Origin of the sequence: Melaminivora sp. (assembly GCF_032059615.1) — a bacterium.
In the GTDB taxonomy this organism is placed as follows: Bacteria; Pseudomonadota; Gammaproteobacteria; order Burkholderiales; family Burkholderiaceae_C; genus Melaminivora.
The window spans coordinates 1-41,654 of sequence record NZ_DAMCAM010000026.1 but is presented as its reverse complement, the minus strand read 5'-3'; the positions used below and the strand labels follow the sequence as shown (position 1 = coordinate 41,654).

The window sequence follows — 41,654 nt, the reverse complement described above, 5'->3', positions numbered from 1 at the left end:
AGCGCCGCCGCCAGGCGCCAGGCCGCGCGCGGGCCGCGGCGGCGGCCCACGCGGCGCAGCAGCAGCGCCAGCAGGGCGAGCGCCACCAGCGCCCAGCCCAGGCTGGCCAGCCCGCTCCAGGGGTCTTGCGCGCCGGCGAAGGGCTCGATGCGCCAGGCGGGCGGCAGCGGCGCGCGCTCGTCCAGCCAGTCCAGCACCCAGCGCAGCCCGACCACCGCCGCCGGCGGCCCGAAGGCCAGCCAGGCGCCGCGCGCGCCCGAGCCCGTGCCGCCCGGCCCGGAGGCCGGGACGGGTGGAGGCGCGAGAGGCCTGAGCTTTTTCATGGGCCGTGGCTGCCGGGGTGGGTGTGCGATGCGTGTGGGCCGGGCCGCCGGGATGGCCGCCCTGCCCTCAGGTCTTCAGGTCTTCAGGCCGCCAGGCGCGAGAGGTCGGCCACGCGGTTCATGGCCTGGTGCAGGCGCTTGAGCAGGCCCTGGCGGTTCAGGCGCAGGTCGTCGGCCTCGGCGTTGACCATGACGTGGTCGAAGAAGGCGTCCACCGGCGCGCGCAGCGCGGCCAGGGTCTGCAGGCTCTCGCGGTAGTCGCCGCGGCCGAACTGCGCGTCGGCATCGGGCCCCACGCGCTGCAGGGCGGCATAGAGGTCGCGCTCGGCGGCCTCCTGCAGCAGCGCCTCGTTCACGTGGGCGTCCACCGCGCCGGCCTTCTTGAGGATGTTGGCCACGCGCTTGTTGGCCGCGGCCAGGGCCGGCGCCTCGGGCAGCCGGGCAAAGGCGCGCACGGCCTCCAGCCGGCGCGGCACCTCGGACAGGCGCGCCGGGCGCAAGGCCAGGACGGCGTCCACCTCCTGGCTGCTGTAGCCCTGCTCGCGCAGCGAGCCGGCCAGGCGGTCGTGGATGAAATCCAGCAGCAGCGCTGCCGTATCGGGCTGCAGGGCCGCAGCGCCCTGGCCGGCGAACCCGGCCTGCACGGCCTGCCCGACCAGCCAGTCCAGGTCCAGCGGCAGGTCTTTCTCGGTCAGCATGCGGATCACGCCCAGAGCGTGGCGGCGCAACGCAAAGGGGTCACGGTCGCCCGTGGGCAGGTTGCCGATGCCGAACATGCCGACCAGCGTCTCCAGCTTGTCGGCCAGCGCCACCACCAGGCCGACGTTCTGGCGCGGCAGCGCATCGCCGGCAAAGCGCGGCTTGTAGTGGTCCTCGATGGCAAAGGCCACGTCGTCGGGCAGGCCGTCGTTGACGGCGTAGTAGGCGCCCATCACGCCCTGCAGCTCGGGGAACTCGCCCACCATGTCGGTGACCAGGTCGGTCTTGGCCAGCAGCGCGGCGTTGTCCACGCAGGTCACAAGATAGTCCTGCACCACCTCGGCGTCCTGCGTGCCGTCGATGGCGTGGCGCTCGGCCAGTGCCCCAAACAGCTGCGCGCCAATGGCCCGGGCGATGGCGCGCACGCGCCCGGTGCGCTCGCCTTGCGTGCCCAGCTGGTTGTGATAGACCACCTTGTCCAGCAGCGGCACGCGCGAGACCAGGGTTTTTTTGCGGTCCTGGTCGAAGAAGAACTTGGCATCCGCCAGGCGCGGGCGCACCACGCGCTCGTTGCCCTCGATCACGGCGCTGGGGTCCTCGGGCGAGATGTTGCTGACGATCAGGAAGCGGTGCGTCAGCCGGCCCTCGGCGTCCAGCAGCGGGAAGTACTTCTGGTTCGCCTTCATGGTCAGGATCAGGCACTCCTGCGGCACGGCGAGGAATTCCTCTTCGAAGGCGCAGACCAGCACGTTCGGGCGCTCGACCAGGGCGGTGACCTCGTCGAGCAGCGCCTCGTCCTCGATCGGCTGCACGCCGCCGCCCAGCCGGGCCGCGGCTTCGGCCAGCTGGCGCGCGATCTCGGCGCGGCGCTCGGCAAAGCTGGCAATCACCGCGCCCTCGCCGCGCAGCTGCTGCGCGTAGGTGTCGGCGCTTTGCAGCAGCACCGGCTCGGCCTGGGCCTCGAAGCGGTGGCCGTGCGTTGCGCGTCCGGCCGCCAGGCCCAGCGCCTGCACGCCGTCCACCACATCGCTGCCGTGCAGCGCCACCAGGCCATGCGCCGGGCGCACAAAGTTCACGCTGCTCCAGCCATCGGCCAGCTGGTAGCGCATCACTTTGGGAATGGGCAGCCGGGCGATGGCTTCATCGAGCGCTTTTTGCAGGCCCGCCGCCAGCGTGGCGCCCCGCGCCGTGCTCTGGTGGTAGAGCACCTCGGCCTTGCCGTCGGCCATGCGCTGCAGGCCGGCCACGGCCTCGGGGCCGGCGCCCAGGGCGGTGAGCTTCTTCAGCAGCGCCGGCGTGGGCTGGCCGTCCTTGAGGCCCACGGCCACGGGCATCAGCTTGTGCTGCACGGCGCGGTCAGGCGCGGCGGCCAGCACGCCGGTGATGTGCGCGGCCAGGCGGCGCGGCGAGGCATAGGCCGTGACCTGGGCGTCGGGCGCGGCCAGGCCCTGGGCGGCCAGCTGGCTGTGCAGCACGCCGGCAAAAGCATCGCCCAGCTTTTGCAGCGCCTTTGGCGGGAGTTCTTCGACGAACAGTTCAACGAGCAGGTTGGCAGTGGTCATGATTCAGATTTGATAGCTGCTGGCGCTTGATTGGCAAGGGCTGGAGGCGGTTTTTGCTGTTCTTGCTTTTCCCCGCTGGGCGTGGGCTGGCTTCTTGCTCCTTCCCCCGCTGGGGGAAGGTGGGGATGGGGGCGGCTGGTTCTGACGCACGGTGTCGTGTGGCTGGCCGCGCTGGCCCTCACCCCGCCCTCTCCCAGGGGAAGAGGGAGCAAAACGGGGTCAGGCGGCCTTTTTGCTGCTCTGCTGCCCAGCCAAGCGGGCCAGCTCCGCCAGCACCTCCTCGGCATGGGCACGCGGCGCCATCGGAAAGCCCAGGCGCGCCCGACTGTCCAGATAGGCCCGGGCCACGGCGCGCGCCAGGTTGCGGATGCGCCCGATATAGGCAGCACGCTCGGTCACCGAGATCGCCCCGCGCGCATCCAGCAGGTTGAAGGTGTGCGCGGCCTTGAGCACCTGCTCGTAGGCCGGCAGGGCCAGCTGCTCGGCGATCAGGTGCTGGGCCTGCTTTTCATGGGCATCGAAGGCGGTGAACAGGAAGTCCGCGTCCGAGTGCTCGAAGTTGTACGTGGACTGCTCGACCTCGTTTTGGTGATACACGTCGCCATAGGTCAGCTTCGTGCCATCGGGCGCCTCGGTCCAGACCAGGTTGTAGACGTTGTCCACGCCCTGCAGGTACATGGCCAGGCGCTCCAGGCCGTAGGTGATCTCGCCCGTGGCGGGCTTGCAGTCGATGCCGCCGACCTGCTGGAAGTAGGTGAACTGGGTGACCTCCATGCCGTTGAGCCACACCTCCCAGCCCAGGCCCCAGGCGCCCAGCGTGGGGTTTTCCCAATCGTCCTCGACGAAGCGGATGTCGTTCTTCTTCAGGTCGAACCCCAGCTCCTGCAGGCTGCCCAGGTACAACTCCAGGATGTTGGCCGGCGCGGGCTTCAAGACCACCTGGTACTGGTAGTAGTGCTGCAGGCGGTTGGGGTTGTCGCCATAGCGCCCGTCCTTGGGCCGGCGGCTGGGCTGAACGTAGGCGGCGCGCCAGGGCTCGGGACCCAATGCTCTCAAAAACGTAGCGGTGTGCGACGTGCCGGCGCCGACTTCCATGTCATAGGGCTGCAGCAGCGCGCAGCCGTGGGTCGCCCAGTAGGACTGCAGTTTCTGGATGATCTGTTGGAAGGTCAGCATGGCGGGGAAGACAGGCAAAAGAAAAGGCGCACGACGGGGCGTGCGCGAAGGGGGCATTTTAGGCGTTGCCCCCTGTCTGGGTCCGCCACGCGGGCAAGGGACGCCTCGCCGGCTCAGCTGTGCACGCCATCGATCTCCAGTGCCAGTTCGCTGCGGCAGACGGCCGCGTGCAGCACGATGAAGGGCACGCCCGCCAGCCGTTCGCGCAGCGCGCGCTCCACCACGGGCAGGTCGGCGGCGTCGCGCACATAGACCTTCAGGCGCGTACCCGGGCCGAATGCGGCGGGCAGCGCGCCCTGGCACGCGCACGCGGCCTGTACGAGCGCGTCGAAATTGCGCATGGTCTCGTCGATCTGCGCGGACAGCGAGCCGGCGTGCTGCGAGGCGTGCCCGACCACGGCGGCGGTGCCCGAGAGCAGCAGCGGCCTGCGATCGCCCGTCGGCGGCAGCATGGCGCGCGCAAAGCTGGGCGACTGCGGGCCGTACTGGCGCGGGTAGCGGTAGGCACTGACCTGGCGCGGGTTCTCCAGCGGCGTTCCCGGCACCTGCGCGGCCAGCCAGTAGACCTGCAGCACGCGCGCGCCGTCGCGCCGGCCAATGGCCGTGGCGGCGGGCAGCGTGGCGACGTCGAACGCGCCCAGGCCCTGCGCGCGGCCAACGCAGAACTCGCGGTAGCGCTCGCCGTCGCCCTCGCCCTGGGTGATGGCGTCCAGGTAGTTCCAGATGCGGATCAGGTGGGGAAAGCCGCGCGCTCGCACGAAGCGCGTGAGCGTCTCGTAGGCCGTGCGTGCGGCAGCCGTGATGCCGCCGACGCTCGCCTCATCGACCTCGATCGCGCCGAACAGCCAGGCGCCGTCGGATGACCACTGCACCGCGCCCTCGCGCCCCGACGTGACAGACGCGCCGGTGCGCCAGCACTCCAGCACCGGCGCGCCGAACGGCGCGAGTGGCACGCGCAGGTAGCGCGGATCGCCCGAGCGGGGCGCGTCAGGGCCGAAGCCGAACACGGCCAGCAGGTCGGGCGCGCCAAGCAGCGCGGCAAGGTCGTTGTGGACGTAGTCCACGTGCAAGTGGGAGGGCGCGAGGCTCATGCGTGTGGAGTTTTACTTGTGAAGCGCCGCGATTGTGCCGGGTGCGGCAGCGAGGCGGCGGCGCTGCGCCAATGGAAAGACGGGCCGACCGTAGCCGGCGCGCCGTGACTCCCACGCTGCGCGTCAAATATGCACCGCCCGCCCCAGCGCCCGCAGCGCCGCCTCCTGCACTGCCTCGCCCAGCGTCGGGTGTGCGTGGATGGTGTGCGCCACGTCCTCCAGCCGCGCGCCCAGTTCGATGGACTGGCCGAAGGCCGTTGCCAGCTCGGACACGCCCCGGCCCACGGCCTGCCAGCCCACGATCAGGTGGTTGTCGCGCCGCGCCACCACGCGCACGAAGCCGCCGGTGGATTGCAGCGTCATGGCGCGGCCGTTGGCGGCGAAGGGGAAGGCGGCGTCGATGCAGTCCAGCCCGGCGGCGCGCGCCTCGGCGGGGGTCTTGCCGGCGACCACGACTTCGGGGTCGGTGAAGCACACGGCCGGAATGGCCATGGGCTCGAAGCGGCGGTTGTGCCCCGCGATCTGCTCGGCCACGCACTCGCCCTGGGCCATGGCGCGGTGCGCCAGCATGGGTTCGCCGGTCAGGTCGCCGATGGCCCACACGCCGCGCATGGATGTGCGGCAGTGCGCGTCGATGGCCACGTGGCGGCCGGCCATGTCCAGCTGCAGCGATTCCAGCCCGAAGCCCGCCGTACGCGGACGGCGGCCGACGGCCACCAGCACCCGGTCGGCCGGCAGGGCGAATTCGTCGGCGCGGGCGTTCCTCACATGCACGCCCTGGCCCTCGTCCCAGCCCAGCACGCTGCAGCCCAGGTGCAGCACGACGCCGCTTTTCTTCAGTGATTCGAGCAACGGCTGCGTCAGCTCCTCGTCATAGCTGGGCAGCACGCGCTCGGCGGCTTCGACCACCGTGACCTCCACGCCCAGCTTGCGGTAGGCGATGCCCAGCTCCAGCCCGATGTAGCCGGCGCCGACGACGACCAGGCGGCGTGGCAGCACGTCGGGCGAGAGCGCGTCGGTCGATGACCAGATGGCGCCGCCGAAGGGCATGCTGGGCAGCGCCACGGCTTCAGAGCCCGTCGCCAGCAGCAAATGTTCGCAGCGCACACGCTGGGCGCCCTGCCCGTCTGCACCGCGCACGGTGACGGTCTTGCCGTCCTCGCTCTGCGCCCAGCCCTTGAGCACCTTGACGCCCGCCTTGCGCAAGAGCGCGCCGACGCCGCCCGTCAGGCGCTGCACGATGCCGTCCTTCCAGCGCACGGTCTGCGCCACGTCCAGCGTGGGCTCGCCGGCGCGGATGCCCAGGGGGGAGCCAGCGGCGTGCTGGCGCGCGTGCTCGAACTCCTCGGCCGCGTGGATCAGCGCCTTGGACGGGATGCAGCCGATGTTCAGGCAGGTGCCGCCCAGGCTGGCACCCTCGATCAGCACGGTCGGAATGCCCAGCTGCCCCGCGCGGATGGCCGCCACGTAGCCGCCCGGGCCGCCGCCGATGACCAGCAGCTTGGTCGTGATGTCCTTTTTCTCGGTCATTTCTGGTCACTCCACGAACAGCAGGGCCGGGGTTTCGAGCAGGGCGCGTATGGCCTGGATGAAGCGCGCCGCGTCCATGCCATCCACCACGCGGTGGTCGAAGGACGAGGACAGGTTCATGAGCTGACGCGCCACCACCTGGCCGTCGCTGGCGAACATGGGCCGCTGCACCATGCGGTTGACGCCGACGATGGCCACTTCCGGGTGGTTGATGACCGGCGTGCTGGCGATGCCGCCCAGGGCGCCCAGGCTGGTCAGGGTGATGGTGGAGCCGGAGAGTTCTTCGCGCGCGGCCTTGCCGGTGCGCGCACCCTCGGCCACGCGGGTGATGGCGGCGGCGCAGCTCCACAGGTCCAGGCTTTCGGCGTGGCGCAGCACGGGCACCATCAGGCCGGCATCGGTCTGCGTGGCTATCCCCAAGTGGACGGCCTCGTAGCGGGTGACGGTGCCGGCCTCGTCGTCGTAGCGGGCGTTGATTTCTGGATGCTCACGCAGGGCCAGCACCATGGCGCGGGCCAAAAAGGGCAGCAGCGTGAGCTTGCCGCGCGCGCTGCCGTGCAGCTGGTTCAGGCGCTGGCGCAGCTGCTCCAGCTCGGTCACGTCGATCTCCTCGACGTAGGAGAAATGCGGGATGCGGCGCTTGGCCTCCTGCATCTTCTGGGCGATGCGGCGGCGCAGGCCGATGACGGGGATCTGCTCCTCGCCGTGGCGCTGCACATATTGCGAACTGCCTTGGGCCTTCGGCTGGCCGCCGCTGGCGGCGTAGGCTTCCAGATCCTCGTGGCGGATCTGGCCGGCCGGGCCGCTGCCGTGGACGTAGCGCAGATCGATGCCGCGGTCTTGCGCCAGGCGACGCACGGCCGGCGAGGCCAGCGGGCGTTCGCCTGGGGCGCGCGCGGCGGCTCCTGCACGCGGCGGTTGCGCTATCGGATGTGTAGCTGCCCGCCCTTGCCTGGCGCCGCCTGGAGCCGATTTTTGCCCCTGTCTTACTCCCTCTCCCTCTGGGAGAGGGTGGGGGTGAGGGCTGGCGACGGTGGCTTTGTCAGCCGGTGTACCCTCCGCCACCCGGCCCCCACCCCCGCCCTCCCCCAGAGGTGGAGGGAGCGAAGAGGCGCCCTCCCCCTTTGGGGGAGGGAGTGAAGAGGCACCCTCCTTGAGGTTGCCCTCCCCTTCCACCTCCAGCCGCACCAGCTCGGCCCCGACGGCCAGCACCTGGCCCACGGCGCCGCCCAGTGCCAGCACCTTGCCCGGCACATGCGCCGGAATCTCCACCGTCGCCTTGTCCGTCATGACATCGGCAATCGGCTGGTCCTCGGCCACCACGTCGCCCGGCTGCACGTGCCAGGCGACCAGCTCCACCTCGGCAATGCCCTCGCCGATGTCGGGCATGCGGATCACGTAAATACCCATGTCATGCCTCCTTGCCGACAGCGCGCTTCAAGGCCGCGCCCACGCGGGCGGGGCCGGGGAAGTAGTCCCATTCCTGGGCGTGCGGGTAGGGCGTGTCCCAGCCCGTCACGCGCTCGATGGGCGCCTCCAGGTGCCAGAAGCAGTGCTCCTGCACCAGCGCCGCCAGCTCGGCACCGAAGCCGCTGGTGCGCGTGGCCTCGTGCACCACGACGCAGCGGCCGGTCTTCTTGACCGAATTCACGATGGTCTCCAGGTCCAGCGGCCAGATGGAGCGCAGGTCGATGACCTCGGCGTCCACGCCGGCCTCGCGCGCGGCGCACTCGGCCACCCAGACCATGGTGCCGTAGGTCAGCACCGTCACCTCCTTGCCGGGGCGGAAGACCACGGCGCTGTCCAGCGGCACGCGGTAGTAGCCCTCGGGCACCATGCCCAGCGCGTGCTTGGACCACGGCACCACCGGCCGGTCGTGGTGGCCGTCGAACGGGCCGTTGTACAGGCGCTTGGGCTCCAGGAAGATGACCGGGTCCTCGCACTCGATGGAGGCGATCAGCAGGCCCTTGGCGTCGTACGGGTTGCTCGGCATCACCGTGCGCAGGCCGCAGACGTGGGTGAAGAACGCCTCCGGGCTCTGGCTGTGCGTCTGCCCGCCGTAGATGCCGCCGCCGCAGGGCATGCGGATGGTCATGGGCGCGGTGAAGTCGCCGTTGGAGCGGTGGCGCATGCGCGCCGCCTCGGACACGATCTGGTCCGTGGCCGGATAGAAGTAGTCGGCGAACTGGATCTCGACCACGGGCTTGAGGCCATAGGCCGCCATGCCGATGGCCGTGCCGACGATGCCGCCCTCGGAGATGGGCGCGTCGAAGCAGCGGGTCTTGCCGTACTTGGCCTGCAGGCCCTCGGTGACGCGGAACACGCCGCCGAAGTAGCCCACGTCCTGGCCATAGACGATGACGTTGTCGTCGCGCTCCATCATCACGTCCATGGCCGAACGCAGGGCCTGGATCATGGTCATGGGCACGCTGCCGGCGCCCGGCGCCTGCGCCTCGGCACGGCGCTCGTCGCGCTTTTGCTCCTGCGCGGTCACGGGTTCGGCCTGCTGGAGGGCCTTTGCGGTGTCTTCTGTCGTGGCCATCGTCACACTCCCATCTGCTGGCGCTGCCGGCGCAGGTGCTCCGGCATGTCCTTGTACACACCCTCGAAGATGGTGGCGGCGCTGGCGGCGCGGCCCTCCAGCAAGGTGCCGTGGCGCTCGGCCTCCTTTTCCGCAGCCAGCACCTCGGCCTCCAGCTCTTTCTGGGCGGCGGCGTGCTGCTCCTCGGTCCATTCGCCGATGGCGATCAGGTGCTGCTTCAGGCGTGCAATCGGGTCGCCCAGCGGAAAGCGCTGCCAGTCATCCTGCGGGCGGTACTTGCTCGGGTCGTCCGAGGTGGAATGCGGGCCGGCGCGGTAGGTCTCCCACTCGATCAGCGTCGGGCCGTTGTTGGTGCGCGCGCGCTCGGCCGCCCAGCGCGAGGCGGCGTACACCGCCAGGAAGTCGTTGCCATCGACGCGCAGCGAGGCCACGCCCACGCCCACGCCGCGCTGGGCGAACGTCGTGCCCTCGCCGCCGGCGATCGACTGGAAGGTGGAAATCGCCCACTGGTTGTTGACCACGTTGATGATCACCGGCGCGCGGTAGACGTGAGCGAAGGTCAGCGCGGTGTGGAAATCGGCCTCGGCCGTGGCGCCGTCGCCGATCCAGGCGGAGGCTATTTTTGTGTCGCCCTTGATGGCCGACGCCATGGCCCAGCCCACTGCCTGCGGCACCTGCGTGGCCAGGTTGCCGGAGATCGAGAAAAAGCCCGCTCGCTTGTACGAGTACATGACGGGCAGCTGCCGCCCCTTGAGCGGGTCGGCCTCGTTGCTCATGAGCTGGCAGATGAGCTCGGACAGGGACACGTCGTCGCGTGACAGCAGCAGGCCCTGCTGGCGGTAGGTGGGAAAGCACATGTCGCCCTCCTGCAGCGCCTGCGCGTGGGCGATGGCAATCGCCTCCTCGCCCAGGCACTGCATGTAGAACGACAGCTTCTTCTTGCGCTGCGCCATGAGCATGCGCGCGTCGAAGATGCGCGTCTTCATCATGGCGCGCAGGCCGCGCCGCAGGCGTTCCGGGTGGATGCTGGGCGCCCAGGGGCCGACGGCGCGGCCGTCGTCATCGAGCACGCGCACCAGGCTGGTCGCCAGGTCGGCCGTGTCGGCGGCGGGGGTGTCGGTGGGGGGCCTGCGCACCGCGCCGGCGGGCGAGATGGCCAAATAGGAAAAGTCGGTACTGCGGCCCGGCCGCCCAGTGGGCTCGGGAACGTGCAGCCGCAGCGGGGCGGTATGCGAAGGGGTCATCCACGGTCTCCTGGGCACGGGGTGGCGTGCCGGGGGTTGGACAAGGACACGCGGCGTCAGATCGTGGCGCGCGGTCCCCACGCGCCGAGGGCGCTGTGCGGGATTCTAGGAACGGGGTGCGGGTTTGAGGGCGGAAAGCGGGGAGAACGGGGCGTGCTCCTACGCGGCGGGCCGCCCCTTGCGCCGGCGCCTGGGGCAGCCTGCGCCGTCAGCGCTGCGCCAGCAGCGCCTCCAGCTGCTGCACGAAGGCCTTGTCACTCGGCTCGACCTTGCTGCCGTAGTGCGTGACGCTGCGGCCCGCGCGGTCGATCAAATACTTGTTGAAATTCCAGCTCGGCTTTCTGCCGGTGGCCTGCGCTAGTTGCCGGTACAGCGGGTTGGCATCCGAGCCGCGCACGGCGCTGCGCGCGAACATCGGGAAGACCACCCCGTAGGTGTTGTAGCAAAAGTCCGCGATGTCCTTGTTGTCGCTCTTTTCCTGGAAGAAGTCGTTGGACGGAAAGCCCAGCACCACCAGGCCGCGGTCCTTGTACTTCTGGTACAGCGCCTCCAGCCCCTGGTATTGGTAAGTGAAGCCGCAGTAGCTGGCGGTGTTGACCACCAGCAGCACCTTGCCGGCGTACTGGCACAGGGACTGCGGACTTTCGTCCTGCAGGCGAGGGAAGGTGTGCTGCAGCAGCGCCGGGCAATTGGCTGGGGCCGGCTGGGCCGCCTGCGCAGCAGGGACGGAGTTGGCAGCAGGCTGGGACGCAGCAACCTGCGCCACTGCCGGCACGGTGGAGAGCGCGGCGCACCACAGCGCCAGGGCACGGACAGACATGGACGGAGCTTCCTGCGGAAGGTGGAAGGGGAAACGCACCGATTGTGGTGCTGCCGGCATATGGATGCCGGGCGCCGCCACGGCGCATCAATCTGCCGACTTACCGCTCCAGCGGGACAGCCACCCATGGATCAGCCCCGCCTGGAAAAACGGCACCGGCGCGTCGAACCCACCCGCCTGGATGATGCCCGCCACCCGGCCGGGCGGCAGCACCGCCACGTCGGTGGCATAGGCCTTACGCATGCGCTCCATCGCCTCTGGCGACACATCCGCCGCCGCCATCATGTGCATCCACGCGCGCAGCAGCACCTCGTATGCGGGCGAGCGCACGTCGGACGCCAGATCGGTGCTGGCCAGGATGCCGCCGGGCCGCAGCCGCTGGCCGACCTGGCGAAAAAAGCCCGAGCGCACCGCAGGATCGACCATGAACTGCGACACCAGAAAGCAGGTGGCGGCGTCGAACCTGTCGCCCTGCCCTGCCGCCGCCGTGGCGGGAGGCAGAGTGTCCAGATAGCCCTCGTGCAACACGCAGCGCTGCGCGAAGCCCTGGCGCTGCGCCAGATCGCGGCAGACCTGCAACATGGCGCCAGACGGCTCGACCGCCGTGAAGCGCCAGCCCGGGTGTTTGTGCGCCAGGTGCGCCAGCTCCGCCCCCGTGCCCACGCCGACGCACAGGATGCGCGCATCGGCCGGCAACTCGGCAAAGGCCGCGTCCAGCAGCAGGTGCAGGCAGTCGCGGATGGGCTGCGTTTTGGCCCACTGCGTGTCGTAGCCGGCGGCCTGCTGGTCGAAGAGGGCCTTGATGTCGTCCTGGTTCATGTCGGGTGCTGCCTGTGGGTGATGGAACGTGGCGCCGCGCCAGGCTGCTTCAAGCCGGCGGGCACGGTGCGCCCCCGGCTGCCGCGCGGGCTGCATGACCATTGCGCAACAGACGATACAGGCAGTGCTGGCGCAGTGCATGGCACTGGGGAAGCTGCGGATGGTCGAAGGTGCCCGATGCCTGCATGCCGAGGCGCTCCATCACCGCGCGGGAGCGCCGGTTGCCCCCAGCGGTGAACGACACGATTTCCTGCAGGCCGAGCGTTTCAAAGCCGACATGGAGCGCGCCTGCCGCGGCCTCCGACGCGAGGCCTTGTCCCCAATGGTCGAAGGCCAAGCGCCAGCCGATTTCGACGCAAGGGGAAAACGGCAGCTCGGCTGATGGGATGTGCAGGCCGACAAAACCGATGAAACGGCCTGTATCTTTCAACTCCGCCGCCCAGAAACCCCAGCCGCGCTCGTCGATCAGCGCTTCGCAGCGGCTGGCCATGGCGTCGCTTTGCTCACGAGAGAGGGACGCGGGGAAGAATTGCATGACCCTCGGGTCCGCGTTGAGCGCGGCGAAGGGCTGACGGTCGGCCTTGTTCCACTGCCGCAATTGCAGGCGGCTCGTCTGGAATTCGATCAATTGGGATTTTGCCATAAGGATTTACATGGCGAATATGTCGGATTTTTTGCACCACGCCAGCATTGATTCGCTTCAATATGAGCCGGCGGCGCGAATGAATTTTCAGATCCGCCGTGGTCCAAACATGATGATGCACATGCCCAAAAAGCAGAAACCGACCCCTACCCAGTCCGTCACTGTGGGCTTGATGGCATCCACCACCCAGAGCCAAAGCAAGGCCACCCCGATATAGACACCGCCGTAAGCGGCGTAAACACGACCGGCGGCCTGGGGGTGCAAGGTAAGCAACCAGGCGAATAATGCGAGACTGGATAACGCCGGGACAAGCAACCAAGCCGATTTGCCCTGCCTGAGCCAGAGATAGGGCAAGTAGCAGCCCAGAATTTCAGCAAGCGCCGTGGCAAAGAACAATCCGAAGGTTTTTGCGAAATCGATAAGCACGACTGCCTTTGAAATCCTGAATAATTTTAATTATAAATACAGAGATGAACCATGCGCTTCAGCGCGTCGGCTCTCCCGATTTTTTATACGCGACCACGGCTGCGCTTGCTTGCCAAGGCACCTTCGACACTGGGCACCAGATATTTTTCGTACCATTCGGTGAGGTTTTCGATTGCCGCAGTTATCGACTGCTCGCCCTGAGGCGAATAGGGATCTGCGCCCTTCACGGGAGTCTGCAGCTGCTGCGCCCCGACAAGCTCCGCCAACGCCCCGGCCTGCTGTAGCACATGACTGGTTGGTTGAACGAATGGAGCTGCATCGCCCAGCTAACCTCTCGCCCGAATCACCGTGTACCGCAAGTTCTCTGGAAATGTGTAAGCACTCTGCAGCGCATCCCAGACGGAGGCAGCAGCCGGCTTCCCATCAACCGTCAACGCAACGTCACGTTCATCGTCAGTTATTTTCAACCGATCAAGGGCTTCGCGGGCATTCAGCGCTGAATTTATCGGTTGCCGAATAATTTCCAATTCGTTGTCATCCAGACCCTTGAAATGCCTATCCAGGCGCTCATAACGTGGAGCTAAGCGGCCGCTGCTTGCAGCGGTCCGTTTGAGCGCGCTGTTAGACGCTCGCTTAGTTTATTAATTGTTTCTTCCGACATTGCTTCATAACTTGCGCAGCCGCGATAAATCTCAAACATTTCTGTGCAGTTAAATTCTTGCATCTCTTTGCACATCCTTCGAATCTGACGCCAGTCCGCGAGGGCTGCAACCTGTCTCAGCCCTTTCCGTCCTTTTATATTTGGTTTGAATCGTTTGAACTCTGAGTCTCCAAAGGTGTGAATTCCCCAGCGCGAGTGAATAAGGGCGTTTCTGTACTCTTCAAACTTGGACAGCTGAGAAATTATTCTCCTGAAAATATCGCATTGAGCGAGTTGCGCGTGATATCTCTTTAGATAAAGAGCTGAAAGCAAGTCCAGCTTCTGTCCAAAGCTGAGTGCCGCAGTCATGATCGCAATATTTTCAAAATATTCTTCTTGGTTACCTCTTTTCATAAATACGGCAAGAAACTCTCCAAGGTCGTGCTCGAATCTGTTGAACTGCATCACAAGTAGGCCAATGGAAGTGGCAGTGCGTACGCTTTGAACGTATAGTGATCTGGAGTTCTTAATGAATTCCTCGGGGAGTTTGAATTCTTTCATGTGATCGGTCTAACTAACAAGATAAGCCGCCCGCAGTATGCGGGTCGGCTTGAGCGCCGGGTTAGGACTTGCCTATTGCATAACGTGAAAAAATCTTTATTCTATCAGCTTGAGATTTCATATTGAAAAGGCCTGTTCTGCTTTTTCGAGCGTTTTGCGGCCGATGCCTTTAATTTCTTTTAATATTTCTTTGCTAAGTTTTCCATTGGATATCCTGGCTTTAACGATCTCTTTGGCCGTGGCGCGACTCACATTCAAGACCGCTTCCAGTTCGTCAATCGTTGCAAAATTTATATCTTTTTGGCCACTCTTCGATGGTGCGTTGTGCAAGTATTCGAGGATGTCGGCTACCACTAGATAAGCGTGGAAGATTGCTTTCACAGCTTCAACTTGTGAAACCTCCGCATGCACGCCCTTGTTTGAGAGCTTGTTAGTCTTTTCCATCCAGGCCCCGAGGAAATCAACGTGCGCCTTTGCAAGTTCCCTATTTGACTCGGACTCAATCACTTTGTCCATAAAGGCCCATAGGCGATTGACGTATTGCGCCTGATTTAAAGCGCGACCTTTTGTTAATTCGGTGCTTGCCGGATGCAATTCGTCGGCAAGCCCTTCAAGGAGTCGCCTGCACGTAGTCAGTGCCTGTGACCACTCCTCTTCCTTTTGAGACGAAACAGCTTTGAAAGCCAGCATCAGTTGCTCGGCTAGGGCTGGATTCAGATCTAGAAGCGTGTCGTCGACTGCTGTCTTGAGAATGTCAAAGCAGCTCTTTACCGTCCCCGAGAATTTGAGTTGGTTGTATAGCGCAGAAGCAAACTCGTGCGACTTTTTTCACACATGGTTTAGATGTGCATAGAGATTATTCTTGTAATACGTCCTATCATTGCCCCTCTTAGTACGTACGAGGTCGGCATAGCGCTCTTCCACAAATCCGATGCTGTTATATCCGCCGCCGCTTTCCGCTGCCTTTACGTTCAGTTCATCATTTGTGTAGTGTATTTCGTGCTTCAGCTTCAATGCGCTCAAATCCTTCAGAGCTGCATCTACCGCTTTCTTGCTATTCTCAGATTCTGGATTGTCTTTTTTGGTGAGCGCAGAAATTAAATTCTGTAAAGCCAGGGTATATTTACTTTCCCCCAACTGAATAGCACACCAGACTTGAATATCTGAGTGTTCAAGTAGAGCTGATGCCCTTGAAAGCTTTTGTACGCCAGCCAAGACAGAGCCTTTCGGCGATTCGAGCTCCCTCAAGGCCTCATCAAGGAGGCGAAGTGCTTCAGATTGCGGGGTCATTTTTTCTATATAAGTTTCACGAATTGCTAGGAACTTGTGCAGAGGACTAACGTTTGACATGAGCGGCAAACGTAGGCGGGCGAAGCCTGCCGGAGTTTGTCCGCTCGATGGAAAGGTTAGGCCTCTGTTTCCGAGGACTCAATGAAGTCGATGTTGTCATCGTAGTAGCGACGCAGATCAACCCAAACCTCCACTAGCAGAAGAGCGGAGCCGACTGCAATGAATATCGAGGCGACAACAAAGGTTGGCTTCAGGCGTTCGTCGTACCAGAGTAACGAAGCAATGAGCACCAGCACGGAAAGGCCTACTAGGGCGACACCCTTTGCGAGCGTGTCAATGAAGAGACGCGTGACGAGTTGTTGAATTGCGACCAGGCCTATTCGATTTAACAAACTCTCGATGTAACCGAAATGCGTGCTTGAGATCAGGTAGAAAGCCCGGCGTTCGGCGTTGTCCGAGTCGAGCCCAGAGTCAAGCGCATCGCAGTACTCGGCGTATTCAGGCCCGCGGTCAGTCTGTGGAAGGTCGGACAGGTCTAGCTTGTCGAGCTCGTAGGCAAGAGACAAGCATGTCTCGCGGTCTTCTGTCTGTGGAAGGCTGAGCAGCCCGCGTTGCGCCTCCAGTAGCCTTGACTTCATAAGGTCGTAGGCGACCAGACGCTCCCCTTTTGATTGCTGAGAGACGAACAGAATCCACGCAACAGAGAGCGAGCAAAAGAGTGCAACCAGGGTCGCGACCGTACCGAGCGCCGTGATGAATGTAGAACGGTCCAGGGAGGTGAGATCTGCGCCGGACCAGCTGCCGTAATAGATGGCGAGCTGGACCAAAGCGGCGACTGCTGTGCAGATGGCCAACTGGGCAGGCAACCGCACTAGTCGGAATATTGCGCGGGGAAGCATTTGGAGGCCTAACGTGGAGCTAACCCGACGGCCGTCAGGCCGGTCGGGTTGAGCGCAGGGTTAGGGTTTTGATGCTTGGGCATCATTCCTCTTGCTTGAATAGTGGGCGAGCGCCGTTGGTAAAGGTAATTGCTGCACCAAGCAATACTGGCCAACTTTCAATTACGACTGCAGCCAGATAGACCAAGGCTGTGCCAAATATTCCAAGGAGGAAAATAGCCGGTATTGCCACTTGCTTTGGGTCGCCGAAACCTTCCTTGATGAGTTGCCAAACGAAGAAGGCGAGTATGGCCGTTATGTAGCCGAAAAACAGGCCACCAAGAAACCCACTGAATAGTAGTACAGCATCTTTCATGGAAAATCCTAACGAAAAAGCTAAGCCGACCGCCGAAGGCGGGTCGGCTTGAGTGAAGGGTTAGAAACTACTTTTTGCCTTTTGCTTGAGACAGGGCACTACCTGCAGCAGTTTTTGATGCCGCACTTGTACGACCGTCACGCAGCACTTTGGATGCTGCAGTAGCTGCACGCGCAGAGGTAGATTCTTTGGGCGAAGATGTTTGAGTAAGGGCACTTGCTGCTGCAGTTTTAGAAGCTGCACCAGGAGATTTACTCGAAAGCACCTTAGAGGCTGCAGTTGCGGCTTTCGCACCTGTAGTTTTCGTAGCCATAAATCTCCTCCAATAAATTTCTAACTAGAATTAGACGAACCTCAAAGTTCGTTTTGGTGAACGATAACAACGGACCCGATCCGCAGCTCTACTCGTAAACACGGACTTGCCAATCACTTAGGCAAACCTAAAAATTTGCGGATGATTGCCGACACTGCCACATCGTCCGAAACCTTGGGTTCATCCGTTCAGGCGCCTAAGCTCCTGGACCGTATGCGCACCCACCTGCGTATGCGCCACTACAGCATCCGAACCGAGCAGGCATACCTGGACTGGGCGCGACGTTTCATCTTGTATCACAACAAACGCCATCCACAAGAGATGGGTGCGCCCGAGGTCGAGGCGTTCTTGAGTCACCTTGTGGTAGATCGACAGGTATCGGCCTCCACGCAGAACCAGGCCAAGGCAGCCCTGCTATATCTGTACAAGCAGGTTCTGGCCATCGATCTGCCTTGGCTGGATGAAGTCGTCCAGGCCAAGCGCCCACGCCGCCTGCCGGTGGTGCTCACACCCAGCGAAGTGCGCGCGCTGCTGATGCACATGGACAACGGCACGATGGGCCTGATCGCCCGTCTGCTATACGGCACCGGCATGCGATTGATGGAGGCGCTGCGCCTGCGCGTGAAGGATGTGGAGTTCACACGGCGCGAGGTCGTGATCCGGGAGGGCAAGGGCGGCAAAGATCGGGTAACGGTATTGCCCGAAAACCTGATCGAGCCCCTGCAGGCACAACTGCATAAGGCACAAGCACTGCATCAGAAAGACTTGGCCGCCGGGTTGGGCCGGGTTCACCTGCCGCACGCGCTGGCGGTGAAATATCCGAAGGCCGACAAAGCCTGGGCCTGGCAGTGGGTGTTTCCGTCGCCGGTGCGCTCGATGGACCCGCGCCCGGATGCACGCACCGGCGACCTGCTGGAGCGGCGTCACCATGTTTATCCCGAATCGGTGCAGCGTGCCGTGCGTGAAGCGTCGAAACTGGCGCAAATCGATAAACCGGTGTCGCCGCATGTGCTGCGCCATTCGTTTGCCACGCATTTGCTGCAGGCCGGCTATGACATTCGCACGGTGCAGGAATTGTTGGGCCACGCCGATGTCAGCACGACCATGATTTACACCCATGTGTTGAACAAGGGCGGGCGCGGCATTCTGAGTCCGCTGGATGCGTTATAGAAAATGCCTGGAATGCCAGGCGTGAAAAAAGCCGCTTCTTGCGAAAGCGGCTTTTCGGATGCAAAGGCAAGAGAGGAACGCAGACTCAGGCACCATCCCAGCGGCGCAGCACCAGCGACGCATTCGTCCCGCCAAAGCCGAAGCTGTTGCTCAGCACCTGCGTCAACTGCGCATCACGTGTCTTCGTCACCAGCGGCATGTCGCCCAGCTCCGGGTCGGGCGTGTCCACATTCACGGACCCGGCGATAAAGCCCTTCTGCAGCATGACCAGGCAGTAAATCGCCTCCTGCACGCCGGTGGCGCCCAGCGAGTGCCCGGTCAGCGACTTGGTCGAGGAAAACGGCGGCACGGCATCGCCGAACACCTGGCGCATGGCGCGCACTTCCTGCATGTCGCCCACCGGGGTCGAGGTGCCGTGGGTGTTGATGTAGTCGATCGGCCCATCCAGCCCTTCCATGGCCTGGCGCATGCAGGCCACGGCGCCGTCGCCCGAGGGGGCGACCATGTCCTCGCCGTCGCTGGTGGCGCCGAAGCCCACCACCTCGGCCAGGATGGTTGCGCCACGTGCCTGGGCGTGCTCCAGGCTCTCCAACACCACCGCGCCGCCGCCGCCGGCGATGACGAAGCCGTCGCGGTTGGCGTCATAGGCGCGCGAGGCCTTCTCGGGCATGGCGTTGTACTTGCTGGACATGGCGCCCATGCCGTCGAACAGCAACGCCATGCCCCAGGACATTTCCTCGCCGCCGCCGGCCAACATCACGTCCTGCATGCCCCAGGCGATCTGCTGCGCGGCCGCGCCGATGCAGTGCGCCGACGTGGAGCAGGCCGAGGTGATGGAGTAGTTGATGCCTTTGACCTTGAAGTTGGTCGCCAGGCACGCCGAGACGGTGGAGCTCATGCAGCGCGTGACCTGGTACGGCCCGACGCGGCGGATGCCCTTCTCGCGCAGCGTGTCGGCCGCCTCGATCTGGTTGGCCGGCGAGCCGCCGCCCGAGCCCATGATCAGGCCGGTGCGCGGGTGGCTGACCTGCTCGGGTTGCAGACCCGCCTGGGCAATGGCGTCTTCCAGCGCGATCTGCGCGTAGGCGGCGGCGTCGCCCATGAAGCGCAGTTGCTTCCTGTCGATGCGCGACTCCAGGTCGATCTCGGGCGTGCCGCCGACCTGGCTGCGCATGCCCAGTTCGGTGAACTCCGGCACGGCGCGGATGCCCGAGCGGCCCTCCCGCAACGATTGCTCGACGGTCGCCAGGTCATTGCCGATGCACGAGACGATGCCCGCCCCGGTGATGACCACGCGGCGCTTGCCGCCGCCGTTACTGCTACTGATGCTGCTGCTGTTGCTCATGTCGCTGTGTTTTCCGCACTGCCTTCCTCGCGCAGGAACAGGCCCACGCGCAGGTCATTGGCCACGTAGATTTCCTTGCCGTCGGCGAGCAGGCGCGCGTCGCCGATGGCCATGTTCAGCTTGCGTTTGATCACGCGCTTGATGTCGATCTCGTAGGTCACGAGCTTGACGTCGGGTCCGACTTCGCCGGTGAACTTGACTTCGCCCGCACCCAGGGCGCGGCCCCGGCCCGGCAGGCGCAGCCAGGTGAGATAGAAGCCGATCAGCTGCCACATGGCGTCCAGCCCCAGGCAACCGGGCATGACCGGGTCGCCCTGGAAGTGGCACTCGAAGAACCACAGGCCCGGCTTGACGTCCAGCTCGGCCACGATCCGGCCCAGGCCGTGCGCGCCGCCGTCGCTGTCGATGTGCGTGATGCGGTCGAACATCAGCATGGGGGGCAGGGGCAGGCGCCCGCTGTCCGGAGAGAACAACCGGCCCTCGCCCGAGGCGATCAGTTGTTCGTACGAGAAGGATTCAGCCATTGTCTGTCGGTCTTGCTTCGAGGAAGGGGCGCCGCGCCGGCCCGCCTTGTCAGGGAGCGGCTGCCGCAGAAAAGGGGTCCATTATCCAGCGTCCGCGCCGCCTGACCGCCATGCAAGGGCAAGCGCGATGTCCGTGCTGGCGTGGGGAAATGCCGCACGCATTCAAGCGCGGGCTCGCCGCAGCCAGGCCAGCAGCACGATGCCCAGGCCCGCGAGCCACAGCGGCGCCAGGCCCCAGCGGCCGGCCCAGCGCGCGTAGGGCGTGGCGTCCCCCGCGCGGCCCTGCACCTCGGCGGCCAGTACGGCGCGGGTGTGCGGCGCCAGCTGGTGCGTCACGCGGCCCTGGTGGTCGATGACGGCAGTGGCGCCGGTGTTGGTGGCGCGCACCATGGGGCGCTCGAACTCCAGCGCGCGCAGGCGGCTGATGGCCAAGTGCTGGCGAATGGCGATGCTGTCGCCGAACCAGCCGATGTTGCTCAGGTTGACCAGCACCGTGGGCGCCTGCGCCGGGTCGAGAAAGCGCGCCGCAAGCTCCTCGCCGAACAAGTCCTCGTAGCAGATGTTGGGCGCGAGGCGCTGGCCGGCAAAGGCCAGCGAGGGCTGGCCCACGCCGCCGCGGACAAAGTCGCCCAGGGGGATGTTCATCATCTGCGTGAACCACTTGAACAGTGGCGGGATGAACTCGCCAAAGGGCACCAGGTGGTGCTTGTCGTAGCGATAGGCACCCTCCTGGCCGGGCGCAAAGCCGATGGCCGAGTTGGTGTAGCCCTCCTGCGGGCTGCCCAGCGGAATGCCCAGCAGCACGGCCTGCCCGCCCTCGCTGAACCGTTGGGCGATGCCCTCCAGGTAGCCCGGCACCAGCTGCTGGGGCAGCAGGGGGATGGCCGTCTCGGGCGCCACCACCAGTTGCGCCTGCGCGGCGCGCAGCTGCTCGCCGTACCAGGACAGCGCCAGCGGCACGCCGCTGCCGGGCTGGAATTTCTCGTCCTGGGGGATGTTGCCCTGCAGCAGCGCCAGCGTCAGCGGCGCGCCGGCGTCCGCACTGGCCCCCAGCGCCGCGCACCCGCCCTGCAGCGCGCAGCCGCGCTGCCAGGCCAGCCCCGCCCAGGCCAGCAGCAGCGCCGCCAGCCCCAGCCACAGCCGCGGGCTGCGCAGGTGCCGCGCGCGGGCCCGCGCCAGCAGCAGGGCCAGCGCCGCGGCCACGAAGCTGATGCCGTACACCCCGACGCTGCGCGCCAGCACGGCGAGCGGCCCGTCCACATGGGCGTAGCCCACGGCGCCCCACGGAAAGCCCGTCCACCACTGGCCGCGCGCCAGCTCGGCCAGCATCCACAACGCGGCAAACAGCAGGGCTGCAGGCAGCGCGCCGCGGCCGCAGAGCGCCCGGAACGCCGCGCAGGCCGCGCCGTAGTAGCTGCCCAGGAAGGCCGCCAGCGCCAGCACGGCCAGCGCCGCCAGCGGCGCCGCCAGGCCGCCATAGGTGTGCATGGAGATGAACAGCCACCAGAAGGTGCCGCACAGCCAGGCGGTGGCAAACAGCCAGCCCAGCAGGCCCGCGCGGCGCACGCCGGCGCGCCCGGGCGGCGCGGCCAGCAGCAGGTGCGCCAGCACGGCCAGCGAGGCGACCTGCAACCACCACAGCGGCTGGCCGCTGCCCGGCAGCGGCAGCGCCAGGGACAGCGCCTGCACGCCGCCGGCGGCGGCCGCCAGCAGCCAGGGCGCGGGGCCGCGCTGCAACAGGACGGGCGTTGCCATCAGGCGTCGGGGTCGGCGTTGTCGGCCGTGGCGGGCGCCACCTTGAACCAGCGCACCGCGCCGCCCTTGGTGTGCAGCACCACGAACCTGAGGCCGCCCAGCACCACCGCTTCGCCCCTGGCCGGGGCGCGGCCCAGTTCATGGGCGATCAGGCCGCCGATGGTGTCGAACTCCTCCTCGGGGTCGCTCGGCCCCAGGCGCGCCTCGAACGCCTCGGCCACGCGCTCGACCGGGGTGTGCCCGCTCACGCGCCAGCTGCCGTCGGCCAGTGCGAAGATGTCGCCCTCGTCCTCGGGGATGTCGAACTCGTCCTCGATCTCGCCGACGATCTGCTCGAACACGTCCTCGAAGGTCACCAGGCCGGCGATGCGCCCGAACTCGTCGATGACGATGGCCAGGTGATTGCGCGTGGCGCGAAACTCGCGTACCAGCTCGTGCAGGCCCTTGCTCTCGGGCACGAACAGCGCGGGGCGCACCAGGGTGCGGATGCTCAGCTCGGGCGAGCGCCAGCGCTTGAGCAGGTCCTTGGCCAGCAGGATGCCGATGATGTTGTCGCGCGCGCCCTGGTAGACCGGAAAGCGCGAGTGCGCCGTCTGGATGACCTGGTGCATCAGCGCATCCACCGGCGCGTCGATGTCCAGCATGTCCATGCGCGCGGGCGGCACCAGCACGTCGTCGGCCGTCATCTCGGCCATGCGCAACACGCGCTCGAGCATCACGCGCGCGTCGGCGTTGATGACCTCGTTGTCCTCGGCCTCGGCCAGCGTGGCGATCAGCTCGTCGGTGGAATCGGGCCCGGGGCGGATGAACTCGATCAGGCGCTGCAGGATGGAGCGCTTGTCTTCCCTGCCGTCGGCAGGATGCGCAGGATGGGGGTCGGACACGTCGGCTGAGCGCGCGGTGGTGGAACAAGGGCTCCTAGGATAGCGGATCGCTCCGCGCCACCGCGTGGGGCCTGGCGCGGCGGCCCGCCAGCCCGGCCCCGCGCCGCTTACTCGGCGGCCTGGTGCCGGCCCTCGCGCACGCCCTGGCGGATCTCCTGCAGGTCGGCCAGCAGGCTCCAAAACTGGCGTGCCTGCTTCTTGAGCTGGTAGTCCACCTCGCCGTAGTGCTCGGCCATCAGCTTGGACACGTGCGTGTCCAGCCCGGCCGGGGGCAGCTGCAGGTAGGCCTCGGACTCGTGGCCGTCGCGGCGCACCGTGGCACCGGCATTGCGCGCGATCTTGAGCATGGCCGTGTTCTCGCTCAGCGCGTGGATGAACATCATGCTCACGCCGCGGTGCCGCGCCAGCATGACGGCGCGGTCGAACAGCCGCGCGCCATAGCCGCGTCCCCGCGCATGAGCCGAGACGGACACGCCGAACTCGGCGCAGTTGGCGTACTCGGACGACGCACTACACGCCAGCTGCGCCATGGCAATCAGCTCCAGCCGGCGGTTGAAGATGCCGAACAGCGCGTCGCGCCCGAAGTCCAGCATGTCCACGTAGCGCTGGACCTGCGCGTCGCTGGCGGCATAGCCGAAGCGCAGGTAGCGGTCGTGCTCCGATAGGCCCAGCAGGTGCGTGGCGATGCGGGCGCGGTGCTGCGGGCCCAGAGAGCGGACGGGCACCATCAGGGCAGAGCTCATGACAAGACCTCGGTGGAAGTGGCCGCGCAGGCGCGGCATGACCGAACCTGCGGGCAGGCAGGAGTGGAGCAGAGACTCGGAGATGGGCATGGTGGGCCCATTCTAGGGTTTTCCCTAGGGTTGCGCAGCGGTTTTGTTGCAATGCAACATGAGCTTACACGGGTATCGCCGTGGTGGCCTTGACCCGGTCGAGCACGAAGCTGGTCTTGCAGTCCTGCACGCTCGGGTGCTTGAGCAGCGTGTCCATGATGAAGCGGCTGTAGTGCGCCATGTCGGCCACCACCACCCGCAGCAGGTAGTCCATCTCGCCGGTGAGCGCCGCGCACTCCACGACCTCAGGCCAGGTCTGCACGCTGGCCTTGAACAGGTCCATGGGGTTGCGCTTGTGGCTCTCGGTCAGCTTTTCCAGGCGCACGTTGATGTAGGCCGTCAGGCCCAGGCCCACGCTCTCGGGCCGCACCAGGGCCACGTAGCGGTCGATCACGCCGCACTCCTCCAGCCGCTTGGCGCGGCGCAGCACGGCGCTGGGCGACAGACCCACCTGCTCGCCGATGACGTCATAGGTTTCGCGGCCGTTGTCCTGCAGGCGGCGCAGGATGGCGCGGTCGAGCTTGTCCAGGGCGGGAGCGCTGCGGTCGCTGTTCATGGCCGCGGATTCTAGGCAGGCGCCGCGCGGGCGCCGTGCACGCATTCCCTAACGCCATCGGCGTGCAGGACGCCTTGATCAGACGCAACATTCCTGCACGCCAGTCCGCAAAAGGCCCGCGCTTCGCCTTAAATCTGAGCGGCCCCGGTCCTACAGTCATTGGATTGACCCGACGCCAACATCGTCCGCAAGGAGACTGCCCCATGACCGCCGCCCTGCCCCAACAAGCCGCCACCGAGACCTCCGCCTGGGAAAATCCCATGGGCCTGATGGGCTTCGAGTTCGTCGAGTTCACCTCGCCCACGCCCGGCGTGCTGGAGGACGTGTTCGAGAAGCTGGGCTTCACCCTGGTGGCCAGGCACCGCTCCAAGGACGTGGTGCTGTACCGCCAGAACCAGATCAACTTCATCCTGAACCGCGAGCCGCGCAGCCAAGCGGCATACTTCGCCGCCGAGCACGGACCTTCGGCCTGCGGCATGGCGTTTCGCGTCAAGGATGCGCACCAGGCCTACCAGCGCGTGCTGGAGCTGGGCGCCCAGCCCATCGACATCCCGACCGGCCCGATGGAGCTGCGCCTGCCGGCCATCAAGGGCATCGGCGGCGCGCCTTTGTACCTGATCGACCGCTTCGAGGACGGCAAGTCGATCTACGACATCGACTTCGAGTGGCTGCCCGGGGTGGACCCGCGCCCCACAGGCCACGGCCTCAACGAGATCGACCACCTCACGCACAACGTCTATCGCGGGCGCATGGAGTTCTGGTCGAACTTCTACGAGCGGCTGTTCAACTTCCGCGAGCTGCGCTACTTCGACATCCAGGGCGAGTACACGGGCCTGACCTCCAAGGCCATGACGGCGCCCGACGGCAAGATCCGCATCCCGCTCAACGAGGAGGCGCGCCAGGGCGGCGGCCAGATCGAGGAGTTCCTGATGCAGTTCAACGGCGAGGGCATCCAGCACATCGCGCTGATCTGCGACAACCTGACCGAGGTGGTGGACCGCCTGGGCCTGGCCGGCGTGCCGCTGGCCAGCGCTCCCAACGACATCTACTACGAGATGCTGGAGACGCGCCTGCCCGGCCACGGCCAGCCGGTGGCGGAGCTGCAGGCGCGCGGCATCCTGCTGGACGGCACCACGGCCGACGGCACGCCGCGCCTGCTGCTGCAGATCTTCTCCACGCCGATGCTGGGGCCGGTGTTCTTCGAGTTCATCGAGCGCAGCGGCGACTTCCGCGACGGCTTCGGCGAGGGCAACTTCAAGGCGCTGTTCGAGTCGCTCGAGCGCGACCAGGTGCGCCGCGGCGCCATCCCGCAGGCGCAGGCCGAGTAAGGGGCGCGCCATGGCCGTCGAACCCGTGGTCTATGGCGCCAGCGAGCGCCCGCCGCGCGGCGACTACGCCCGCGCCCAGGCCGACTACACCTGCGCGCAGGACTGGGCGTCCTACACCGCGCAGGACCACGATACCTACCACCGGCTGTACCAGCGCCAGTCGGCCCAGCTGCCCGGTCTGGCCAGCCAGGCCTTCATCGACGCCCTGCCGCTGCTGGGCGCCAAGGAGCGCATCCCGCGCTTCGAGGAGGTCAACGAGCGCCTGTACCGCGCCACGCGCTGGGAGCTGGTGGCCGTGCCAGGGCTGATCCCGGAGGTGCCGTTCTTCCAGCTGCTGGCCAATCGCAAGTTCCCGGTCACGGACTGGATCCGAAAGCCCGAGGAGTTCGACTACATCGTCGAGCCGGACGTGTTCCACGACCTGTTCGGCCACGTGCCGCTGTTGTTCAATCCGGTGTTCGCCGACTACGTGCAGCGCTACGGCGAAGGGGGCCTGAAGGCAGCGCGGCTGGGCGCGTGCGAGATGCTCTCGCGCCTGTACTGGTACACCATCGAGTTCGGCCTGATCCGCGAGAGCGGCGGCCTGCGCGCCTATGGCGCCGGCATTCTGAGCTCGGCCGGCGAGTTGCCCTATGCGGTGCGCAGCCCCGAACCGCAGCGCCTGCCGCTCGATCTGGCGCGCACCATGCGCACGCGCTACAAGATCGACACCTTCCAGCAGACCTACTTCGTGATCGACAGCTTCCAGCAGCTTTTCGACCTCACGGCAGAGGACTTCGCACCGCTGTACGAACAGCTGCGCGAACTGCCGGAGTTCGCCGCCAGCGCCGGTATCGCTGCGTGAGCCCTGGGGCGGGCCCCGCGCTACTCCGCAAACAGCCCGCCCGAGCTGCGCGGCGGCGCCACGCCCAGATGCCGATACGCCGCCAGCGTCGCGATGCGCCCGCGCGGCGTGCGCTGCAGGAAGCCCTGCTGGATCAGGTAGGGCTCGATCACGTCCTCGATGGTGCCGCTTTCTTCGCCGATGCTGGCGGCGATGTTGTCCAGCCCCACCGGGCCGCCGTCGAAGCGGTGCACCACGGCCTCCAGCAGCTTGCGGTCCATCACGTCGAAGCCCTGCGGGTCCACGTCCAGCATGGTCAGTGCGCGCTGGGCGATGTCCAGCGTGATGCGCCCGTCGCCCTTCACGTCGGCGTAGTCGCGCACGCGGCGCAGCAGGCGGTTGGCGATGCGCGGCGTGCCGCGCGAGCGCCGGGCGATCTCGAAGGCGCCGTCGTCGTCAATGGGCGCATTGAGCAGCCCCGCCGAGCGGCGCACGATGCGCGAGAGCTCCTCGGGGGTGTAGAACTCCAGCCGCGCCACGATGCCGAAGCGGTCGCGCAGCGGGTTGGTGAGCATGCCGGCGCGCGTGGTGGCACCCACCAGGGTGAAGGGTTGCAGGTCCAGCTTGATGCTGCGCGCGGCCGGGCCCTCGCCGATCATGATGTCGATCTGGTAGTCCTCCAGCGCCGGGTAGAGGATTTCCTCGACCACCGGCGACAGGCGGTGGATCTCATCGATGAACAGGACGTCGTTGGCTTCCAGGTTGGTCAGCAGCGCCGCCAGATCCTTGGGTTTTTCCAGCACCGGGCCGCTGGTCTGGCGCAGCTGCACGCCCAGTTCGGTGGCGATGATGTGGGACAGCGTCGTCTTGCCCAGGCCCGGCGGGCCGAACAGCAGCACATGATCGAGCGCCTCGCCGCGCTTTCGGGCCGCCTTGATGAAGATCTCCAGCTGCTCGCGCGCCTTGGCCTGACCGACGTATTCATCCAGCAGCTTGGGGCGCAGGGCGCGCTCCAGGGCTTCCTCCTGGGGCGACGCGGGGGCCGCGGAAATCACGCGCGCAGAGCGCCCGCCAGGGGCCGGTGGCGGGGCGGGGGCGAAGTCGTCGGTCTGTATGGTCATACAGTGAAAGATTGTGCGCGATGGGCCCGCGCGCAAGGCCTATAAGGGGCTTTGGGTAACATCATTGCCCTTTTTTGCCGGGATTGCGCACGCCCCGAACGGCGTCCAGCCCGCCTGATTTTCTGTGCCCGGCGCGGCGCGCCAAGCCCTTGCATAGCGCCCGGCCGCCGGCCACTTTTTTGCACCATGAGCACACCACAGACCTCTCCCCCCTCCTTCCTCAGCCGCATCGCCATTGCGATCGGCAGCTTCTTTGCCATTCTGGGCAATGCCTCGCTGGCGCAGGGCGTGTCGCGCCTGCGCGCCGGCGAGGCGCTGGCCGCCGACGTGCCGCCGCGCGAGGTGCGCGTCGAGGTGCCCGTCGAGAAGATCGTCGAGACCCGCATTGAGGTGCCGGTCGAGCGCGTCGTCGAGAAAACCACCGAAATCCACGCCCCCACCGCCGCGCTGCAGCTGCTGGGCCTGCTGCAGCGCGAGGCGCGCTTCGTCGATTTCGTGCAGGAGGACGTGGCCGGCTACAGCGATGCCGAGATCGGCGCCGCCGCCCGCGTGGTGCACGACGGCTGCCGCAAGGTGTTGGCCGGGCATTTCTCCATCCAACCCGTGCGCGCCGAGAGCGAGGGCAGCCGCGTCACGCTGCAGCCCGGCTTTGACGCCGGCGCCGTGCGCGTCAGCGGCAACGTGGTCGGCCAGCCACCGTTCACTGGCACGCTGGCCCACCGCGGCTGGCAGGCTGGCGAAGTGCGCCTGCCGCAGCTGACCGACCCCCAGGCCGCGCGCATCCTGGCGCAGGCGGAGGTGGAGCTGTGACTATGCAAACGATAGCTGTGACCCAAGACGGGACAAGGGCTGAGGGCCAAAAAGAGCAACATCCTCGCTACAGCATCGGCATCGACCTGGGCACGACGCACTGCGCGCTGTCCTATGTCGATGCCGCCGCCAGCGACGGCGAACGCGTGGCGCAGGGCGTGCTGGACATCGCCCAGCTCACCGCGCCGGCCAGCGTCGAGGCGCGCCCGCTGCTGCCGTCGTTCCTGTACCTGCCGCACGACAGCGAACTGAGCGCCGCCGAGCGCAGCGTGCCGGCCCTGGACGGAGGCGATGCACCGCAGGACTTCATCGTCGGCGAGCTGGCGCGCACGCGCGGCGCGGCCACGCCGATCCGGCTGGTCTCCAGCGCCAAGAGCTGGCTGTGCCACGCCGGCGTGGACCGGCGCGCGCCCATCCTGCCGCCTGACGCCGCCCAGGCCCCCGAGGGCGAGATCGCCCGCCTGTCGCCCCTGCAGGCCAGCACCGCATACCTCCAGCACCTGCGCCGCGCCTGGGACGCCGCCCACCCGGACGCGCCGCTGTCGGCGCAGCAGGTCACGGTGACCATCCCCGCATCGTTCGACCCGGCGGCGCGCGAGTTGACCGCCGAGGCCTGCCAAGCTGCGGGCCTGGGCCATTTCACGCTGCTGGAGGAACCCCAGGCGGCGCTGTACAGCTGGTTGCAGGCCAGCGGCGGCGCCTGGCGCAAGCAGGTGCGCCACGGCGACATCCTGCTGGTGGTGGACGTGGGCGGTGGCACGACCGACCTGTCGCTGATCGCCGTGCTCGAGCAGGAGGGCAACCTGCAGCTGCAGCGCATCGCCGTGGGCGAGCACATCCTGCTGGGCGGCGACAACATGGATCTGGCGCTGGCCTATGGCGTGGCGCGCAAGCTGGCAGCCGAGGGCCGGCAGCTCGACGCCTGGCAGACCCGGGCGCTGGCGCACGCCTGCCGCGCGGCCAAGGAGCAGCTGCTGCAGGACGACAGCGTGCAGGCCGTGCCCGTGGTCGTGCCCAGCCGGGGCGCCAGGCTGATCGGCGCGAGCATCCGCACCGAGGTCACGCGCGCCGAGGTGCTGCAACTGCTGGTCGAGGGCTTTTTCCCGCACGCCGCCATCACCGACCGCCCGCAGACACGCGCCCGCGCGGCCCTCACGCAGCTCGGCCTGCCCTACGCGCAGGACGCGGCGGTGACGCGCCATCTGGCGGCCTTTCTGGCGCGCCAGGTGGGCGCGACGGCGCAGATCGAGGGCCTGGCACCGCCGCCCGAAGGGGCCAGCTTCGTCCATCCGACGGCGGTGCTGTTCAACGGCGGCGTGCTCAAGGCGGCGCAGATCGAGGCGCGCATCCTGGAAGTGTTGAACGGCTGGCTGGCCGCCGAGGGCGCACCGCCCGTGCGGCTGCTCGATGGCGCGCAGCTCGATCTGGCGGTGGCGCGCGGCGCGGCCTACTTCGGCCACGTGGCGGCGCAGGGGCGCGGCGTGCGCATTCGCGGCGGCACGGCGCAGAGCTACTACGTCGGCGTGGAGGGCAACATGCCGGCCATCCCCGGCATGGAGCCGCCGATCGCCGCCCTGTGCCTGGCGCCGTTCGGCATGGAGGAAGGCAGCGAGGTCGAGCTGAGCGGCCAGCAGTTCGGCCTGGTCGTGGGCGAGCCGGTGCGGCTGCGCTTTTTTGGCTCCAGCGTGCGCCGCCAGGATGCGGTGGGCACGCTGCTGGAGTTCTGGGCCGACGAGGAGCTGACCGAGCTGCAGGAGATCGAAGCCACCCTGCCGCCCGAGGGCCGCAGCGCCGGCGAGGTCGTGCCCGTCACCCTGCACGCCCGCGTGAGCGAAATTGGCACGCTGGAGCTGGCGGCGGTGCCGGTGGGCGGCAGCGAGCGCTGGAAGGTGGAGTTCGACGTGCGGGCGGCGGGGGCGGTGTAGCCCCGGGCGGCCCCGCTGCTGCCCCTTCCCCCTCTGGGGGAAGGCCGGGATGGGGGCCGGCTAGCGATGGGAGCGCCGTTTGAATGTGCCGCCGTCGCTGGCCCCCACCCCAACCCTCCCCCAGAGGGGGAGGGAGCGCGCCTCCTGCATAGCCCCAGCATCAGCACCAACCACGCTCTCCGCGCCACCGCCCAGGAGTCCATCCCATGCCCGAGCGCCCCGCTTCCCTCACCACCCCGCCCGACGGCTACGCCCTGTGGCTGGCCGAGCTCAAGACCCGCATCCACAGCGCCCAGCAACGCGCGGCGCTGGCCGTCAACCGCGAACTGGTGCTGCTGTACTGGCAGATCGGCCAGGACATCCTGCAGCGCCAGCAGCAGCAGGGCTGGGGCGCCAAGGTCATCGAACGACTGGCGCACGACCTGCGGGTGGCCTTTCCGGACATGAGGGGTTTCTCCCGCGCGAACCTCATGTACATGCGCGCTTTTGCCCAGGCATGGCACCAGGAGGCAATCGTCCAACAGGCTGTTGGACAATTGCCCTGGGGTCACAACCTCGTGCTGCTGGCAAAGCTCAAGGACGCACGGGCACGGCTGGCCTACGCCGAACGCGCCATCACGCACGGCTGGTCGCGCGCGGTGCTGGAGATGCACATTGAGACCCGCCTGCTGGAACGCGAAGGCAAGGCTGTCACGAATTTTCGGCCGCGCCTGCCCGGCCCCGATACCGATCTAGCGCGCCAGTCGCTCAAAGACCCCTACCTGTTCGACTTCCTGCGCATGGGCCAGAAGGCGGGCGAGCGCACCATCGAAGCTGCCCTGGTGCAGCACATCACGCAGTTCTTGCTGGAACTGGGCGCGGGCTTCGCCTTCGTCGGTCGTCAGGTCCACGTGGAAGTAGGCGGCGACGATTTCTTTCTCGATCTGCTTTTCTATCACCTCAAGCTGCGCTGCTACGTGGTGATCGAACTCAAGGCGGACAAATTCAAACCCGAGCACCTCGGACAGCTGGGTTTTTATCTGACCGCGGTGGATGCGCAGGTGAAAAGCGAACACGACAACCCCACCATCGGCCTGCTGCTGTGCAAGAGCAAGAACCAGGTGGTAGCCGAGTACGCACTGCGCGATCAGGCGCAGCCGCTGGGCATCGCCGAGTACCGGCTGCTGGAGACGCTGCCCGCCGAACTGCAAAGCGAGCTGCCCAGCACCGAGCAGATCGAAAACGAGATTGGCGAGCTGGGCACTCTGAGCGGTGATTCGGGCGCAGGAGGTGGCGCATGACCCCGCTGACCACGCCTCCTCCTGCCCGCTACGCCATCGGCATCGACCTGGGCACCAGCCACACCGCCCTGGCCTTCGTGCCGCTCGCCGCCAGCGCGCAGGACATCCGCCTGCTGCCCCTACCCCAGCGCATCTCGCCCGCCGAGGTGCAGGGCGAGCCCCTGCTGCCCTCCATGCGCTACCAGGGCGCGAGCGGCGAGCTGCACGAGGCCTGGCACACGCCCTGGCCGCCGCTGGGCGCGGGCGACGCCGCCCCCGCCGTCATCGGCCGCTGGGCGCGGGTGCTGGGTGCGGGCAGCCCGCAGCGGCTGGTGGCCAGCGCCAAAAGCTGGCTGTCGCACGCCGGAGTCGACCGCAGCGCACCCATCCTGCCCTGGGGCGCGGGCGAGGACGTGGCGAAAATCTCCCCGCTCGACGCCTCGGCCAGCTACCTGGCGCACCTGCGCGCCGCTTGGGACGCCGCCCACCCCGATGCCCCCATGGCGCAGCAAAGCGTGGTGCTCACCGTGCCGGCCTCCTTCGACGAGGGCGCGCGCGCGCTGACCCTGCAGGCGGCGCAACTCGCCGGCCTGCCGCCGGTGCAGCTGCTGGAGGAACCCAAGGCGGCCTTTCACGACTGGCTGGTGCTGCAGGGCGAGCAGCTTGCCGCGCAGCTGGCCGCCAGCCGCCTGGTGCTGGTGGTGGACGTGGGCGGCGGCACGACCGACCTGACGCTGATCCGCGTGCAGCCCGCGCAGGACGGTACGGGCCTGCCCCAGCTCACCCGCAGCGCCGTGGGCGAGCACCTGATGCTGGGCGGCGACAACATGGATCTGGCCCTGGCCCATCGGCTGGAGCCGCACTTTGCCAGCGGCGACGGCCAGCGCCTGGCACCGGCGCGCTTTGCCGAGCTGGTGCAGCGCTGCCGCAGCGCCAAGGAGCAGCTGCTGGCCGCTGGCGCCCCCGGGCAGCTGCCCATCACCCTGCTGGGCGCCGGCTCGCGCCTGCTGGCGCAGACGCGCTCGGCGACGCTCACGCGCGCGCAGGTGCAGGAATGGGTGGTCGAGGCCTTTGTGCCGCCCGCCGAGCTGACCGACGCCCCGGCGCGCCGCCAGGGCGCGCTGCGCGGCCTCGGCCTGCCGTACCCGGCGGATGCGGCCCTGTCGCGGCACTTGGCGCAGTTTTTGAGCCGGCACGCGGCGGACGGCCTGCCCGATGCCGTGCTGCTCAATGGCGGCGTGTTCCACGCCCACGCCCTGGCCGAGCGCCTGACCGGCCTGCTCGGCCACTGGCGCGGCGCCCCGGTGCGCGTGCTGGCCAACCCGCACCCGGACTGGGCGGTGGCGCGCGGCGCGGCGGCGCATGCGCTGGCGCAGTACCAGGCCCAGCATCCGGAAAAATCTTCGTCGAATCAGCCGCAAACCCATGCCGGAAAAGCGCAAACAGCTAGCAAAAACATAGTCCCCCGCATTGGCGGCGGCTCGGCGCGCAGCTACTGGCTGGTGCTGCCGGGCAAGGCCGGCGCGCCCGTGCGCGGCCTGTGCCTGCTGCCGCGCGGCACCGAGGAAGGCGTGCGCCTGGTGCTGACGGGCCGGCGCTTCGCCCTGCGCCTGGGCCAGGCCGTGCGCTTTGCCCTGCTGGCGCGCAGCGAGGGCCAGGCGCAGGCCGGGCAGATCATGGCCATCGAGGGTGAGGGCTGGACGGAGCTGCCGCCCGTGGCCACCGCCCTGCCGGCACCGCCGGGACGCGAGACGGCGCGTGTCGAGGTGCAGTTGCAGGCCAGCATGAGCGAGGTCGGCACGCTGGAGCTGCGCTGCGTGGCCGTGGATGATCCGCAGCAGTCGTGGCTGCTGCCCTTTGCCGTGCGCGGCGCGGGCGCGCCGGCGGATGTCACGGCGGATGCCACGGATCACCGGGCTGCAAAAACCATAGCTGCTGGCGCTGACCCCACAAGGGCAAAAGGCCAAAAAGATGCTGAAGCCCCTGCCACCGACGCCGCCGCCACCGGCCTGCCCGCCGCCCTGACCCTGCTGGAGCGCATCTTCGGCAACCAGGGCCGCGACGTCACCCCGCGCGAGGTGCGCCAGCTGCGCCAGTCGCTGCAAAAGCTGCTCGGCCCGCGCGAGGGCTGGGACGTGCCGCTGCTGCGCGCGCTGTTCGACGCGCTGCTTGCGCGCGCCCGCCGGCGCCGGCGCACGCCCGAGCACGAGCGCGCCTGGCTGAACCTGGCCGGCTGGTGCCTGCGCCCCGGCGTGGGCGCCGAGCTGGACGGCTGGCGCATGGCGCAGCTGTGGCAGCTGTACGGCCAGGGGCTGGGGCATCCGGGCGAGCCGGCCAACTGGACGGAATGGTGGGTGCTGTGGCGGCGCGTTGCCGCCGGGCTGGACGAGGCGCAGCAGATGCAGCTGCTCGAAGACGTCGCCGCCTGCCTGCAAAAGGCCGTGCAGCGCAGTGGCAGCGCACGCGCGCAGTGGGGCAGCTACGACGACATGCTGCGCCTGCTGGCCGCCGTCGAGGCCGTGCCCTGGCAGTACCGCCTGGAGATGGGCCAGTGGATGCTGGCGCGCCTCAAGCGCGCCGGCGAGCCGCCGCAGACCTGGTGGGCCATCGGCCGCCTGGCGGCGCGCACGGTGCTGGCGGCCAACGCCCATCGCGTGATGCCGCCGGGCGCGGCGCAGGAGTTCCTGGACGCCGCCCTGGCGCAGGACTGGCGCAAGAACGAGCACGCCATGTTCGCCGCCGTGCAGATGGCACGCCTGACGGGCGAACGCGCGCTAGACATGCCGGACGCCGTGCGCGCCGCCGTGCTGGACAAGCTGGCGGCCAGCGGCGCGCCCGAGCGCTGGCTGCAGCAGGTGCGCGAGGTGGTCGAGCTGGACGCGGAAGACCGCCAGCGCAGCCTGGGCGACAGCCTGCCGCCGGGGCTGGTATTGCTGTAGATGGCAGCGCCCGCCCGCTCCCTCGCCCCCTCGGGGGAGAGGGAGCTGGAGGCTGCTCAATCCACCACCAGCCCCGGCCGCTGCACCAGCGCATCCCAGGCAAACCGGCAAGACACCGCTGACCTACCGCGCCAGCGCCTTGAGCGCCAGCTTGATGCCCTCGCTCACCCCCACCTCGGCCGGCAGGGCTTTGAGCGCCGCCGCCGCCTCCTTGTCGTTGTAGCCCAGCGCCAGCAGCGCCTGCAGGATGTCGGCCTGGGCGTCGCTCTTGACCTGGGCGCGCGCGCCGCCCATGTCGGCGCCCAGCTTGCCCTTCAGCTCCAGCAGCAGCCGCTCGGCAGTCTTCTTGCCGATGCCGGGCACCTTGACGAGCCGCCCGCCCTCCTGCAGCGTGACCGCCTGCGCCAGGTCCGCCACGCCCATGCCCGAGAGGATGGACAGCGCCGTGCGTGGCCCCACGCCGGCCACCTTGATCAGCTCGCGAAACGCCGCGCGTTCGGGCTGCGTGGCAAAGCCGTAGAGCAGCTGCGCGTCTTCGCGCACGATGAAGTGGGTCAGCAGCGAGACGGTCTCGCCCACGCCCGGCAGGTTGTAGAAGGTGCTCATGGGCACCTGCACTTCGTAGCCCACGCCGTGGCAGTCCAGCAGCACTTCGGGGGGATTTTTCTCCAGCAGCGTGCCGGTCAGTTTGCCTATCATGGGTGTCCTCGTTCCTGCGCGCCGGGTGCCATACGCCCCGACGCCATCAAAAGCCCTCGGGAAATTATCAGCGTGATCCTGCGCCACACCTTCACCCCTCACAACAACACCCGCCTGTCCCACCTGTGCGGCCCGGCGGACGCGCACCTGCGCACCATCGAGGCGGCGCTGCAGGTCAAGATCGCGCACCGCCACGAGCAGTTCAAGGTCGAGGGTCCCAAGGCCGCGGCCACGCAGGCCATGGAGCTGCTGCAGGCGCTGTACGAGATGGCCGAGCGCCCCATCCGCGACGAGCAGATCCAGCTCATGCTGGCGGGCGACCCCGACCTGCCCGAGGACGCGGGCACGCCTGCCCTGCTGGCCACGCGCCGCGCCGACCTGCGCGCGCGCACCACCGGGCAGGGCCAGTACCTGACCAACATCGCCACGCACGACATCACCTTCGGCATCGGCCCGGCCGGCACTGGCAAGACCTATCTGGCCGTGGCCAGCGCCGTCGACGCGCTCGAGCGAAGCAACGTGCAGCGCATCGTGCTCACGCGCCCGGCGGTGGAGGCCGGCGAGCGCCTGGGCTTTCTGCCGGGCGACATCACGCAGAAAGTCGATCCCTACCTGCGCCCGCTGTACGACGCGCTGTACGACCTGATGGGCTACGACCGCGTGCAAAAGGCCTTCGAGCGCAATGCGCTGGAGATCGCCCCCCTGGCCTTCATGCGCGGGCGCACGCTCAACAACGCCTTCGTCATCCTGGACGAGGCGCAGAACACCACCATCGAGCAGATGAAGATGTTCCTCACGCGCCTGGGCTTTGGCTCGCGCGCCGTGGTCACGGGCGACGTCAGCCAGATCGACCTGCCCAAGGGCACGCTGAGCGGGCTGATCGATGCCGAGCGCGTATTGAAGCGCGTGCAGGGCATCGCGTTCTCGCGCTTTACCAGCGCCGACGTGGTGCGCCACCCGCTGGTGGCGCGCATCGTCGATGCCTACGACGCGCAGCGCAGCCGGCGTGGTGCGACGGACTCCTGAAACCATAGCTGTGTGTCCTTGCACCGCAAGGGCAAAAGCCCAAAAATAGTGAAAACCATGGCGCTGAACCAGCTCGCCCTGTCCCTGCAATTCGCCCGCGAGGCCGAGGCCAGCGCGCACCGCGAGGTGCTCGCGCGCCACAAGGTCGCCCGCTGGATCCGCCACGCCCTGGCGGTGGACGCCGAGATCACCGTGCGCATCGTTGGCGAGGCCGAGGGCCGGCGCCTGAACCACGAGTTCCGCCGCAAGGACTACGCCACCAACGTGCTCACCTTCGACTATCAGCAGGAGCCCGTCGCCGTGGCCGACCTGGTGCTGTGCGCCCCGGTGGTCGAGCGCGAGGCGCGCGAGCAGGGCAAGACGCTGGCCGAACACTACGCCCACCTGCTGGTGCACGGCACGCTGCACGCCCAGGGCTGGGACCACGAAACCAGCGAAGAGGACGCGCAGGAGATGGAAGCCTACGAGACCGCCATCCTGGCCGAGCTGGGCTTCGCCGACCCCTACGGCAGCTGACGGGCGGCAGCCCGGGCCGCGTCAAAGCACTGCAACCCCAGGCAGGCCCAATGGCGCGCGCCGGCGTGCCTAAGATCGGAGCACTCGGCACCTGCCTCTTGCCCCTTCCCCTCCGATGTTCGATCTTGCCCTGCTTCTCGTTGCCGCCTTCGTCGCTGGCGCCCTCAACGCGGTCGCCGGCGGTGGCAGTTTTCTCACCCTGCCGGCGCTGGTCTTCACCGGCGTGCCACCCGTGGTCGCCAATGCCACCGGCACCGTGGCGCTGCTGCCTGGCTACGCGGCCGGCGCCTGGGGCTTTCGCGAGGACATGGCCGCGCCGCCGGGCCTGTCGATGCGCACCACGGTGCTGCTGTCGCTGATCGGCGGCTCGGCCGGCGCGGCGCTGCTGCTGGTCACCTCGGACGCGGCCTTCAACAAGATCGTGCCCTGGCTGCTGCTGGTGGCCACGGCCCTGTTCGCCTTCGGCCCGCAGCTGCGCCAGTGGGCCGGCTCGGGCGCGCAGGGCGGCGCCGCCTCGCCGCTCAAGGCCGGCGCGGGCATGCTGGTGGTGGCCATCTACGGCGGCTACTTCAACGGCGGCCTGGGCATCCTGCTGTTGGCGCTGTTCGGCCTGCTGGGCCAGACCCAGCTCAATGCCATGAACGGCATGAAGAACCTGGTCTCGGCCCTGCTCACGGCGATCGCGGTGGTCATCTACGCCGCTGGCGGCAAGGTGTTCTGGTACCAGGCGCTCATCATGATGGTCGCCGCCACCGCTGGCGGCTACGGCGGCGCCCGCCTGGCGCGCCGTCTGCCCCCGGCCGTGCTGCGCTGGGGCATCGTGGCCACGGGGCTGGTCATGACGGCGCTGTTCTTCTGGAAGCAATAAGGTTTTTGGAGTCAAATCCAGCCCAAACCCTTGCCAGAAAAGCGCGAGCAGCTATTGTTTTTGACTTGACCCCGCCGGCTCGATACGCAGCGGAATGGTCACCGGCCCGTCATTGACCAGGTGCACCTGCATGTCGGCGGCAAATTCCCCGGTCTGCACCTCCGGGTGCAACTCGCGGGCGCGCTGCACGAAATGCTCGTACAGGCGCCGCCCCTCGGCCGGTGATGCCGCCTGGCTGAAGCCCGGCCGGTTACCGCTTCGCGTATCCGCCGCCAGGGTGAATTGGCTGACGACGAGCAGGCCGCCGCCCACGTCCTGCACGCTGCGGTTCATCTTGCCGGCCGCGTCGCTGAAGATGCGCAGCCGGAGCACCTTGGCCAACAGCCGCTCGGCCTCGGCGTCGCCGTCGCCCTGCTCGGCGCACAAAAGCACCAGCAGGCCGGCACCGATGCGCCCGATGACCTCGTCCCCGACTTCGACGTGCGCCTGGCGCACGCGTTGCAGCACGCTGATCATGCGGGTCTCTCCTCCCCTGCCTGGCCCTGCTGTCTTTCTTCCTGCTCGCGCCGCGCCTGGATGACTTCGAACACCGTCGTGTGGTCGCGCGGCAGCAGCTCGATGGTGGCGCGCAGGCCCGGCACCGCGTGCAGCAGCGCCTGCTCCACGGCGCGGCGCTCGCGCGCGGCCTGGCCCAGCGTCCAGTCGTGCGGCAGATGCATGTGCAGCTCCAGGTGATTGCGCGCGCCGGCCCGGCGCGAGACCAGGCCGTCGAACTGCACCGCGCCGCCGCTGGCTGCGGCCTGCGCATCCAGCACGACCTGCACCTGCGCCAGCTGCTCGGGGGCCATGGCCTCGTCCATCAGGCCCTGCGAGGCGTCCCACAGCAGGCGCGCGCCTTCGCGCAGGATGTTCAGCGCCACGCCGATGGCCACCAGTGGATCGAGCCACAGCCAGCCCGTGGCGCGCACCGCCAGCAGGCCCACGACCACGCCGATCGACGTCCAGACGTCGGTCAGCAGGTGGCGCGCATCGCCCTCCAGCGCCACCGAGTGGTGCACCCGCGCCGCGCGCAGCAGCACCCAGGCCAGAGCGCCGTTGAGCGCGGTGCTGACCAGCGACAGGCCCATGCCCCAGCCGATCTCCTCGACGGGCTGCGGCTGCAGCAGGCGCAGGCCCGCCGCCCACAGGATGGCCATGGCCGCACCCAGGATCAGGATGCCCTCGAAGCCCGAGGAGAAATACTCGGCCTTGTGGTGCCCGTAGGGATGGCAGTCGTCGGCCGGGCGCTGCGCCACCGTGACCATGGTCAGCGCGAACATCGCGCCGGCGAGGTTCACGAAGGACTCCAGCGCATCCGACAGCAGGCCCACCGAGCCGCTGACCCACCAGGCCAGCATCTTGAGCACAATGGTCAGCAGCGCCACGCCGATGGAGGCGCGCAGCAGGTTGACCGGGGTCATCCATGCGGGCAGTCGGGAGCTGGGCGGCGCGGCCGGGCGGGTCATGCGGGGATTATCCAGCCCGCTGTGGCGCCAGCTTGCCAAGCCTGCGATCTTGACTTGCATCAAGTTTTCACCCTCGCCAAAGCCGGTTCGATGGGCTATAAGCGAGGCCCGCGCCATGCAAACGCCGCCGTCCGATCCCTCCTCGCCGTTCGCCGCAGCCTTCGCGGCCCAGTCGCGCACCGACGATTCGCTGCTGCGCCTGCTGGCCGACTCGGTGCCCGTCCTGCTGGCGTACTTCGAAGCCAGCGGGCTGCGCTGCGCCTTCGCCAACCGGCGCTACGCCCAGCTCGCCGGCCACACGACGACCAGCATCATCGGGCACACCGTGCGCGAGCTGGTCGGGGAGGCCGCGTGGGCGCTCATCGCGCCCCACGTGGAGCAGGTGCTCCAAGGACAGACCGTGCACTATGTGCGCGACCACGTCATGCCCGGCGGCGAGGTGCGCGTCTTCGAGTCGAGCCTGGTGCCGCACTTCGCGCCCGAGGACGGGCACGACGCGCCGGCCATGGCCGGCGCCTTCGTGTTGATCAACGACATCACCCACCACCGCGCCGCCGAGCGCGCCGTGCTCGAGAGCGAAGAGCGCATGCGCAAGTTCTCCGCGGCCACCGAGGAGGGCATCGTGTTCCACACCGGGGGCACCATCCTTGACTGCAACGAGGCCATGCTGCGCCTGACGGGCTACCGCCGCACCGAGCTGCTGGGCCGCCCGCTCACGGATTTCATCCTGCCCGAGTACCAGCCGCTCGTGCTGGCCTATACGGCCGATCGGCGCGAGGACCTGTACGAAGTGGGCATCCGCCACGCCCAGGGCCACTGCGTGCTGCTGGAGGTCATGGGCAAGACCATGCCGCAGGCCGCAGGCGGCTACCGGGTGGTAGTGGCACGCGACAACACCGAGCGCAGGCAGGCCCAGGCGCGGGCCGACTTCCTCACGCTGCACGACGCGCTCACCGGCCTGCCCAACCGCCACCACCTGATGCAGCACCTGGCGCACACGCTGACCGAGGCGCAGGCGCGCGCCAGCCGGGTGGCGCTGCTGTTCATCGACCTGGACCATTTCAAGACCGTCAATGAGTCGCTCGGCTACGAAGCCGGCGACCAGCTGCTGTGCGAGGTCGCCCGGCGCCTGCAGGCGGGCATGAAGGCCACGCACTTCGCCGCGCGCGTGGGGGCCGACCAGTTCGTGCTGGTGCTGTCGGACCTGCCGGGCCCGGCGCGCGCCGGGCGCGCCGCCGACGCCATCCTGGCGCACCTGCACGCGCCGCACACCATTGGCGGCGTGCCGTTCTCCCTGTCAGCCTGCATCGGCATCAGCCTGTTTCCCGACGACGGCCACGGCGCCGACGAGCTGCTGCGCCGCGCCGCCGCCGCCATGCACCAGACCAAGGAGGCCGGGCGCGGCAGCCGCGGCTTCTACGCCGCCGGCATGGAGGGGCAGCCCGCCGCCCTGCTGCGCCAGGAGCACCTGCTGCGCGAGGCCGTGCTGCACCAGCAGTTCGTGCTGCACTACCAGCCGCAAGTGGACGTGGCCAACGGCCGCCTGCACGGCTTCGAGGCGCTGGTGCGCTGGCAACACCCGGAGAACGGCCTGGTCGGACCCGACGATTTCATCCCCCTGGCCGAGTCGCGCGGCCTGATCACCGCCATCGGCCGCTGGGTGCTGCGCGAGGCCTGCCGCCAGCTGCGCGCCTGGCACGACGAGGGCCTGGCCGACCTGCATGTGTCGGTGAACCTGTCGGCCATCGAGTTCCGCCAGCGCGACGTGGTGGCCGACATCGAGCGCGTGCTGCGCGAACAGGCCCTGGCGCCGCGCTTCCTGGAAGTCGAGATCACCGAGTCGGCACTGATGCAGCACGCCGACCAGACGCGCGAAACGCTGGCCGCGCTGCGCCAGCTCGGCGTGGCGGTGACGGTGGACGACTTCGGCACCGGCTACTCGTCGCTGGCCTACCTCAAGCGCTATCCGCTCGACAAGATCAAGGTGGACCGCTCCTTCGTCATGGACACGCCCCAGGACGCCGACGACGTGGCCATCGTCACCGCCGTGGTGCAGCTCGCGCGCAGCCTGCAGCTGCAGTCGGTCGCCGAGGGCGTGGAGACCGCCGAGCAGCTGGCGCTGCTGCGCGGCCTGGGCTGCAACCTGGCCCAGGGCTACGGCGTCGCCCGGCCCATGCCGGCGGCGCAGGCGCGCGAGTGGGCACGCGCGCTGTCCGCCTGAGCCCTGGAAACGCCCTCTTGCCCGTGGACAATAGCCGCCATGGCGCAACTCCCCACCCTTCCCGAGCCCACCCTGCATAGCGACCCGGCCGAGGCGCTGCAGCGGGTACAGACCCTCTACCAGCAGCAGATCGGCCACCTGCGCAGCGCCATGCAGCGTTTCGTCGCTGGCGAGACGCCGCCGGGCCCGGTGCGCGCCTTCTACCCCTACGTGCGCCTGCAGACCGCCACCGTGGCGCGCGCGCCCACCCACCTGGCCTACGGCTTCGTGGAAGGCCCGGGGCGCTACGAGACCACGCTCACCCGGCCCGACCTGTTCGCCGGCTACTACCTGGAGCAGCTGCGCCTGCTGCGCAAGAGCCACGGCGTGGAGCTGGAAGTGGGGCTGTCCGAGCAGCCCATTCCCATGCACTTCTCCTTTGCCGAGCACGACCACATCGAGGGCTCGCTCAGCGCCGAGCGGCGCCTGCTGATGCGTGACGTGTTCGACCTGCCCGACCTGGCCGCCATGGACGACGGCATCGCCAATGGCACCTGGCAGCAGCGCCCCGGCGAGCCCCTGCCGCTGTCGCTGTTCACCGCGCCGCGCGTGGACTACTCGCTGCACCGGCTGCG

At 67.9% G+C, this 41,654-nt stretch carries 37 protein-coding genes and 3 pseudogenes; 12 read left to right on the top strand and 28 right to left on the bottom strand.

From position 1 onward, the window contains the following. The 18 genes and pseudogenes from RT051_RS07700 to RT051_RS07620 all read right to left on the bottom strand — a co-directional run. Nucleotides 1–323: pseudogene (locus tag RT051_RS07700) on the bottom strand (hypothetical protein); the annotation flags it as partial. Between the two features lie 83 nt (nt 324–406). After that, nucleotides 407–2,584 carry a glycine--tRNA ligase subunit beta gene (gene glyS / locus RT051_RS07695; RefSeq protein WP_313074563.1) on the bottom strand — a complete coding sequence of 726 codons (2,178 nt, stop codon included), beginning with the start codon at nt 2,582–2,584 and terminating at the stop codon, nt 407–409. A 219-nt stretch (nt 2,585–2,803) separates the two neighbouring features. Next, nucleotides 2,804–3,760, bottom strand: a complete 957-nt coding sequence (gene glyQ, locus RT051_RS07690) for a glycine--tRNA ligase subunit alpha (RefSeq protein WP_313074560.1) — start codon at nt 3,758–3,760, stop codon at nt 2,804–2,806. Between the two features lie 113 nt (nt 3,761–3,873). Continuing rightward, entirely contained in the window at nt 3,874–4,851 is a 978-nt protein-coding gene (locus tag RT051_RS07685; protein WP_313074557.1) for a hypothetical protein, read from the bottom strand. A gap of 123 nt (nt 4,852–4,974) precedes the next feature. Then, nucleotides 4,975–6,381 (bottom strand): dihydrolipoyl dehydrogenase, encoded by a 1,407-nt coding sequence (gene lpdA / locus RT051_RS07680; protein ID WP_313074555.1) that lies wholly within the window; start codon nt 6,379–6,381, stop codon nt 4,975–4,977. Nucleotides 6,382–6,387: 6 nt separating this feature from the next. Continuing rightward, nucleotides 6,388–7,791 carry a dihydrolipoamide acetyltransferase family protein gene (locus RT051_RS07675; RefSeq protein ID WP_313074552.1) on the bottom strand — a complete coding sequence of 468 codons (1,404 nt, stop codon included), beginning with the start codon at nt 7,789–7,791 and terminating at the stop codon, nt 6,388–6,390. A 1-nt stretch (nt 7,792) separates the two neighbouring features. Next, nucleotides 7,793–8,803: an alpha-ketoacid dehydrogenase subunit beta gene (locus tag RT051_RS07670; protein ID WP_313074570.1), complete on the bottom strand. Its 1,011-nt coding sequence runs from the start codon at nt 8,801–8,803 to the stop codon at nt 7,793–7,795. Between the two features lie 122 nt (nt 8,804–8,925). Then, nucleotides 8,926–10,167 (bottom strand): 3-methyl-2-oxobutanoate dehydrogenase (2-methylpropanoyl-transferring) subunit alpha, encoded by a 1,242-nt coding sequence (locus RT051_RS07665; RefSeq protein ID WP_313074549.1) that lies wholly within the window; start codon nt 10,165–10,167, stop codon nt 8,926–8,928. Nucleotides 10,168–10,375: 208 nt separating this feature from the next. After that, on the bottom strand, nt 10,376–10,987 hold the full coding sequence (locus tag RT051_RS07660; protein WP_313074546.1) for a glutathione peroxidase: 612 nt from the start codon (nt 10,985–10,987) through the stop codon (nt 10,376–10,378). An 87-nt stretch (nt 10,988–11,074) separates the two neighbouring features. Beyond that, nucleotides 11,075–11,806, bottom strand: coding sequence for a class I SAM-dependent methyltransferase (locus RT051_RS07655; RefSeq protein ID WP_313074543.1), 732 nt, complete (start codon nt 11,804–11,806; stop codon nt 11,075–11,077). Between the two features lie 49 nt (nt 11,807–11,855). Then, complete coding sequence (locus tag RT051_RS07650) at nt 11,856–12,449, bottom strand: GNAT family N-acetyltransferase (protein ID WP_313074539.1); 594 nt, start codon at nt 12,447–12,449, stop codon at nt 11,856–11,858. Between the two features lie 87 nt (nt 12,450–12,536). After that, nucleotides 12,537–12,869 (bottom strand): YnfA family protein, encoded by a 333-nt coding sequence (locus RT051_RS07645; RefSeq protein ID WP_313074568.1) that lies wholly within the window; start codon nt 12,867–12,869, stop codon nt 12,537–12,539. A gap of 586 nt (nt 12,870–13,455) precedes the next feature. After that, a complete protein-coding gene (locus RT051_RS07640; protein WP_313074536.1) occupies nt 13,456–14,076 on the bottom strand; it encodes a hypothetical protein in 621 nt (206 codons plus the stop codon). A gap of 9 nt (nt 14,077–14,085) precedes the next feature. After that, a pseudogene (locus RT051_RS14690) lies at nt 14,086–14,142 on the bottom strand (hypothetical protein); the annotation flags it as partial. 51 nt (nt 14,143–14,193) lie between these two features. Next, nucleotides 14,194–14,766 carry a helix-hairpin-helix domain-containing protein gene (locus RT051_RS07635; protein WP_313074534.1) on the bottom strand — a complete coding sequence of 191 codons (573 nt, stop codon included), beginning with the start codon at nt 14,764–14,766 and terminating at the stop codon, nt 14,194–14,196. A gap of 138 nt (nt 14,767–14,904) precedes the next feature. Continuing rightward, nucleotides 14,905–15,366 (bottom strand): hypothetical protein, encoded by a 462-nt coding sequence (locus RT051_RS07630; RefSeq protein ID WP_313074531.1) that lies wholly within the window; start codon nt 15,364–15,366, stop codon nt 14,905–14,907. Between the two features lie 116 nt (nt 15,367–15,482). Further along, nucleotides 15,483–16,193: a hypothetical protein gene (locus RT051_RS07625; RefSeq protein WP_313074529.1), complete on the bottom strand. Its 711-nt coding sequence runs from the start codon at nt 16,191–16,193 to the stop codon at nt 15,483–15,485. Nucleotides 16,194–16,347: 154 nt separating this feature from the next. Further along, nucleotides 16,348–16,620: a hypothetical protein gene (locus RT051_RS07620; protein ID WP_313074526.1), complete on the bottom strand. Its 273-nt coding sequence runs from the start codon at nt 16,618–16,620 to the stop codon at nt 16,348–16,350. Nucleotides 16,621–17,074: 454 nt separating this feature from the next. Here RT051_RS07620 and RT051_RS07615 point away from each other — a divergent pair, with 454 nt between their 5' ends. Then, a complete protein-coding gene (locus RT051_RS07615) occupies nt 17,075–18,103 on the top strand; it encodes an integron integrase (protein ID WP_313074523.1) in 1,029 nt (342 codons plus the stop codon). Between the two features lie 85 nt (nt 18,104–18,188). Here the strand turns inward: RT051_RS07615 and fabB are convergent, their stop codons facing one another. The 6 genes from fabB to RT051_RS07585 form a co-directional block, all read right to left on the bottom strand. Then, nucleotides 18,189–19,448 carry a beta-ketoacyl-ACP synthase I gene (fabB, locus tag RT051_RS07610; protein WP_313074522.1) on the bottom strand — a complete coding sequence of 420 codons (1,260 nt, stop codon included), beginning with the start codon at nt 19,446–19,448 and terminating at the stop codon, nt 18,189–18,191. After that, nucleotides 19,445–19,972, bottom strand: a complete 528-nt coding sequence (gene fabA, locus RT051_RS07605; protein WP_313074519.1) for a bifunctional 3-hydroxydecanoyl-ACP dehydratase/trans-2-decenoyl-ACP isomerase — start codon at nt 19,970–19,972, stop codon at nt 19,445–19,447. Before fabA ends, fabB begins: the two co-directional genes overlap by 4 nt. 162 nt (nt 19,973–20,134) lie before the next feature. Continuing rightward, nucleotides 20,135–21,727, bottom strand: coding sequence for an apolipoprotein N-acyltransferase (lnt, locus tag RT051_RS07600; RefSeq protein ID WP_313074516.1), 1,593 nt, complete (start codon nt 21,725–21,727; stop codon nt 20,135–20,137). Continuing rightward, nucleotides 21,727–22,611 carry a transporter associated domain-containing protein gene (locus tag RT051_RS07595; RefSeq protein WP_313074513.1) on the bottom strand — a complete coding sequence of 295 codons (885 nt, stop codon included), beginning with the start codon at nt 22,609–22,611 and terminating at the stop codon, nt 21,727–21,729. Before RT051_RS07595 ends, lnt begins: the two co-directional genes overlap by 1 nt. 107 nt (nt 22,612–22,718) lie before the next feature. Next, nucleotides 22,719–23,393, bottom strand: coding sequence for a GNAT family N-acetyltransferase (locus tag RT051_RS07590; RefSeq protein WP_313074565.1), 675 nt, complete (start codon nt 23,391–23,393; stop codon nt 22,719–22,721). Nucleotides 23,394–23,508: 115 nt separating this feature from the next. Continuing rightward, nucleotides 23,509–24,000: an Lrp/AsnC family transcriptional regulator gene (locus tag RT051_RS07585; RefSeq protein WP_313074511.1), complete on the bottom strand. Its 492-nt coding sequence runs from the start codon at nt 23,998–24,000 to the stop codon at nt 23,509–23,511. A 203-nt stretch (nt 24,001–24,203) separates the two neighbouring features. Between RT051_RS07585 and hppD the strand changes: the two genes are divergently transcribed. Both hppD and phhA read left to right on the top strand, forming a co-directional pair. Next, the gene (gene hppD, locus RT051_RS07580; protein ID WP_313074508.1) at nt 24,204–25,328 is read left to right on the top strand and encodes a 4-hydroxyphenylpyruvate dioxygenase; all 1,125 of its coding nucleotides are present in this window, start codon (nt 24,204–24,206) and stop codon (nt 25,326–25,328) included. A 10-nt stretch (nt 25,329–25,338) separates the two neighbouring features. Continuing rightward, nucleotides 25,339–26,172 carry a phenylalanine 4-monooxygenase gene (phhA, locus tag RT051_RS07575; RefSeq protein WP_313074505.1) on the top strand — a complete coding sequence of 278 codons (834 nt, stop codon included), beginning with the start codon at nt 25,339–25,341 and terminating at the stop codon, nt 26,170–26,172. Between the two features lie 20 nt (nt 26,173–26,192). Here phhA and ruvB read toward each other — a convergent pair whose 3' ends face one another. Beyond that, entirely contained in the window at nt 26,193–27,272 is a 1,080-nt protein-coding gene (gene ruvB / locus RT051_RS07570) for a Holliday junction branch migration DNA helicase RuvB (RefSeq protein ID WP_313074502.1), read from the bottom strand. A 186-nt stretch (nt 27,273–27,458) separates the two neighbouring features. Here ruvB and RT051_RS07565 point away from each other — a divergent pair, with 186 nt between their 5' ends. The 4 genes from RT051_RS07565 to RT051_RS07550 all read left to right on the top strand — a co-directional run bounded on the left by RT051_RS07565 (nt 27,459) and on the right by RT051_RS07550 (nt 34,205). Next, the gene (locus RT051_RS07565; protein WP_313074499.1) at nt 27,459–28,082 is read left to right on the top strand and encodes a DUF2760 domain-containing protein; all 624 of its coding nucleotides are present in this window, start codon (nt 27,459–27,461) and stop codon (nt 28,080–28,082) included. Nucleotides 28,083–28,084: 2 nt separating this feature from the next. Continuing rightward, nucleotides 28,085–30,007 (top strand): Hsp70 family protein, encoded by a 1,923-nt coding sequence (locus RT051_RS07560; protein ID WP_313074496.1) that lies wholly within the window; start codon nt 28,085–28,087, stop codon nt 30,005–30,007. A 206-nt stretch (nt 30,008–30,213) separates the two neighbouring features. Further along, nucleotides 30,214–31,287 (top strand): YhcG family protein, encoded by a 1,074-nt coding sequence (locus tag RT051_RS07555; RefSeq protein WP_313074493.1) that lies wholly within the window; start codon nt 30,214–30,216, stop codon nt 31,285–31,287. Then, complete coding sequence (locus RT051_RS07550; protein WP_313074490.1) at nt 31,284–34,205, top strand: Hsp70 family protein; 2,922 nt, start codon at nt 31,284–31,286, stop codon at nt 34,203–34,205. The genes RT051_RS07555 and RT051_RS07550 overlap by 4 nt, the downstream gene beginning before the upstream one ends. Before the next feature lie 123 nt (nt 34,206–34,328). Here the strand turns inward: RT051_RS07550 and ruvA are convergent, their stop codons facing one another. Beyond that, a complete protein-coding gene (gene ruvA / locus RT051_RS07545) occupies nt 34,329–34,904 on the bottom strand; it encodes a Holliday junction branch migration protein RuvA (protein ID WP_313074487.1) in 576 nt (191 codons plus the stop codon). 72 nt (nt 34,905–34,976) lie between these two features. Between ruvA and RT051_RS07540 the strand changes: the two genes are divergently transcribed. From RT051_RS07540 to RT051_RS07530, 3 genes are all read left to right on the top strand, one after another. Further along, entirely contained in the window at nt 34,977–35,930 is a 954-nt protein-coding gene (locus tag RT051_RS07540; protein WP_313074484.1) for a PhoH family protein, read from the top strand. 57 nt (nt 35,931–35,987) lie between these two features. Continuing rightward, on the top strand, nt 35,988–36,446 hold the full coding sequence (gene ybeY / locus RT051_RS07535; RefSeq protein ID WP_313074482.1) for an rRNA maturation RNase YbeY: 459 nt from the start codon (nt 35,988–35,990) through the stop codon (nt 36,444–36,446). Between the two features lie 115 nt (nt 36,447–36,561). After that, entirely contained in the window at nt 36,562–37,314 is a 753-nt protein-coding gene (locus tag RT051_RS07530) for a sulfite exporter TauE/SafE family protein (RefSeq protein WP_313074480.1), read from the top strand. A 51-nt stretch (nt 37,315–37,365) separates the two neighbouring features. On the opposite strand, the gene dtd is transcribed toward RT051_RS07530, so the two are convergent. After that, nucleotides 37,366–37,830, bottom strand: a complete 465-nt coding sequence (dtd, locus tag RT051_RS07525; protein WP_313074477.1) for a D-aminoacyl-tRNA deacylase — start codon at nt 37,828–37,830, stop codon at nt 37,366–37,368. Continuing rightward, nucleotides 37,827–38,819, bottom strand: coding sequence for a cation diffusion facilitator family transporter (locus RT051_RS07520; protein WP_313074474.1), 993 nt, complete (start codon nt 38,817–38,819; stop codon nt 37,827–37,829). The genes dtd and RT051_RS07520 overlap by 4 nt, the downstream gene beginning before the upstream one ends. A gap of 115 nt (nt 38,820–38,934) precedes the next feature. Between RT051_RS07520 and RT051_RS07515 the strand changes: the two genes are divergently transcribed. Next, nucleotides 38,935–41,040 (top strand): EAL domain-containing protein, encoded by a 2,106-nt coding sequence (locus RT051_RS07515; protein ID WP_313074471.1) that lies wholly within the window; start codon nt 38,935–38,937, stop codon nt 41,038–41,040. A 39-nt stretch (nt 41,041–41,079) separates the two neighbouring features. Next, a pseudogene (locus RT051_RS07510) lies at nt 41,080–41,654 on the top strand (AMP nucleosidase); the annotation flags it as partial.

What these genes read in the sequence shown, in the direction of transcription:
- RT051_RS07615 (WP_313074523.1), top strand. Translation starts at nt 17,075, where the DNA reads ATGATTGCCGACACTGCCACATCGTCCGAAACCTTGGGTTCATCCGTT.
- fabA (WP_313074519.1), bottom strand. Translation starts at nt 19,972, where the DNA reads ATGGCTGAATCCTTCTCGTACGAACAACTGATCGCCTCGGGCGAGGGC.
- RT051_RS07515 (WP_313074471.1), top strand. Translation starts at nt 38,935, where the DNA reads ATGCAAACGCCGCCGTCCGATCCCTCCTCGCCGTTCGCCGCAGCCTTC.
- ruvB (WP_313074502.1), bottom strand. Translation starts at nt 27,272, where the DNA reads ATGACCATACAGACCGACGACTTCGCCCCCGCCCCGCCACCGGCCCCT.
- lpdA (WP_313074555.1), bottom strand. Translation starts at nt 6,381, where the DNA reads ATGACCGAGAAAAAGGACATCACGACCAAGCTGCTGGTCATCGGCGGC.
- phhA (WP_313074505.1), top strand. Translation starts at nt 25,339, where the DNA reads ATGGCCGTCGAACCCGTGGTCTATGGCGCCAGCGAGCGCCCGCCGCGC.
- ruvA (WP_313074487.1), bottom strand. Translation starts at nt 34,904, where the DNA reads ATGATAGGCAAACTGACCGGCACGCTGCTGGAGAAAAATCCCCCCGAA.
- RT051_RS07675 (WP_313074552.1), bottom strand. Translation starts at nt 7,791, where the DNA reads ATGGGTATTTACGTGATCCGCATGCCCGACATCGGCGAGGGCATTGCC.
- dtd (WP_313074477.1), bottom strand. Translation starts at nt 37,830, where the DNA reads ATGATCAGCGTGCTGCAACGCGTGCGCCAGGCGCACGTCGAAGTCGGG.
- hppD (WP_313074508.1), top strand. Translation starts at nt 24,204, where the DNA reads ATGACCGCCGCCCTGCCCCAACAAGCCGCCACCGAGACCTCCGCCTGG.
- RT051_RS07640 (WP_313074536.1), bottom strand. Translation starts at nt 14,076, where the DNA reads ATGAAAGAATTCAAACTCCCCGAGGAATTCATTAAGAACTCCAGATCA.
- RT051_RS07550 (WP_313074490.1), top strand. Translation starts at nt 31,284, where the DNA reads ATGACCCCGCTGACCACGCCTCCTCCTGCCCGCTACGCCATCGGCATC.
- RT051_RS07670 (WP_313074570.1), bottom strand. Translation starts at nt 8,803, where the DNA reads ATGACCATGATCCAGGCCCTGCGTTCGGCCATGGACGTGATGATGGAG.
- RT051_RS07660 (WP_313074546.1), bottom strand. Translation starts at nt 10,987, where the DNA reads ATGTCTGTCCGTGCCCTGGCGCTGTGGTGCGCCGCGCTCTCCACCGTG.
- RT051_RS07620 (WP_313074526.1), bottom strand. Translation starts at nt 16,620, where the DNA reads ATGAAAGATGCTGTACTACTATTCAGTGGGTTTCTTGGTGGCCTGTTT.
- fabB (WP_313074522.1), bottom strand. Translation starts at nt 19,448, where the DNA reads ATGAGCAACAGCAGCAGCATCAGTAGCAGTAACGGCGGCGGCAAGCGC.
- glyQ (WP_313074560.1), bottom strand. Translation starts at nt 3,760, where the DNA reads ATGCTGACCTTCCAACAGATCATCCAGAAACTGCAGTCCTACTGGGCG.
- RT051_RS07530 (WP_313074480.1), top strand. Translation starts at nt 36,562, where the DNA reads ATGTTCGATCTTGCCCTGCTTCTCGTTGCCGCCTTCGTCGCTGGCGCC.
- RT051_RS07565 (WP_313074499.1), top strand. Translation starts at nt 27,459, where the DNA reads ATGAGCACACCACAGACCTCTCCCCCCTCCTTCCTCAGCCGCATCGCC.
- RT051_RS07585 (WP_313074511.1), bottom strand. Translation starts at nt 24,000, where the DNA reads ATGAACAGCGACCGCAGCGCTCCCGCCCTGGACAAGCTCGACCGCGCC.
- RT051_RS07635 (WP_313074534.1), bottom strand. Translation starts at nt 14,766, where the DNA reads ATGCTGGCTTTCAAAGCTGTTTCGTCTCAAAAGGAAGAGGAGTGGTCA.
- ybeY (WP_313074482.1), top strand. Translation starts at nt 35,988, where the DNA reads ATGGCGCTGAACCAGCTCGCCCTGTCCCTGCAATTCGCCCGCGAGGCC.
- RT051_RS07590 (WP_313074565.1), bottom strand. Translation starts at nt 23,393, where the DNA reads ATGCCGCGCCTGCGCGGCCACTTCCACCGAGGTCTTGTCATGAGCTCT.
- RT051_RS07630 (WP_313074531.1), bottom strand. Translation starts at nt 15,366, where the DNA reads ATGACCCCGCAATCTGAAGCACTTCGCCTCCTTGATGAGGCCTTGAGG.
- RT051_RS07665 (WP_313074549.1), bottom strand. Translation starts at nt 10,167, where the DNA reads ATGACCCCTTCGCATACCGCCCCGCTGCGGCTGCACGTTCCCGAGCCC.
- RT051_RS07655 (WP_313074543.1), bottom strand. Translation starts at nt 11,806, where the DNA reads ATGAACCAGGACGACATCAAGGCCCTCTTCGACCAGCAGGCCGCCGGC.
- RT051_RS07555 (WP_313074493.1), top strand. Translation starts at nt 30,214, where the DNA reads ATGCCCGAGCGCCCCGCTTCCCTCACCACCCCGCCCGACGGCTACGCC.
- RT051_RS07650 (WP_313074539.1), bottom strand. Translation starts at nt 12,449, where the DNA reads ATGGCAAAATCCCAATTGATCGAATTCCAGACGAGCCGCCTGCAATTG.
- RT051_RS07560 (WP_313074496.1), top strand. Translation starts at nt 28,085, where the DNA reads ATGCAAACGATAGCTGTGACCCAAGACGGGACAAGGGCTGAGGGCCAA.
- RT051_RS07520 (WP_313074474.1), bottom strand. Translation starts at nt 38,819, where the DNA reads ATGACCCGCCCGGCCGCGCCGCCCAGCTCCCGACTGCCCGCATGGATG.
- lnt (WP_313074516.1), bottom strand. Translation starts at nt 21,727, where the DNA reads ATGGCAACGCCCGTCCTGTTGCAGCGCGGCCCCGCGCCCTGGCTGCTG.
- RT051_RS07685 (WP_313074557.1), bottom strand. Translation starts at nt 4,851, where the DNA reads ATGAGCCTCGCGCCCTCCCACTTGCACGTGGACTACGTCCACAACGAC.
- glyS (WP_313074563.1), bottom strand. Translation starts at nt 2,584, where the DNA reads ATGACCACTGCCAACCTGCTCGTTGAACTGTTCGTCGAAGAACTCCCG.